Annotated in this window: 48 protein-coding genes, 2 tRNA genes and 2 pseudogenes; 33 read left to right on the top strand and 19 right to left on the bottom strand. The window is 46.9% G+C overall.

The window, feature by feature from the left end; genetic code table 11:
* Positions 1 to 63: 63 nt before the first annotated feature.
* Complete coding sequence (locus tag QUA13_RS06560) at positions 64 to 864, bottom strand: HEAT repeat domain-containing protein (RefSeq protein WP_333197532.1); 801 nt, start codon at positions 862 to 864, stop codon at positions 64 to 66.
* 192 nt (positions 865 to 1,056) lie between these two features.
* Positions 1,057 to 1,281, bottom strand: a complete 225-nt coding sequence (locus QUA13_RS06555; protein WP_333193299.1) for a polymorphic toxin type 34 domain-containing protein — start codon at positions 1,279 to 1,281, stop codon at positions 1,057 to 1,059.
* A 310-nt stretch (positions 1,282 to 1,591) separates the two neighbouring features.
* On the opposite strand from QUA13_RS06555, the gene QUA13_RS06550 reads away from it, so the two are divergent.
* From QUA13_RS06550 to QUA13_RS06530, 5 genes are all read left to right on the top strand, one after another.
* Complete coding sequence (locus QUA13_RS06550) at positions 1,592 to 2,692, top strand: saccharopine dehydrogenase NADP-binding domain-containing protein (protein ID WP_333197530.1); 1,101 nt, start codon at positions 1,592 to 1,594, stop codon at positions 2,690 to 2,692.
* A 402-nt stretch (positions 2,693 to 3,094) separates the two neighbouring features.
* Positions 3,095 to 3,448 (top strand): hypothetical protein, encoded by a 354-nt coding sequence (locus QUA13_RS06545; RefSeq protein WP_172184314.1) that lies wholly within the window; start codon positions 3,095 to 3,097, stop codon positions 3,446 to 3,448.
* A 283-nt stretch (positions 3,449 to 3,731) separates the two neighbouring features.
* Positions 3,732 to 4,253 carry a hypothetical protein gene (locus QUA13_RS06540; RefSeq protein ID WP_333193290.1) on the top strand — a complete coding sequence of 174 codons (522 nt, stop codon included), beginning with the start codon at positions 3,732 to 3,734 and terminating at the stop codon, positions 4,251 to 4,253.
* Between the two features lie 214 nt (positions 4,254 to 4,467).
* Positions 4,468 to 4,617 (top strand): hypothetical protein, encoded by a 150-nt coding sequence (locus QUA13_RS06535; protein ID WP_333197529.1) that lies wholly within the window; start codon positions 4,468 to 4,470, stop codon positions 4,615 to 4,617.
* Positions 4,618 to 4,808: 191 nt separating this feature from the next.
* Positions 4,809 to 6,134: a hypothetical protein gene (locus QUA13_RS06530; RefSeq protein WP_333197571.1), complete on the top strand. Its 1,326-nt coding sequence runs from the start codon at positions 4,809 to 4,811 to the stop codon at positions 6,132 to 6,134.
* Between the two features lie 359 nt (positions 6,135 to 6,493).
* Here QUA13_RS06530 and QUA13_RS06525 read toward each other — a convergent pair whose 3' ends face one another.
* Positions 6,494 to 6,814 (bottom strand): hypothetical protein, encoded by a 321-nt coding sequence (locus QUA13_RS06525; protein ID WP_333197527.1) that lies wholly within the window; start codon positions 6,812 to 6,814, stop codon positions 6,494 to 6,496.
* A gap of 112 nt (positions 6,815 to 6,926) precedes the next feature.
* Here QUA13_RS06525 and QUA13_RS06520 point away from each other — a divergent pair, with 112 nt between their 5' ends.
* The 7 genes and pseudogenes from QUA13_RS06520 to QUA13_RS06490 all read left to right on the top strand — a co-directional run bounded on the left by QUA13_RS06520 (position 6,927) and on the right by QUA13_RS06490 (position 16,834).
* Positions 6,927 to 7,817 (top strand): ion channel, encoded by an 891-nt coding sequence (locus tag QUA13_RS06520; RefSeq protein ID WP_172184328.1) that lies wholly within the window; start codon positions 6,927 to 6,929, stop codon positions 7,815 to 7,817.
* Positions 7,818 to 7,879: 62 nt separating this feature from the next.
* Positions 7,880 to 8,227 carry a DUF433 domain-containing protein gene (locus QUA13_RS06515; protein ID WP_333197522.1) on the top strand — a complete coding sequence of 116 codons (348 nt, stop codon included), beginning with the start codon at positions 7,880 to 7,882 and terminating at the stop codon, positions 8,225 to 8,227.
* Between the two features lie 193 nt (positions 8,228 to 8,420).
* On the top strand, positions 8,421 to 9,596 hold the full coding sequence (locus QUA13_RS06510) for an exonuclease SbcCD subunit D (protein ID WP_333197520.1): 1,176 nt from the start codon (positions 8,421 to 8,423) through the stop codon (positions 9,594 to 9,596).
* 184 nt (positions 9,597 to 9,780) lie between these two features.
* Entirely contained in the window at positions 9,781 to 12,822 is a 3,042-nt protein-coding gene (locus tag QUA13_RS06505; RefSeq protein WP_333197518.1) for an SMC family ATPase, read from the top strand.
* A gap of 85 nt (positions 12,823 to 12,907) precedes the next feature.
* Positions 12,908 to 14,080, top strand: coding sequence for a pyridoxal phosphate-dependent aminotransferase (locus tag QUA13_RS06500; protein WP_333197516.1), 1,173 nt, complete (start codon positions 12,908 to 12,910; stop codon positions 14,078 to 14,080).
* A gap of 16 nt (positions 14,081 to 14,096) precedes the next feature.
* Positions 14,097 to 15,998, top strand: a complete 1,902-nt coding sequence (locus tag QUA13_RS06495) for an aminopeptidase P family protein (protein WP_333197513.1) — start codon at positions 14,097 to 14,099, stop codon at positions 15,996 to 15,998.
* Positions 15,999 to 16,072: 74 nt separating this feature from the next.
* A pseudogene (locus QUA13_RS06490) lies at positions 16,073 to 16,834 on the top strand (IS5 family transposase).
* Between the two features lie 238 nt (positions 16,835 to 17,072).
* Here QUA13_RS06490 and QUA13_RS06485 read toward each other — a convergent pair.
* The 3 genes from QUA13_RS06485 to QUA13_RS06475 all read right to left on the bottom strand — a co-directional run bounded on the left by QUA13_RS06485 (position 17,073) and on the right by QUA13_RS06475 (position 19,783).
* Positions 17,073 to 17,145, bottom strand: a tRNA-Thr gene (locus tag QUA13_RS06485).
* Positions 17,146 to 17,309: 164 nt separating this feature from the next.
* A complete protein-coding gene (locus QUA13_RS06480) occupies positions 17,310 to 19,466 on the bottom strand; it encodes a WD40 domain-containing protein (RefSeq protein WP_333192651.1) in 2,157 nt (718 codons plus the stop codon).
* A 131-nt stretch (positions 19,467 to 19,597) separates the two neighbouring features.
* Positions 19,598 to 19,783, bottom strand: a complete 186-nt coding sequence (locus tag QUA13_RS06475) for a hypothetical protein (protein ID WP_333192649.1) — start codon at positions 19,781 to 19,783, stop codon at positions 19,598 to 19,600.
* Positions 19,784 to 19,873: 90 nt separating this feature from the next.
* Here QUA13_RS06475 and QUA13_RS06470 point away from each other — a divergent pair, with 90 nt between their 5' ends.
* The 5 genes from QUA13_RS06470 to QUA13_RS06450 all read left to right on the top strand — a co-directional run bounded on the left by QUA13_RS06470 (position 19,874) and on the right by QUA13_RS06450 (position 29,308).
* On the top strand, positions 19,874 to 21,019 hold the full coding sequence (locus QUA13_RS06470; RefSeq protein ID WP_333197510.1) for a sulfate ABC transporter substrate-binding protein: 1,146 nt from the start codon (positions 19,874 to 19,876) through the stop codon (positions 21,017 to 21,019).
* Between the two features lie 89 nt (positions 21,020 to 21,108).
* Positions 21,109 to 21,969: a sulfate ABC transporter permease subunit CysT gene (gene cysT / locus QUA13_RS06465; RefSeq protein WP_333197509.1), complete on the top strand. Its 861-nt coding sequence runs from the start codon at positions 21,109 to 21,111 to the stop codon at positions 21,967 to 21,969.
* Positions 21,959 to 22,837: a sulfate ABC transporter permease subunit CysW gene (gene cysW / locus QUA13_RS06460; RefSeq protein ID WP_333197506.1), complete on the top strand. Its 879-nt coding sequence runs from the start codon at positions 21,959 to 21,961 to the stop codon at positions 22,835 to 22,837. Before cysT ends, cysW begins: the two co-directional genes overlap by 11 nt.
* Before the next feature lie 97 nt (positions 22,838 to 22,934).
* A complete protein-coding gene (locus QUA13_RS06455) occupies positions 22,935 to 23,294 on the top strand; it encodes an NIL domain-containing protein (RefSeq protein WP_333197504.1) in 360 nt (119 codons plus the stop codon).
* Positions 23,295 to 23,980: 686 nt separating this feature from the next.
* Positions 23,981 to 29,308 (top strand): DUF4347 domain-containing protein, encoded by a 5,328-nt coding sequence (locus QUA13_RS06450; protein ID WP_333197502.1) that lies wholly within the window; start codon positions 23,981 to 23,983, stop codon positions 29,306 to 29,308.
* A gap of 93 nt (positions 29,309 to 29,401) precedes the next feature.
* Here QUA13_RS06450 and QUA13_RS06445 read toward each other — a convergent pair whose 3' ends face one another.
* On the bottom strand, positions 29,402 to 29,782 hold the full coding sequence (locus QUA13_RS06445; protein ID WP_172184354.1) for a c-type cytochrome: 381 nt from the start codon (positions 29,780 to 29,782) through the stop codon (positions 29,402 to 29,404).
* Positions 29,783 to 29,962: 180 nt separating this feature from the next.
* Between QUA13_RS06445 and petG the strand changes: the two genes are divergently transcribed.
* Entirely contained in the window at positions 29,963 to 30,082 is a 120-nt protein-coding gene (gene petG / locus QUA13_RS06440) for a cytochrome b6-f complex subunit V (protein ID WP_006632329.1), read from the top strand.
* A gap of 244 nt (positions 30,083 to 30,326) precedes the next feature.
* On the opposite strand, the gene QUA13_RS06435 is transcribed toward petG, so the two are convergent.
* Entirely contained in the window at positions 30,327 to 31,409 is a 1,083-nt protein-coding gene (locus QUA13_RS06435; RefSeq protein WP_333197570.1) for a glycosyltransferase family 1 protein, read from the bottom strand.
* A 95-nt stretch (positions 31,410 to 31,504) separates the two neighbouring features.
* Between QUA13_RS06435 and QUA13_RS06430 the strand changes: the two genes are divergently transcribed.
* Entirely contained in the window at positions 31,505 to 31,645 is a 141-nt protein-coding gene (locus tag QUA13_RS06430; RefSeq protein ID WP_333197501.1) for a hypothetical protein, read from the top strand.
* On the opposite strand, the gene QUA13_RS06425 is transcribed toward QUA13_RS06430, so the two are convergent.
* From QUA13_RS06425 to QUA13_RS06395, 7 genes are all read right to left on the bottom strand, one after another.
* Positions 31,628 to 32,698, bottom strand: a complete 1,071-nt coding sequence (locus QUA13_RS06425; protein ID WP_333197499.1) for a glycosyltransferase family 1 protein — start codon at positions 32,696 to 32,698, stop codon at positions 31,628 to 31,630. The two genes, QUA13_RS06430 and QUA13_RS06425, sit on opposite strands and share 18 nt — an antisense overlap.
* Before the next feature lie 164 nt (positions 32,699 to 32,862).
* Positions 32,863 to 34,992, bottom strand: coding sequence for a glycosyltransferase (locus tag QUA13_RS06420; RefSeq protein WP_333197497.1), 2,130 nt, complete (start codon positions 34,990 to 34,992; stop codon positions 32,863 to 32,865).
* 258 nt (positions 34,993 to 35,250) lie between these two features.
* Positions 35,251 to 35,784: a hypothetical protein gene (locus QUA13_RS06415; RefSeq protein ID WP_333197496.1), complete on the bottom strand. Its 534-nt coding sequence runs from the start codon at positions 35,782 to 35,784 to the stop codon at positions 35,251 to 35,253.
* Positions 35,785 to 36,080: 296 nt separating this feature from the next.
* Positions 36,081 to 37,151, bottom strand: a complete 1,071-nt coding sequence (locus QUA13_RS06410; RefSeq protein ID WP_333192626.1) for a glucose-1-phosphate thymidylyltransferase — start codon at positions 37,149 to 37,151, stop codon at positions 36,081 to 36,083.
* 285 nt (positions 37,152 to 37,436) lie between these two features.
* A complete protein-coding gene (locus tag QUA13_RS06405) occupies positions 37,437 to 38,147 on the bottom strand; it encodes a M15 family metallopeptidase (protein WP_333197494.1) in 711 nt (236 codons plus the stop codon).
* Between the two features lie 45 nt (positions 38,148 to 38,192).
* Positions 38,193 to 38,300 carry a hypothetical protein gene (locus QUA13_RS06400; RefSeq protein ID WP_246276564.1) on the bottom strand — a complete coding sequence of 36 codons (108 nt, stop codon included), beginning with the start codon at positions 38,298 to 38,300 and terminating at the stop codon, positions 38,193 to 38,195.
* A 240-nt stretch (positions 38,301 to 38,540) separates the two neighbouring features.
* Complete coding sequence (locus QUA13_RS06395; RefSeq protein WP_333197493.1) at positions 38,541 to 39,203, bottom strand: class I SAM-dependent methyltransferase; 663 nt, start codon at positions 39,201 to 39,203, stop codon at positions 38,541 to 38,543.
* A 450-nt stretch (positions 39,204 to 39,653) separates the two neighbouring features.
* Between QUA13_RS06395 and QUA13_RS06390 the strand changes: the two genes are divergently transcribed.
* The 12 genes from QUA13_RS06390 to QUA13_RS06335 all read left to right on the top strand — a co-directional run bounded on the left by QUA13_RS06390 (position 39,654) and on the right by QUA13_RS06335 (position 50,563).
* Complete coding sequence (locus QUA13_RS06390; RefSeq protein ID WP_333197491.1) at positions 39,654 to 40,124, top strand: MarR family transcriptional regulator; 471 nt, start codon at positions 39,654 to 39,656, stop codon at positions 40,122 to 40,124.
* Positions 40,125 to 40,287: 163 nt separating this feature from the next.
* Positions 40,288 to 41,964, top strand: coding sequence for an HlyD family secretion protein (locus QUA13_RS06385; protein ID WP_333197489.1), 1,677 nt, complete (start codon positions 40,288 to 40,290; stop codon positions 41,962 to 41,964).
* 340 nt (positions 41,965 to 42,304) lie between these two features.
* Positions 42,305 to 42,442 (top strand): 50S ribosomal protein L34, encoded by a 138-nt coding sequence (gene rpmH / locus QUA13_RS06380; RefSeq protein WP_006632320.1) that lies wholly within the window; start codon positions 42,305 to 42,307, stop codon positions 42,440 to 42,442.
* Between the two features lie 42 nt (positions 42,443 to 42,484).
* The gene (gene rnpA / locus QUA13_RS06375) at positions 42,485 to 42,889 is read left to right on the top strand and encodes a ribonuclease P protein component (RefSeq protein WP_172184371.1); all 405 of its coding nucleotides are present in this window, start codon (positions 42,485 to 42,487) and stop codon (positions 42,887 to 42,889) included.
* Positions 42,861 to 43,253 carry a PH domain-containing protein gene (locus QUA13_RS06370; RefSeq protein WP_172184373.1) on the top strand — a complete coding sequence of 131 codons (393 nt, stop codon included), beginning with the start codon at positions 42,861 to 42,863 and terminating at the stop codon, positions 43,251 to 43,253. Before rnpA ends, QUA13_RS06370 begins: the two co-directional genes overlap by 29 nt.
* A 201-nt stretch (positions 43,254 to 43,454) precedes the next feature.
* On the top strand, positions 43,455 to 44,603 hold the full coding sequence (yidC, locus tag QUA13_RS06365; protein WP_172184375.1) for a membrane protein insertase YidC: 1,149 nt from the start codon (positions 43,455 to 43,457) through the stop codon (positions 44,601 to 44,603).
* A gap of 11 nt (positions 44,604 to 44,614) precedes the next feature.
* The gene (locus tag QUA13_RS06360) at positions 44,615 to 45,088 is read left to right on the top strand and encodes a R3H domain-containing nucleic acid-binding protein (protein ID WP_333197487.1); all 474 of its coding nucleotides are present in this window, start codon (positions 44,615 to 44,617) and stop codon (positions 45,086 to 45,088) included.
* Positions 45,089 to 45,185: 97 nt separating this feature from the next.
* The gene (locus tag QUA13_RS06355; protein ID WP_172184379.1) at positions 45,186 to 45,707 is read left to right on the top strand and encodes a YceD family protein; all 522 of its coding nucleotides are present in this window, start codon (positions 45,186 to 45,188) and stop codon (positions 45,705 to 45,707) included.
* Positions 45,708 to 45,713: 6 nt separating this feature from the next.
* Entirely contained in the window at positions 45,714 to 47,222 is a 1,509-nt protein-coding gene (locus QUA13_RS06350) for an AAA family ATPase (RefSeq protein WP_333197485.1), read from the top strand.
* A 154-nt stretch (positions 47,223 to 47,376) separates the two neighbouring features.
* Entirely contained in the window at positions 47,377 to 47,838 is a 462-nt protein-coding gene (locus QUA13_RS06345) for an SH3 domain-containing protein (RefSeq protein ID WP_172184383.1), read from the top strand.
* Between the two features lie 448 nt (positions 47,839 to 48,286).
* Positions 48,287 to 48,463 carry a hypothetical protein gene (locus tag QUA13_RS06340; protein ID WP_172184385.1) on the top strand — a complete coding sequence of 59 codons (177 nt, stop codon included), beginning with the start codon at positions 48,287 to 48,289 and terminating at the stop codon, positions 48,461 to 48,463.
* Positions 48,464 to 48,985: 522 nt separating this feature from the next.
* Positions 48,986 to 50,563, top strand: coding sequence for a peptidoglycan-binding protein (locus QUA13_RS06335; protein WP_333197483.1), 1,578 nt, complete (start codon positions 48,986 to 48,988; stop codon positions 50,561 to 50,563).
* A gap of 178 nt (positions 50,564 to 50,741) precedes the next feature.
* On the opposite strand, the gene QUA13_RS06330 is transcribed toward QUA13_RS06335, so the two are convergent.
* The 3 genes and pseudogenes from QUA13_RS06330 to lipA all read right to left on the bottom strand — a co-directional run.
* Positions 50,742 to 51,269, bottom strand: coding sequence for a transcriptional repressor (locus tag QUA13_RS06330; RefSeq protein WP_333197482.1), 528 nt, complete (start codon positions 51,267 to 51,269; stop codon positions 50,742 to 50,744).
* A 267-nt stretch (positions 51,270 to 51,536) separates the two neighbouring features.
* Positions 51,537 to 52,802 (bottom strand): RNA polymerase sigma factor SigC, encoded by a 1,266-nt coding sequence (sigC, locus tag QUA13_RS06325; RefSeq protein WP_333186295.1) that lies wholly within the window; start codon positions 52,800 to 52,802, stop codon positions 51,537 to 51,539.
* 948 nt (positions 52,803 to 53,750) lie between these two features.
* Positions 53,751 to 54,626, bottom strand: a pseudogene (gene lipA / locus QUA13_RS06320) (lipoyl synthase); the annotation flags it as partial.
* Between the two features lie 91 nt (positions 54,627 to 54,717).
* Here lipA and QUA13_RS06315 point away from each other — a divergent pair.
* Both QUA13_RS06315 and QUA13_RS06310 read left to right on the top strand, forming a co-directional pair.
* Positions 54,718 to 54,791 (top strand) — tRNA-Pro (locus tag QUA13_RS06315).
* A gap of 478 nt (positions 54,792 to 55,269) precedes the next feature.
* Entirely contained in the window at positions 55,270 to 56,391 is a 1,122-nt protein-coding gene (locus QUA13_RS06310; RefSeq protein WP_333197480.1) for an EAL domain-containing protein, read from the top strand.
* Between the two features lie 155 nt (positions 56,392 to 56,546).
* Here the strand turns inward: QUA13_RS06310 and QUA13_RS06305 are convergent, their stop codons facing one another.
* A complete protein-coding gene (locus tag QUA13_RS06305) occupies positions 56,547 to 57,422 on the bottom strand; it encodes an SDR family oxidoreductase (RefSeq protein WP_333197479.1) in 876 nt (291 codons plus the stop codon).
* Positions 57,423 to 57,671: the final 249 nt, after the last annotated feature.

The raw sequence follows: 57,671 nt of genomic DNA, 5'->3' as shown, positions 1-57,671 counted from the left end.
CAAGCGCAGATGAACGCAGATAAACGCAGATGAATCACATCTGCGTTTGTTTGTATTCATTTATCAGTCTGTGAGTGCGAGAATTTTTTCTGGTTGATTCCCTGTGAATGGAAAACGATTTGCGATCGCCCTCAATACCCTTTCTAAATTGGGAGCATCTTTCGCCAATGTTGGCTGCTCCTCCCGTTCGGTCAAATCTGTTAAAATATTTAGGATGATCATTGCTAAATGTTCATCAGCATTATCCAACAAACTCAATAGCTTCTCGATATCTTCTTTCGCGCCCAACCAGTACCTCGCTCCCAGCAATTCAGCTTTTATTGATAAAGGAAGCTCTAATTTTAGATACTCTTCAAGTTTTGGCAATAGCTGCGGCGTACCTAAAAGCCCGATCGAATTAGCAGCATACCCTCTAACTGCTTTATCTTCATCAACATCAAGCAGTGAAAGCTCCAGAGTTTCTATAGCTGATGGTTCTTCTAAATATCCAAGAGTTTCTGCTGCTGATGCGCGAACCAGTGCTGAAGGGTCATGTCTGAGAATATATTCTATCGGTACAACGGCAGGACTATAACCAAGTTCTCCCAGTGCCTCCACTGTTTCAGACCTAACCAGTTCTTCTGGATCGTTTAGCAAAGGCATTAATGCAAGGCCAACTGTCTCTACTTCCTCTGAACCGAGATAACCTAATGCCTCGGCTGCCTCAGCTCTAATTGATTCATCGGCGGATTTTAGCAATCTTAATATCTTCGGTACAGCTTCATAAACTTCTGCATCTACAAGCTGTATCAATGCTTCTGTTTGCAGGGTATAATCATCTGAATCGCAATAATCTAGCAGTGTTTCAGTTGTCAGCTTATCCATAATTTTTGCACCTCCCTAAATTTTAGTGCTTCCAGCCTAGGTTATTTTCACACTTAGTCAGTTAGATTGAATGGCATTACGCAAGTATCAAAATGACTAAGTGTGAGTAATTCGACATCCCCCAAAACTCTCTGAATTTCGTGGTACTACACTAATTGCAGACTAATTTTGGGAGATCTTTCTTTGAGCAGCTTACCTTTTGGTCTTCTTCTTTTTGCCGCTGGATCGGCTATGTCTCTCACCAAAGGCTTTCTGGGTTCTTTTAATTTTTTCCATTTTTTCTTTATCTTTATCGCGTTTAGCTTGCTGTTTCAATATTTCGAGTGCTTCAGGCATATTTGAGGCTTTTTTTTCTGCGATGAGTTGCTTAGCTTCTTCTACAATACCCGTATCAGCTACATTACCTTCTGCTGTCATAGTGTTTAATTTTTGGTTTATTATAAGGGAGTTAATTTTTGGTTTATTATAAGGGAGTATTAAAAATATTAGGGACTGTTCATATTCTTATAGTCTAACTCAGACATCCAAACCTTGTCAATGGATTTTAAACTTGGGTGGGGCTTTATTGAACTTGTCTGCAATTAGTTTGATTTATTGGTTTTCCCCGCCCCTGTGGGGTTATGGACATGGGTGCAAGATATGAGTTATCACAAATTCATCCTTTGTGCAGATGCAAGTTCTACGCGAAAATATAGAAACTCAGATTAGCGTTACCCTTTTTTGAGCGATGGCAAACCGAGTTTTGATTGTCGGGGGCCGAGGACGAATTGGCAGCAGCGTTGCCCAAGACCTTGTTACCCATACCGACGCAGAAATTACCGTTACCGGACGCAACTCTGAAGCCTCTATTGGGCCGGGATTGCCGCCGGATCGGGTGCAGTACCAAACTTTTGATTTAGCGGACAGTGCAGCCCTGCAAAAAGCAGTTTCAGAGTCTAATCTTGTCGTTCACTGTGCGGGGCCTTTTCACTACCGAGACGCCGGCGTGCTGAAAACTTGCATCGAAGCAGGTGTTAATTATACTGATGTCAGTGACAGCCGCAGTTTTACTCGCAAGGCTTTAGAATTGCGCGAAACCGCTAAAAATGCTGGGATTACTGCTATTATTAACACTGGAATTTTTCCAGGTGTTTCTAACAGCATGGTGCGCCGAGATGTGGAACAATTAGATGAAGCAGAACACATCCATTTGACTTATGTAGTCGGAGGTTCTGGCGGTGCTGGCGTTACCGTCATGAGAACTACTTTTTTAGGCTTGCAAACTCCTTTTGAGGTGTGGGCCGATCGCAAGTGGCAGCAAGTAAAACCCTACAGCGATCGCGAAACAATTGAATTTCCCACACCCTACGGCAAAACAGGGGTTTACTGGTTCGATATGCCGGAAGCAATCACTTTGCCCGAAACTTTCCCCGTTAAATCCGTTGTGACTAAATTTGGTACGTCTCCCGACCTTTACAATCACCTTACCTGGTTTGTTGCCAAGTATTGGCCGGCTAGCTGGCTCAAAAATAACGGAGTTATTGAATTTCTCTCCTACGTCAGTTACGGGATGACCAGTGTTACTAATAGTTTTAGTGGGGTTGGTGTCGCAGTGCGATCGCAAGTGAGCGGTCTCAAAAACGGTCAACCCGCTAAAGTTTGCTCGACAGCGGTACACCCAAATGCTGCCGCCGCTACGGGCATCGGTACTGGTAGCATAGCTCAATTAATGTTAGAAGGAAAACTGGAAAAACCGGGCGTTTGGTCGGTAGAGCAAGCTCTTTCTACCGAATTATTTGAACAAGCAATGCAGAGCCGCAACCTGAAGATCAATCAAGAATCTTTGTAACTTTTGGCTTGAAATGCGTTGGGATGTTTGTCGAGTTGCGAATAACTGAAATGGCGTAGCAACCTCAATCAGGCTTTCATAATTACAGGCTTTTGGATCTGCGATCCCAGAAAGGTTATTTGTTGTGGAACGGGCAATCCTAGCCTGTGACTGAGCATGGTAGCTGATGTAAGGAATCTTCTATTTAGGAGCGGAGCGAACTAATCTATCTTTTGGTAGAAGTAAACTTAACGAGCAGGAGTTTAATATATTTCACAACACGGTAAATATCCCTTTTCGCTGTCTCAGGGCGCAGCACTTGCAACAAAAGTTGCCCCGATCGCTAAATTATGAAATGTGCGATCGCAGTGAAGGGGTGACAAACACCATAATTTTTGCGGAAAAATACCAGGAGAAGTTGATATGAAGCGGGTTTTAAAAGCTCTCGGACAAACATTGAGCCAAAGCATTTTGCTGGTCTGTACGCTGGCTTTCATTGGTCTGCTAGGTCTAGCGGTAGTACCCAGTCAGGCTGCTTACGCAGGTCAAGACAAGAGTCACGCGCCGCAAGAAGCTAAAATTACTGACCCCGCAGAAAGTTTCGAGGATCTCAATCCCCAAGCAGCTTACGATGAAATAGTCAAAACCTCTCAAAACCCTGCAAAGGCCGAGAAAGCTTACGACGAAAGCTTACAGGAGTACAAGGGAGAACACCCGCAAGAAAACATAGTTCAAAAAGCTGAAGGTTTGATCGAAAAAGTCACGGGCAAGGACTAAATCTACAGTTTTCTATCTCACCCAAGTGCCTGGTAAATACTGACCTTCGGTGAGTATACAATTGAGCCGAGCTCAGGACTCACTTGAAACTAATTATGTAAGGTGCGCAATGCGCACCTTACCGCGTTAGAGGAGCGTGTCAAACCACTTTTTGCGTTCAAAAGGGTTTTGTGGTTCCCCTGTTTATTTGAGCTAGCAGGTTCATCCTTAAGGCAGATGAATAGATATTAATTTAAAAGGTAAATTTAATAATAACTACAGTTACATAAAGGAAATAAATATCATGAGCGATGACAAAAAAACGGTACATGAACCTGATGCTAACCTCGACCCGCTTTCCGGGGAAAAAGGGGCTCATCCAGTAGGAACGGGTATTGGTGCAGCGAGTGCGGGTGCTGCGGGTGCTGCGATCGGCGGTGCGATCGGCGGGCCTGTAGGAGCAGTTGTCGGCGCTGTTGTGGGTGCGTTTGGCGGCGGTTTGGCCGGCAAAGGTGTGGCAGAGGCGATCGACCCCACGGTAGAAGAGGCTTACTGGCAAACTAACTACAGTTCCCGTCCTTACGTGGACACGGGCGCGACTTACGACGACTATCAGCCTGCATACCGCACCGGTTATGAGGGATACAGCCGCTATGCCGGTACTGGTAAGAGCTTCAACGAGAGCGAAAACGATTTGCAGCGCGACTACGAAACAAATCGCGGTAAGTCTAATGTGGCTTGGGAAAAAGCGAAGCACGCCACGCGCGACGCTTGGGATCGCGTGGAACGCGCTGTTCCTGGCGACATTGACAAAGACGGCCGCTAAGGGCTGACGCCAAGTATTTCTCAGTCTGGGACGCACACAAACTCCAGCGTTTCGGGTTTTTTACCCCTGGTGGGGAATGCAGCGAAGTGTTTTGATAAAAAAACCCGGTTGCTGCGTCTTGGACTGTTGTTGATACCTGGGACTATTTTTAACGCGAGTTTAGCTAAGTTTTTGGGGATTTTCAGCCCCTCTCTACATCGGGGAGGGTATTTTTATGCTCCGTGGAAATCGCATTTTTAAGCACGATTTTTATTTCACAGGAGTACGAGCCGCAGAGTACGGAGCGAGATATAGAGGCTTTGCTGTGGGAAACGATCGCACTCCTAAAAAACGCTGTGTACAAAATCGGGATGCTTCTGTTTGAGATGGGCATTTTTTTTTGACTGTTAGCCTTAAAATTAAACTAATTCAGGACTGAGGCATCGATCGCATATTTCTGTCATTGTTCGCGATGCACATTAGCCGCAGCCGGAGCGTGAAAGCGTTCGTGGCCTCAAATCCGATAATTGTTAATCTAAATCCTCTGATTCAAAATCGGTATAAATTGTGGATGAAATGCTGGAAAGAGCTTGGACACTCAAGCAAAATTTAATTGACTTTGTGCTGGATGCTGAGGGAGAGTTAGCGGTAGCTTTGGAAGCTTTTGCGGCTGCTCGATCGACCGGCGAGCGCTACGACATTGCTCAGCAAAATCAAGTGATTGACAGTTTTACAGTTGAAGGTAAAGTCGGGGAGAAAACGCCGATCGACCTATTTGTCGAAAGTCAGCCGGATTTAACCCAGAGCGATCGCAGCTTGCTAGAAAGTTGGCGCCACAGAAGCTTCACCGGCTTATTTGAAATCACTCAGCTTTCCCCTGACAGCTTTGAACTGACGAACTGGCTGACGGCAAAGCACTACGCTGTTAAGCCCAACAGCACTAATTTCCTGCAAGAAATGTCTCGCTTTAAGTTAGGAGAAATCTTGCGGGCTCGGATCGCTCCTCTTACCGATGACTGGTGGATACTCTCAGGCCCTCCGATACCGATGGGGAAATTGGGCAAGCCGAAGTTGGCGGTGGCGATCGGCAATTTCAAGCAAAATCACAAAAAGAATTTGTACAGCGATGCGCCGGAATTGTTAGAGCAAGCTTGGCAGTCTGTAGAACAGTACCACGAAGATTTTACCGAATTTTTTGGCACCGATGAAGTGACGCAATCGGGATATCACCTGAATAAACAGTTGGCTGAATTTCAGGAATTAATGACTAAAAAACGCCTAGCTGATATCGGGATCGATCAAAGTAAATCTCTGGCGGATATCGTTGAAGATGCCGGAGTCGATGCAGAAGAAATTAAAGCAGCAGCTATAGCAGCAGCCGGTGCAGATCCTTCTTCAGTTGAGGTCGCGATCGATGGCGATCCTCACTCAAAAATGGTAATCCCGAAAGTCGAATTGCCCGATCGCTTCAAGAAAGCCGAACAGGTGACAGCACTTTCTCATCCTCGCTGGGGACAAACCTTTTTGTCTACTTACGCTCAATTTACTGCAATGCTATCAGCCGAAGACTTTTCAACCGTTCCCGGTTACGAAAAGCTGGTTCGCAACTATCTAGAAGATCCTGCAATTAATGTCTGGATTTTCCAGCGGTTAGCGAAAGTTAATCCAGCGAAATTAGAACAAATTTTGCAAACTGTATTGCAACGCCCAGATTTTCAGCTAGATCGCGATTTAGATGCCCTGCTGCAAGAGTTTAAAAAACCCTTAGAACCCGAACTCCCGGAAATTGCCAGCGTTCCCTTGCACCTGCACAACTTATTTCAGGAAGCTTTAGGCGAAGTTAATAAGTCAAAGTCCAAACCGCAGGAGAAAAAGAAAAGCTCTAAAGGCTTTAAATCCTGAGCAATGAAGTTCGTGACATACCCCTACAGGCTTTGCTATCGCCTACAGTGTAGGTGGCTCACCAATTCTACCTAATGCTATGCGCTAACGCGCCCGCTTCGCCAACTGATACTCATTGAGATTTCCGCAACCAAAGGAAGGCAGGAACAGAATGACAATTTCAAGTACGAGTGCGATCGACCCTAGCCATTTTGGGCGCGTTAGTCTGCATCTCTAACATCATAAAAAATTAAACAAGCTCACAGCTAACTGTGAGCTGATTGCCCGGTAATATAACTCAATTAGCTTTGCAGTCAGGACTTTAGTTTTTCTTCACCGCGATCGACAGAACTGAAGTCCTCACTACAAACGCCTTTTTTTTAATCTTCAACTTGTCGGACAGCCATGCGTTGCAGCGGCAGGCTGAGTATGCTAGAAGCGGTCAACAAGTAAGAAAGAACCGTAGTCAGCTTCAAACTGACCAATAACCAGCTATCTTCTGGTAGGTGAAGTTTCAGCCCGAAAAAAGAGATGCAGTACACTATCCAGTAAGTAAAGCTCATCTTGATTAGGATTTCCTCGCTCAAAGTGCGATCGTCCGTTGGCCGCGAGTTGCGATTATCACCCAGCAGGACTAGACCCGCAATAGAAGCCACAAAAGAAACCATAACGACATAGTCATGCCAGTTAAGCTCAACCATTTCTAAACTCCGCTTTTATCCGCATTTTTGGAATCAGACATCAGTCTAAAGGATAAGTTTTCCCGCTCAAAGCAATAGTTACAAATTGAAACAGCCGCAGTTACAAATCGCAATGAAAATTTACCGCAACCGCCAGCCACAAGCTCGTTTAGTCAGCCGCAAAGGACAATTCTCCTTAAATATTGTCAAGTTGGGAGTACCTCGCCTGCATTTTGCCGACCTCTACCACAGGCTGCTAATTCTTTCTTGGCCGCGATTTTTCATACTCATTTGTCTGTCGTATACAGTCACGAATTCTTTATTTGCCTTAGCTTACTTGGCGGGAGGAGATTGCATTGCTAACGCGCGACCGGGTTCTTTCAAAGATGCCTTTTATTTCAGCGTGCAAACAATGGCGACGATCGGCTACGGCGCCATGTATCCGCGCAATGATTACGCTAATACTATAGTTGCGATCCAAGCGCTTTTTGCTTTGTGGGGAGTGGCAATGGTGACGGGACTGGCTTTTGCTAGATTTTCTCGACCAACAGCTAGAGTTATCTTCAGCCGTGTAGCTGTAATCGCTCCTTTCAACGGCGTTCCGACTCTGATGTACCGCACGGCAAATCAGCGTTTCAACCAGATTTTAGAAGCGCAGCAGCGAGCTACTTTGATCCGCGACGAGGTAACATCGGAAGGAGAATTTATGCGGCGTTTTTACGATTTGCAATTGATGCGGAGTCACTCTCCGATTTTTGCATTAACTTGGACGGTTATGCACCCAATTGACGAGAGCAGTCCTTTGTACCAACTTACTGCCAAAGACTTGATGGAACAGCAAGCGGAAATTGTAATTACGTTAACAGGAATTGACGAAACTGTTTCGCAAACTATTCACGCGCGACATTCTTTTGTGGCGTCGGAAATTCTGTGGAATATGCGGTTTGTAGATATTATTTTGAAATCGGCGACGGGAGGCCGGGTGGTTGATTATACTCGGTTTCACGATGTGAAGCCTGTTTAATGAAAGTTTTGATTTAGCCACCAGTGCTAGAATACCTGTATGGCAAAAAAAAGTTAATATTTATGAACTCAATAACTGCAAATACGACACTGAAAGAATTGCAACCGCAACTCTTAGCTTTAACTCCCGAAGAGAAGGCTCAAGCTATAGAATTACTAGCCCAAAGTTTAAGAAAATTTTGGTCGGGAATTCAAAAGACTCCCGGCGTGTGCGGTGGCGATGCTTGCATCAGACAAACGCGAATTCCTGTTTGGGTGCTGGTGAATGCTCGCCGTTTAGGTATTTCTGAAGCTGAACTCCTAGAAGACTATCCGACTCTGCGTGCCGCTGATTTGGCGAATGCTTGGGCTTATGCTGAGGCATATTCTGATGAGATTGAAATAGCAATTAGAGAACAGGAAGAGGCATAAACAGTGGCAGATATTTATACCGCGATCGCACAAAGCATTAAAACTGAGATGTTTTACCATTTTAAATCAGGCTTTTATGAACGGGCAAGATGCCCGTTTTACAAAGAATAAACTTGTTGTGGAACGGGCATCTTGCCCGTTCTTGAAAATGATACAACATCTCAGTTAACATAAACAAAATACTCCTCGTACTATGCGAATAATTCATACTGCTGACTGGCATTTAGGGCGACGTTTTCGAGGGATCGATCGCACTTCCGAAATTGCGATCGCCCTCGAACAGATTTTGAAGCAAGCAAAAGCCTTGGATGTCGATGCTGTGCTCGTTGCGGGCGACATTTTCGACGTGCCCAACCCTCCCGCTTACGCCGAACGCATTGCTTATAACTTTTTCTGCGAACTCCAAGCAGCAGGAATTCCCGCAATTGCGATCGCCGGTAATCACGATTCGGCATCCCGCATCGACAGCATCGCGCAATTGCTTTCCCTAGCCGGTGTTCGCGCTTTAGGCAAACCCAGACGATCGGCAGACGGCGGCACGATTACTCTCAATACAAAAAGCGGTAAACTTTGTGTGGGAGCAATGCCTTTTGCTTCCGAACAAAGACTGTTAGATGCTAATTCTCTCTGGCAGTCTGGCGATGCCGATCGCCGCAAAGATTACCGCGAAATAGTAGCATATTTACTAGAAGATTTAACCAGGGATTTTAGAGACAATACTGTCAATATTCTGATGGGACACATGAGCATTGACGGCGCTCGATTGGCCAAATCCGAAGTCGCTTATTACACGCGAGAAAAATACCTGCTGTCATCGCAAACTCTGCCCCCAGAAGCTCAGTATGTTGCCCTCGGACACATCCACATTCACCAGCGGATTTCTGAAACTTCTCCAGCTTATTATTCGGGTTCTTTGATTCAGTTAGATTTTGGAGAAGCGGAACAGGAAAAAGGATTTTGCTTGATAGAAGTTGAACCTGGAAGTCAGGCCAAGGTGGAATTTAAGCCTGTGACTTGCCACAAGCCGTTAAAAGTGCTTAAATGTCATAACGACAATCTCGATGAAACTTTACAAGCTCATCAGTACCATCCGGGTTTCTTGAAAGTAATTGTCGAACTGGACAGTCCGCAAATCGGCCTTGCCGATCGAGTGCGCCAAATCTGTTCTCAAGCGCTGTTAATTGAACCGCGCTATCCAGATGCAGCGCTAGAAGCAACAGAAATAACTAATATCGATCCCAATAATTTCGATCCGGCAGCAGAGTTTTGCAACTATTATCAAAACCGATTGGGAACGACACCGAAACCGGAAGTATTGGAGGAATTTAAAAATTTGTACAAGAAATTTAAGGAAACAGTTAACAATTAAATACTCTTGTCTCCGCCTTATTTTAACAGGTTCCCAGGCTCGGTCTGGGAACCGATATCCAGAGGCTATGCCTCGCGCTTAAATAGGAAAATTGGAGGCAGAGCCTCCGAATCTGTGTTACCAGGCTCTGCCTGGTAACAAGTAATAGAAAGCCCAAATCCAAAATCTAAAATATAAAATTAATATGCGTCCACTCGAACTTATTCTCGAAGGATTTACCAGCTTCCGCCAGGAACAGCGTTTAGATTTTTCTCAACTCGATTTGTTTGCAATTACTGGTGCTACAGGTGCGGGCAAATCTTCACTGCTAGATGCCATGACTTACGCTCTTTTTGGCACCACAACTCGCAGCGGCAAACAAGTCAGTGATTTGGCGAGTCAAGGCAGCGAAAATTTAAAAGTGCAGTTGCGTTTTTCTGTGGGTTCGGCACAGTATCGGGTGACCAGAAGGTGGCGTTTCCGTCCGAAATCTCCCGAAAATAAGGTGATTTTGGACAACTGGCAAAATGGTCAATGGGAAACTTTGGGGACGAGTATCGTTGCCGTTCAAAATACGATAGAACAGATTTTAGGAATGGATTTTGATACTTTTACGCGAGCAATTGTTCTGCCTCAAGGCAAGTTTGATGAGTTTATTAAAGGGGATACTTCAAAACGCCGGGAAATTTTGCGGCAGCTAGCTGGATTTGAGATTTTTGAGCAGATGCGGAAGGAAACAAATGAACTCGCAAAGTTGCTGAAACAGGAACGGGAAATGGTGGAAAGGCAGTTAGCTGAGTTGAGTGCGCCGACGGCGGATGAGGTGGCTCAAAGACGATCGCAACTTTTGATTTTAGAGCAGCAGTTGCCTGAGTTCGATCGCGCCGTTATGAAAGCTCAGAAGGATCTAGATGAAGAGGAACAGCTATTTTCGCAAATTGCTCGCTGGCAAGAGCTGCAACAAGAACTGGCTAAATTAAATGCTAATTCTGCTGAAATGAAAATTTTAGCACAGCGTTTAGAAAGAGCGCAAGCTGCCAATCATTTACAAGGAGATTGGGCTTTAGTGCGATCGGCTCGCAGTCAGTATGAAACTGCCGAAAGTGCCTCGGTGGCAGCGCGAAAGCTGTTAATTAAAGCTCGTTCAGAGCTAGCAGCAGAGCAGCAGAAATTTGACGAGGCAAAAGCCAAAGAAAAGGCATTAGCGCCACAAATTAAGGCTCGCGAAGATGCTCTAGCTGCTGCGAAAGTATATGAAGAACAGCGCACTCAATTAGAAAAAGAAGTTGCGCTAGCCCAAAAAAATCAACAAGAAAAACTTCGCTTTTTTCAAGCAGCAGATAAAGAACTGCAAGCTGCTAACAATAAAATTCAAGGTGCGGGTTTTCGAGTGACTCAAACAGCCGCACAGCTCGAACAGTATTCGCTGGGAGGAAAGCGTTTAGAGCAATTGCAGCAAATTGCACCCTTATTAATGGAATTTCAGCTAGTTGCCAAGCAGGGAAAAGCTCAGGAGCAACAGTTGGATAAATCTATCGCAGAGAAGGAAAGGGCTCAACAAAATTATGTGGAGGTTGCCACTAATTTAGAAGCAGCCGAAATCAGGCTAAAAAAGTGCAGCCGCGAGTTAGAAGCGGCGGAGACCGCTAATGCGGAAGCGGCACGTTTAGAGAGTGTTGCTGCTGTCAGAATGTCGCTGAATTCTGGCGATACTTGCCCGGTGTGCGGGGGGGTGCATCCTGAGAGCGATCGCCTGCCTCCTTTGCCTAATTCTAATATTGTCGATCTCACTGGTTTGCGGCAGAAATTTGCGGCGGCAAATCAGGCTTTTCAAGCTGCTCAAAGGTTGGAGGCGGAGGGAAAAAGCGCAGTTTCAGCCTGCCGGCAAAAAGAGTCGGAAATTGCTCAAATGTTGGAATTAACCGCGAATAGAGTTGCCGAATTGCAGCAGCAAATCGCTGAAATTCTGGAAACTCCTCAGTGGGAAAGCTTGGGTTTGCAGCAGGAGTTGGCAATCCTTAAAGAGAGCGATCGCAAATACCGCGAAACCGAGCAGCAGTTCCAAATGGCATCATTGGAATATGATAATTGTCAGCAAAGATTTAATTTTGCTGTGGCGACTCAAGCAGCTAAACAACAAGAATATCAAGATGCGATCGCCGAATCAGACCGCAGACAGCAGCAGTTGCAAATATGTGTAAATGCGCTTTATCAAATTACCGAATATCAACCTTATCCTAATTTAGCAAAAGCCTTAGAAGAAGACAAGCAAGACTTGGCAAATCTGCTGAAAGTTGCCGAAAAATCCTATCAAACTGCTCAAAATACGGTTATTCAAGCAGCAGAGAGAGAGCAACAAGCTGGAGAGGTTTTTGGACAAGCCCAGGCCCATAAACAGCAACTAAACCTGGATTGGTCAGAAAAATTAACAGCGGCTGAGTTCACAGAAGAGACATTTTTAGCAGCGGTTGCGACTGTTCAGGAACAATCGCAATGGGAAAATGCTATTCGTTCTCACCGCGAATCAAAAATTCAGTTAGAGACGCGGGCGAAAGATTTGAGCGAGGCGATCGCAGGCCGAACTACCGATGAGAATAATTTAGCACAAGTGCGATCGGCAAAACATACCGCCCAAGAAAACCTCAAACAAGCCAACAACAACCGCGCCGAACTATTAGCTTGGATTCAGGTAGCAGCCCAAAATCTCGAACAAGCCGAAAGACTGTCACAGCAAATCACAAATTTCACAGAACAAGAGCAAACTTATCACACCTTAGCGCAGAATCTCAAATCCAATGAATTTCAATCCTACATTTTAGAACATTTAGAAGCAGAATTAGTCGGCAGCGCCACATTAATTTTGCAAGAATTAACCGAAAATCGCTATAAACTAAGAAACCAAGATGGCGAATACTGGGTAGCAGATAATTGGAACGGCGGCGAAGCTAGACGAGTACGCACTCTTTCCGGCGGTGAAACCTTTGCCACTTCCTTATCAATGGCTTTAGCTTTGTCAGAAAAACTGTCTCAAGGATCTCACTTGGGTAGCTTGTTTCTTGATGAAGGATTTGGCACTTTAGATACTGAAACTCTCGAAAGCGTTACTCAAATTTTAGAATCTTTGCGGCAGCGAGAAAGGCTCATTGGAGTGATTACCCACGTTCGAGAATTGGGGGAAAGATTGCCCGCACAAGTTAAAGTGTTTAAGTCACCACAAGGTTCTAAAATAGAATTACATAGATCCTGAAGAGGAGATGCGCGTGCGTGAAATAGTAAACTTGCTTAAGGACGTACATTATCACTAAACCAGCCCCTACAATTATTTATAATATATGATAAAAAATCACGCGACTCGAATGCAATCGGTACAGTCGCCCATAATTCCAGTAGTTGGCGAACTGATTCGCCAAAATCCGGGAACTATATCTTTAGGACAAGGCGTAGTTTACTACAATCCGCCACAAGAATCATTTGATAAAATTCCCGAATTTTTCGCCAATCCCGACAATCACAAATACAAAGCTGTCGAAGGACTTCCACAATTACAGGATGCTATCGCAGCCAAACTCAAAACAGATAACGACATAGAAATTAATAGCAAAAACTGCATTGTCGTTACCGCCGGCAGCAACATGGGATTTACCAACGCCCTTCTCGCTATTACCTCGGCTGGGGACGAAGTTATTATCCAATCACCTTATTACTTCAACCACGAAATGGCGGCAATTATGGCAAATTGCCGACCAGTGATAGTAGAAACCGACGCCAACTATCAACTTAATATCGATGGTATAAAAAAAGCAATTACCGACAAAACGCGAGCCATAGTTATCATTTCACCAAATAATCCCACTGGTGTTGTTTATTCAGCCGAAGCACTGCGAGAAATTAACGAAATTTGTCGCCAGCACAACATCTATCACATCAGCGATGAAGCCTACGAATATTTTACTTATAACGGCGTAAAACACTGTTCGCCCGCCGCTTTTCCCCACAGCAGCGAACATACAATTTCTCTATTTAGCCTATCCAAAGCCTACGGTTTTGCGAGTTGGCGGATCGGGTATATGGTAATACCAGAACACTTGCTGGTTTCAGTGAGAAAGATTCAAGATACAATCTTAATTTGTCCGCCGGTAATTTCTCAGTATGCAGCCCTGGGAGCCTTGCAAATTGGTAGAGGTTACTGCGATAATTATGTAAGGGCGATCGCCTCCGTGCGACAACTCGTATTAGACGAACTCAATACCATCCAAAACTTGTGTACAATTTCCCCAGCCTGCGGAGCATTCTACTTTTTCTTGAAAGTTGATACTGAACTCGATACAATGGAATTAGTGCAACAATTAATTCGCGAATATCACGTAGCAGTGCTTCCCGGTACAACCTTCGGCATGGATAGCGGCTGCTATTTGCGGGTTGCTTACGGTGCTTTGGAAAAAGCAACCGCCACCGCAGGTATTAGGAGATTAGTGAAAGGTTTGAAGACAATTTTAAATAAGTAAAATAGGAAAAATAAAAATGGTTGTTACTAACTTGAAAACAAATACAAATATTCAAGATGCCTCCGCTGCAAAACTGGCAGACTTGCGCGATTTGATGGCAGATTACGGCTTAGATTGCTATTTCATCCCAGCGGTGGACGAACATTTAAATTTATCAGTTCCAGCAGCCAAGCAGCGGCGAGCTTGGATTTGCGGTTTTACGGGTTCCGCCGGGGATTTGTTGGTTGGCAAAGATTCCGCTTGGTTGTTTGTGGATTCCCGCTATTACGAACAAGCCGAATTGCAAGTAGATCCGGGAATTATTCAAATATCGAAACTCGGGTTAGAAGGAAATTTAACCTTAATTGAAACTTTAGAAAAACTGGCTGTAGAGTCGGCACAAAAATTAACGAAGATTCGCCTGGGTTTTGACCCATTTACCGTAGCGACAGAGCAATATCAAAATTGGGTGAAAAAATTTGCAACTGCGGAGATTGAACTCATACCAATCCCGGAGAATTTGACAGACAAAGTGCGATCGCAAAATCCTTGGAAAACAGCAGAGACTTTACCCGCGATTGATGCAGAGCCCATATTTAGCTTACCTGTATCCCTGACAGGAGAAACCGCCGCCGAAAAATTAGCCAGAGTCAGGGAAGCGATGCAAAAAGCCAACATCGATGTGCTGCCGATTACCAACCTGAATCAAATAGCGTGGCTGTTCAATCTCCGAGGCTCGGATATTCCCCACATTCCCATTTTCATATCCTATGCCATTGTCACCACAGATTCAGCGTTTTTGTTTACAAATCCCGAACGAATTTCACCAGAAATCAAGCAAGAATTGCGGGCGGATGTAACTTTGCTTCCCTACGCAGACTATCCGCATACCTTAGAAAGTTGCGTAAATTTGCCAAATAAAATTCGGGTACTTTTAGATCCGAAACACAGCACAGCAGGCACTTATCAGTTAATCTTAAACCAGCAAGAAGCGCAGTTCTACAACATCGAAATAGTTTTTGAGAGTCATCCGGTGGAAGGGATGAAAGCTCGCAAAAATCCCGTAGAAATTGAGCAGATGAAATCAGCAAATTTCAAAGCAAGTCGAGCGAAAACTTTGACTTTAAAGTGGTTGACAGAACAGCTAGAAAATGGTAAGGTATTGACCGAGTTTGATGTCAAAGAAACCATCGAAAATTTTTACCAGCAAGAAACTGATTTTCAGACTTTAACTTTTAGAACGATCGCCGGTGCGGGAGCCAATAGCTCGATCGTACATTACGGAACCCCCAGCCCTGAAATAACCTTAAAACCGGGGGAACTGCTGTTATTGGACTCAGGCGCGCAATATTTAGCAGGCACAACCGACGATACGAGAACAGTAAGTATCGGAGAACCGACGGCGCTACAAATAGAACACTACACCACAGTCTTAATCGCGCACATCAACTGTGCAATACAGCAATTCCCCAAAGGAACAACGGGAGCGCAATTAGATGCGATCGCCCGTGCGGTATTGTGGCAAGAACAGCTAGACTACGGACATGGCACCGGGCACGGAGTCGGCGCGTTTTTAGCAGGTCACGAAGGGCCAAACGGCATCAGCAAATCTGTGCAGTATCCCCTGGAAGCCGGAATGGTAACGAGCATCGAACCGGGATATTACGAACCGGGATGGGGCGGAATTCGCATCGAAAATCTCTATGTTGTCAGGGAAATGCCATCCAAAAACGGTACGGTTTGGTACGGATTTGAATCGCTGACGTATATTCCGTTTGAGCGCAAATTAATAAATGTCGATCGGCTGTCAAAGACTCAACTAGCATGGTTGAATAATTATCACGCTTCGGTAGTTGAGAAACTGGAACCCGTACTTGATGCAGCAACAATTGAATGGTTGAAAAAAGCCTGCGCTGCGTTAGGGCGTGTCATCAAATAGAGTGGTTGACTTTTTGAGCATTGTGTGAAGATAGTACGGAACTACAATCATTTACTTTCATAAGGAGCTTTTTGATGAGCCGACGCTATGCTTTGCGCGACGACCAATGGGAACGGATTAAAGAGTTATTACCAGGACGAGAAGGTATGGTCGGAGTAATCGCCAAAGATAACCGTTTGTTTGTCGAAGCGGTTCTCTACCGCTACCGCACAGGCATTCCTTGGCGAGATTTACCAGAGCGCTTTGGCGACTTTCGAGTGGTTCATACTCGCTTGAGCCGTTGGTCTCAAACAGGCGTGTGGCAACAAGTGTTTGAGGCACTGGCAGCGGATGCCGATAACGAATATGCCCTGATTGATGCCACGATTGTTCGGGCTCACCAGCATAGTGCTGGAGCCGAGCACAGTACACCCGAACAAGAAGCGATTGGTCGCTCTAAAGGGGGTTTGAGCACTAAAATTCACGCCGTCACCGATGCCTTGGGCAATCCCACTCATTTTTTTTAACTCTCTTGTCAAGCCTCCGACCTGGAAGGAGCCGATCAGCTATTGCCTCAAGTTCAAGCAGAGGCGGTTCTTGCCGACAAAGCGTATGATGCTGATGAACGGGTAGTAATTCCTTTGCAACAACGAGGAATCGAGGTAGTCATTCCACCGAAGAAAAACCGCAAAGACCCCCGTGATTATGATGCTGTGTTGTACCAAGCGCGTCATCTGATAGAGAATTTCTTTGCCAAACTAAAGCAATTTCGAGCCATTGCTACTCGCTACGACAAGCGTGGGCTGAACTTTTTGGGAGGGATTTATCTAGCTGCCTCAAGTATCTTGTTGGCTTAGGCTGTTAGCCGAATCTTGCTCCACACCTTGTTCATTTTGTCAACCTTGCTAATTGATGACACGCCCTAGGTTAAGCCTTGTAATTTGTCGCACATTTAACTTGTGCACCTATTTTTATGGAAACTCTTGTGGGGTGGGCACGCGAACCCGCTCCAAAGTTACAAAATAGCATATATCAGATAGGGACACGGCAGTGCCGTGTCCCTACTGTATTTAATCCGAGTGAAAACTGCTATAAAGCTGGTGACAAGACTCGAACTTGCGACAGGCTGATTACAAATCAGCTACTCTACCAACTGAGTTACACCAGCAGTGAAACTTAGTATAGCAAACTTATAGTCATCTGCGCAACCCCCCCAGCCAATTTTTTTTCAAATTCGCTCAAAACCCCTACCCGCAAAGTCTGACACGGCAATGCCGTTTCCCTACCCCAAAATAATATTGTAGGGAAACGGCACTGCCGTGTCCTGATTTCTTAATCGCACCGCCAAATCTTAATCGTCTGATCCGCACTGCCGCTGGCGAGCAAATTGCCCGAAGGTGCGATCGCCACCGAGTACACCGTACCCGAATGTCCCTTAAGAGCGCTCAACAGCTCCCCGGTCTGCAAATTCCAAATATTAATCGTATTATCATCGCACCCGCTAGCTAAAGTCAAACCGTCCCGACTGATAGCAACCGAATCGCCCCGACTCACATAATTCTGCAAAATATGCAGCGCCTCATTCATTCCTAAATTCGTTACACCCTTCCCCCTCCCTGAATTAGTATTTAGAATCCGCAACAAACTGCCCGTCTGCAAATTCCGCAGCTTAATCGTATAATCATTGCTGACGCTAGCAAGAATCTGACCGTCCGGGGCGATCGCCACAGAATTCACCCCCACATTCAACCCCGAAAGAGTCCGCAGCAACTTACCGCTTTCCACATCCCAAACTTTGCTTGTCGCATCCGAACTGCCACTGGCCAATATTTTACCGTCCGGGCTAAAAACCACCGCATTCACATTGTCAGAATGACCCCTCAAAGTCCGCAGCAACTCACCAGTCCGCAAATTCCACAGCTTAATTGTATTATCAGCCCCGCCGCAGCTAGCAATTACCTGGCGCTTCGGGTTGATCGCCACCGAATTCACCTCCATAGAATGTCCTGGAAAAGTACACAGCAAATCACCGCTATGCAAATTCCAAAACTTAATGGTTTCGTCCGAACTGCCGCTGACCAACATTTTTCCGTCATAGCTAATAGCAACCGAATTTACGCGATCGGAATGTCCCGTCAGAGTGCCAATTAATTCCGCTGTTTCTAAACTCCAAATCTTAATAGTTTTATCCCAACTGCCGCTAGCCAGAATTTTGCCGTCAGGACTAATCGCCAGAGAATTCACAAACGATGAATGTCCAGGCAGCGTGTATACGCACCGCCATTTCAGATTTGTTAATTTGTGAGCTAATTCCTTCGCCCGCTTAGATGCCTCCTCAACTGCCTGTCTGCGTTTGAGTTCAGCCTCCTCCAAACGCTGGCGTTCCGCCCTAGCTTTCGCCTCTCTAAGCGTCAGCCGCCGCATCTCTCCCTTATAAACTATTCGCTGCTGCTCCTGAATTTCTTTAAGAGTTTCTATATACGGTAGGGCCCAATCTTTAGAAAACCATTCGTGAGCAAATTCCGCCTCTAATTTAAATAGCTGAGGCTCGTGAGTAAAATCGATATTTAAATAATACAAATCAGCTAAAAAACCCGCCAATAACTTGTGGATTGTCACAATTATTTGCCGAATAATCCGCAGGCTCACCTTTCTATCTTTGCCCTCGGCCTCCAACTGGTGATAAACCTCTTCCCAATTCCAAGGCTGCATCGCCACTAGCGAAACGCTCTGATTTATGATTCCCCAAAAACCGACATGAAAATTAACTTCATAATCGCTGATATCGCTGTACAGTATAGCTGTCGGTACGGGAGACAAAACACTCTGCAACCGCTCCACATCAATATCAGAGATCGGCTTTTTGAAATAGTCTCCGTAAAACTGAACCGGAGACAAATCTCCGTGCTGGGGGTAGTGCTGGTTTAAAAAAGCTCTCAACTTAGCCGGCAGCTCGATATTCAGATTGTGGCGAAACGAATCCGGGCAATCTTGGCTAATTTTTGCCGGAGCAACTAACAGCAGCAATCGGTGCTGCTGCTGCTGCAAAATCTGTTCGGTTTCCTGCCTGCTCAAATTAGAAAACCAGTTGTCTCTGTCCCAAATAGTTTGAATTTCGCTCAGCTTAACTCGAATTGCTTCTGATTGAAACTCCCGCATTAAGTCACGGCAAAGCCGACTAATTGCCCGCTTATCTCTCAATTCTTGTGCCTTAATCCGATTAGCGCGTTCTTCCTTTACCCATTCTTCTGCGTTGGCGAGCGCGATTAATTCTTGTTCTCTGGCCTGCTGCCGCTGCAAATATCTGACTTGTGCTTTAATCCAGCGGGGGTCTTTTTTGATTTGCTGGTTCAAAGCTGAAGAACCAGACGGCTCAATTTCTGCATAGCGTTCGTTGACAGCGCTTGCTCCCAATCTTTCTCCCAATTCAGATGCTACAGGCTTCAACAGTTCAATTAGGGTGTCTGAGACGGGGCGGGGTAAGGACATACCAGTTAAAACTTTTTTTTATTAAGGGCGATCGCGCGAGTCAGGCATCTCCCCCTGAGGCGGGGACTCTTGGCAGGGCTATTACATTTGGGCGATCGGCCGATGGTATCCGTAAGGCGTATCGTGCAGGCTTATCCAGCAGGCGTATCGTGCAGGCTTATCTTGCAGCCGCACAATTTTAGCACTTTAACTAAATAATAGTATCTATCTATATAGTGTACATTTTCCCCCGAATCTGAATTGAAAGCACCGACGGAAAAGACTTCAGGATATTCGATCGACCCTGAGTTCACCCAATTTGTTTTTTTTGTTGCCATTTGACTCGCTCTTGTCTATAATCATACTTCACAACCATAATTACGGTATTCCTACCTAATAACCGTACTTTCACTAGAGGAATAAATATAATGAGTCCGTGGCAACACCTAACTCAACACCTTCACTGGCCGCAACAGCCATCAGTCAGCACAAATCAATCATTAACTGGACTGAAAAGATTTGTGTCGCTATTTTTAGTGGGAATAACCTTAAGTCTGGCCGTTGCATCCTGCGGCCAGGGAGCCACCAACAACCCCGCAGCCACTCCAGGCGGTGCTAGCCCAGCAGCCAACAAAGGCAACGTAGAATTAACCCTAGTATCATTCGCCGTCACTAAAGCCGCCCACGAAGCGATAATTCCCAAATTTGTGGAACAGTGGCAAAAAGAAAAAGGCCAAACGGTCACCTTCAACCAAAGCTACGGCGGTTCCGGTTCCCAAACTCGGGCAGTAATTGACGGTTTAGAAGCAGACATCGTACACTTAGCCCTCGCCCTCGACACCGCAAAAATCGAAAAAGCCGGACTCATTGAGCCCGGGTGGGAAAAAGAAGCCCCCAACGATGGCATAGTCAGCAAATCCGTAGCAGCAATAGTCACCCGCGAAGGCAATCCCAAAGGCATCAAAAACTGGGAAGATTTAAGCAAAGACGGAGTAAAAGTGATTACTGCCGATCCCAAAACATCAGGCGTTGCACGCTGGAATTTCCTCGCACTTTGGGGATCGGTTGTGAAAACCGGAGGAGACGAAGCCAAAGCATTAGACTTTACTAGCAAAGTCTACAAAAACGTCCCTATCCTGACTAAAGACGCCCGCGAAGCTACTGACGTATTTTTCAAACAAGGCCAAGGCGACGCCTTAATTAACTACGAAAACGAGATTCTTCTGGCTGGTCAGCAAGGTGAAAAACCGACTTATAGTATTCCCGAAGTCAATGTTTCGATCGACAATCCCATTGCCATTGTAGATAAAAACGTTGATAAACACGGTACTCGCGAAGTCGCCGAAGCATTTGTCAAGTTTCTGTATACCCCAGAAGCTCAGCGAGAATTTGCCAAAGCAGGCTTCCGCCCAGTAGATGCAACAGTAGTGGCGGAACCAGAATTTGTCAAAAAATATGCCCCCATCACAACCCTATTTACAGCTCAAGACTTAGGAGGTTGGGGAGATATTCAGAAGAAATTCTTCGATGACGGAGCTGTTTTTGACAAAATCCAAGGTTCAATTAAACAGTAAAAAAACAGAATACCCAGAGCCCCGACTTCCCCAAAGTTGTCGGGGCTCTAAAAGATTCACTATTCTTGACAACTCAAAACAATTCACTTATGGCTGTATCATCTCCAACCAGCAACCCTGAGTCTCCGATCGAAAATATCAAAAGGGCGATCGGCAAAGTCACATTACCTTGGGGAATCACCCTAGGCTACCTCAGCTTAATGCTATTGCTCCCAGTTGCAGCAATGCTGCTGAAAGCCAGCACAGCAAACCCCGCCGAATTTTGGGCAATTGCCACCAGTCCGATCGCCCTTTCCGCCTACGATGTCACCTTCTTTACCGCATTAATGGCGGCATTAATTAACGGAGTATTCGGCACATTAATTGCCTGGGTATTAGTCCGCTACGACTTTCCCTTAAAACGGGTTGTCGATGCAGCAGTCGATTTACCTTTTGCACTGCCCACCTCCGTCGCCGGTTTAACTCTCGCCACAGTTTACAGCGATAACGGCTGGATCGGCGGGCTGTTTGCACCCTTGGGAATCAAGATCTCATTTACTCGCTTGGGCGTAGGCATAGCGATGATCTTTATTTCCTTACCCTTTATCGTGCGGACTGTACAGCCAGTTTTAAACGAAATGGAAAAAGACATTGAAGAAGCAGCTTGGTGCTTGGGTGCTTCTCAATTTCAAACCTTCTGGCGAGTAGTTTTACCGCCGCTGTTCCCGTCTATTTTAACCGGCGTTGCCCTCGGATTTTCGCGAGCGGTTGGCGAGTATGGCTCTACTGTAATTGTGGCTTCTAACATACCCTTCAAAGATTTAATTGCGCCCGTATTAATTTTTCAAAGATTGGAACAGTACGACTATGCAGGAGCAACAGTTATCGGCACTATCCTGTTAGGTATATCGCTGACAATGCTGTTCGCAATTAATCTCTTACAAGCATGGAGAAGACGCTATGACGGCTAATAATATCAATTCACCCGCTGATTACAAATTTCCGCCCGCGGGTTCTAGTCCGAGTCAGGAGAAAGCTTGGGTAAAACCAACTTTAATTGGAATTGCGAGCGGCTATCTTGCTCTCGTCTTATTTATCCCCATGCTCAACGTTTTTTACCAAGCTTTCAGAAAGGGAGTAGAGCCATTTCTTTCTAACTTAACATCGCCCGAGTTTCTGCACGCGGCGCAACTTACCTTGGTGATTTCTCTGATAGTTGTGCCTGTAAATACAGTATTCGGTTTGTGCGCAGCCTGGGTAATTGGTCGCAATAAATTTCGGGGGCGCACGCTATTAATCAGCATTTTAGACGTGCCGTTTGCCATATCTCCCGTAGTTGCAGGTTTAATGATTGTACTGCTTTACGGTCGGGTGGGATGGTTCGGACCCTGGCTGGAGGCGGCCAATATCAAGGTTATTTTTGCTTTCCCGGGAATGGTGCTGGCTACTGCTTTTGTTACCTTGCCTTTTGTGGCCCGCGAAGTGATTCCTGTTTTGGAGGAAGTGGGAACAGATCAAGAAGAAGCGGCGAAAACTTTGGGAGCAAATGACTGGCAAATTTTCTGGAATGTCACGCTTCCCAGTATTCGCTGGGGATTGCTTTACGGGGTAATTTTGACCAATGCTAGAGCAATGGGAGAATTTGGAGCAGTCTCTGTGGTATCGGGAAATATTGCTAAAAAAACGCAAACTTTGCCTTTATTTGTAGAGGATGCTTACAAGCAGTATGCCACGCAAGCCGCATTTTCAGCGGCGGTAATTCTAGGTTTTTTAGGAGTTATTACCCTTGTACTTAAGGAGATTTTAGAACGAAAAACTAGCATTAAAGAAGTTGAATAATAGTCATTAGTCCTTAGTCATTGGTTATTAGTCCTTAGGGCGGTAGGTTCGCACGGTGCACCTCATCCCTGAAAACAGTAAACATTAGGAGGCTGAAATGTTAGCTCACAACTCTAGCGAAGCTGAATTTGAGGCGAGCGACGATTTTCACAAAACCCAAGAATCAGATATTCCCAAATCTGACAGTGGCGACACCAGACCAACTCAAACCCGCATTCGCATTCGTGTACCTAAAGAGTACCATCAGGAACCAGTGATTTCTCACTTGATTTCTGAATACGGTTTGACGGTTAATTTTAATGCTGCTTTCTTGGGTGTCAAAACTTTAGAGGACGGTTGGTTTGACTTGGAACTTAACGGTACCAGTAAACAGATTGAAACTGCTCTGATTTATCTCAATGATTTAGATGTGGAAATCTGGAGCAATTCCAATAAACCCGATGAAGAAACTTGGTAATTAGTCAGTCTTGGACGCAGAAACCGGGAAGAGGAGTTAAGATTCTGGACTGACACGCAGAATTTTATTTCCTCTTCCCGGTTTATTGAGTCTAATAGTCTCCAGGAATTTTAGTGATGACTCAGCTTTTATCAGTCATATCTATTCTTGTAAAATAACCGCGATCGCCTTTCTAGTGAGGAATGCAAGTCCTCTGAGTTTTATGAGGATTTGCATTTCTCACTACAAACCTATTTGATTGCGATTTTTCGATCGCACATACATATCATTCAGCAGCCAACAACTACGCAATAATATCAGCTTATAGCTAATAACCCTGACTGATGACTCTTGACTAACAAATCTCGATCGCCATCAGTTAATTATTAGATTGACAATTTTTGTAAAACCTGGTATTTTATCCAGCTCTACCTGGTAGATCGGAAAACAGCGCGCAAGTTTTCTTCAACATTTTTGGTAACAGCCGGAACAATATCTCCCTTTAAAACTTCTCAACCATCAAACTAACTCAGTTAGGCTAGGGGTGCATAAAAAAAAGTTTTTGTCAATATTCAATTTAGGTGAAAGTTAAATTAGGTGAAAGTTAGGGGCGATCGACTCTCATCCGCACTGGAAAAAGATCGATCGCTGCTGCGGTTGGTTTGTGCTATGAATTTGATGTGTGTGTGTACCAGGAGAATTTAATCGTGGAACTCTATAAAGAACAGAAACACCAGATTGTTTTTGCAGATTCACAAGTTAAAGATTGCGAAAGTTTAACAGAAACCGCAAATCCCGATACAGAAATTGTTATTCTCAAAGCCGATCGCGACGGCATCGAGCAAATCGCCGAAACACTTAAACAGCGGAAAAATATTGCAGCCGTCCACATTTTGTCTCACGGCGCATCAGCCAGCTTGCAACTGGGGGGAACAGAACTAAATCTCAGCAACATTGAAAGCTATCGAAATTATTTAGAAACATGGTTTGCTTTGCCAGCAGCCGAGGCAAACTCTAACTCTCCAATTACTGCTAAACCCGAAATTCTACTTTACGGCTGCAACGTCGCCGCCACAGAAGCAGGTGTGGCTTTCGTCCAAAGGCTGAGTCAGCTCACGGGGGCAAATATTGCCGCTTCCGACAACTTGACTGGGAATGCTGCGTTGGGTGGAGACTGGGAACTCGAAGTAACTACGGGCAACATAGAAACACCTTTAGCATTTTCTGCAGAGGCGAGGGAAGCTTACAGCGCAGTTTTAGTCGCCACATTTGGCGAACTGCGAGATGCGATAACTCTGGCTAACGCTTTGCCCAATGCAGACACGATTCCCATCACCGGCAACATCAGCTTCGCTCCCGGACAGGTTCTGCCTAGGATTTCCACCCCCATCACCTTTACCGGCGGCGGTTTCACCCTAAATCTCGGCAATAACCGGGGCTTCTTCATCGACAGCGCCACTACCCCAGTCACATTTTCCAACCTGACAATTACCGGTGGCATATCTACAGGCGGTGCCGGTACGGGCGGCGGCGGCGGTGCAGCCGGCATGGGCGGCGCACTATTTATCAACAGCGGTACTGTCACAGTTGACAGCGTGACCTTTACTGGCAACAGCGCTACGGGGGGCGCCGGCAGCGCGGCCCCCGTAGCTCCTGCGGCAGCAGGCCCTGGCGGCAACACCGATTTTGCAGGCCTGTTTCCCTTCGTTTCCGCAGGCGGCCCCGGTCAAACCGGTCTTCCCGGGTTGACGAGCATCGGCGGTACGGGCGGCCCTGGTGGTACGGGCGGCAACGGCGGCGCGGGCAGCGGCGGATTACCAGGCACAGGTCTTAACGGCGGCGTCGGTGGCGCTGGCGGTACGGGTGGCGCTGGTACTGGTGGCACTAACGGCGGTACGGGCGGCGCTGGCGGCGCTGGCGGCGCTGGCGGCCTCGGAGGAGGGGGTGGCGGCGGTGGCAACGGCGGCGCTGGCGGCGTCGCCGGCACTGGCACAGCAGGTGCAGCCGGCATTGGCGGTATTGGTGGCGCTGGCGGCTTCGGAGGAGGAGGCGGCGGCGGTGGTGTGGGCGGCAACGGCGGCGCTGGGGGCTTCGGAGGAGGCGGCGGTCGCGGTACAGTAGGCGGACTCAGCACGACCGTCGGAGCTTTCACCCCGGGCGGCGCCGGCAGTCCAACCGGCGGCGGCGGCGGTGCTGGTTTGGGAGGCGCAATTTTTGTTAATACTGGCAGTTTGACCCTGAACAACAGCACTTTGTTCAGCAATACAGCAACGGGAGGCGCTCCTGGCGCTGCGGACGCTACACCTGGCCAGGGCGCGGGGGCCGCGATTTTTGTCAACACCGGCGCTACTGCAACTCTGACTAACAACACCATCACTGCTAATACTGCGGCTGCGACTGCTCCGGCTGTTGCTGTCGGCGGGGGTATTGCTACTAACGGCGGTACTGTGAATGTCAGAAATTCGATCGTCGCCGGGAATTTGGGCGGCGCGAATCCTGACGTGTTCGGGACCTCTTTCGCCGCCACCAGTATCAACAATTTGATCGGCAACGTTGCTGGTAGCAATTTACCTGCCGCCCAGCAACTGACAGTTCCTATAGGAAATGTGATCGCACCTGCTGCAGGATTGAACGAGGCTACAGGCGTTCCCGTGACTTATGCTTTGGCTGACAGCACCGCGACTCCTAATCCGGCGATCGATACTGGGGATGCCGCAGCCGCAGCCGCTGCGGGGGCAACTGACCAGCGTGGTGCTGGCTTTCCCCGGACGATCGGCGCTAATGTTGATATCGGTGCTTATGAATACGGCCCGATCGTCACAGGCCTTAAATTCAACGACCTTAACGGGGATAGCCTGCAAGGTGCCGCAGCGACTGAACCAGGTCTCCCGGGCTGGGTGATTTCTGTAGGCACGAAGAGCGCTACTACCGCAGCCGACGGCACTTACATCCTCCGCGACGTAAAAACAGCTACTCCGATTACAGAAGCACCGCCCGTTGGAACGCCTGCGACTGCTTGGGTGCAGACTGTCGGCCCGACTCCGGTCAATACGGGTATTGTTAATGTCACGGGTGCCAATTTCGGCAACTTCCAACTGACATCGATCGCGGGCAAAACCTACACCGATCTCGCAGGCAACGGCTTCACTCCCGATGACACCGTATTAAACGGCATCACCGTTAACTTATACAAAGACACCAACGCCAACAACACACTAGAAGTCGGCACAGATACTGTTGTCGGCACTGCGCAAACGACTGCGGGAGCCGGAGATTACACATTCTCCAATATCGGCCCCGGCAATTACCTGATACAAGCCACTGCCCCAGCTAACTCCAGCATTTCTTTCCCCGCTGCCGCAATTCTCGTTAGCGCCCAAAGCGGTACTGCCGTTACGGGTCAAAACTTCGGCGTTTTCCAAAACATCACTGTCAGCGGCACCAAATTCACCGACCTCACAGGCGACGGCTTCACTGCTGACGACACGCCCCTCAACGGTACTACCGTTCGCTTGTTCAAGGATACTAACAATAACAGCACTTTAGATACCGCCGACTCCGAAGTCGCCAGTCAAGTTACCGGAACAGCGCCTGCGGCGGCTGGCACTTATAGCTTTACCAGCGTCGGCAGCGGTCGTTACTTTGTGAGAGAAGACGTACCGACGGGTTTCTCACAAACCGCCGGCCCGGTTTTTTATACAATTAACCCGGTCAGCGGCACAAACATTACGGCTCAAGACTTTGGCAACTTCCAGTTGGGCAAAATCGGCGGGCTCAAATTTAATGACCTCAACAAAAATGGCATTCAAGATGCCCCAGCAGAACCACCGCTAGGAGGCTGGACAATTTACTTGGATGCCAACAACAACGGCGTGCAAGACGCAGTAACAGCCGAAACAGGCACCAACGCCACCGTCACCGATGTCGCCGGTAACTACCAGTTCACCAACTTGCCAGCCGGCACTTATACAGTGCGGGAAGTGCCACAAACAGGCTGGACGCAAACTGTGCCCCCCGTCAATGCAGCCACGCCTACTCTTTCCGGCGCGTTTACGATCGCCGTCACCAGCGGCACCGACTCCCAAAACAACAACTTCGGCAACTTCAGGCCCAACTCGATTAGTGGTCTGAAGTTCAATGACCTCAACACAAATGGCATCCAAGATGCGCCAGCAGAAACAGGACTACCCAACTGGCAATTCTTCCTCGATACCAACAACAACGGCACTCTCGACACCGGGGAACCGAACACCCTCACCGATGCCGCCGGCAGCTACAAATTCCTCGATTTGTCAGCAGGAACCTACAAAGTGCGGGAAGTCTTGCAGCCTACTTGGACGCAAACTACCCCCGATCCGGCGGACATCACTGTCACCAGCGGTCAAGACATCGCTAATATCAACTTCGGCAACTTCCAGTCGAGTACCATCAGCGGTCAAAAATTCAATGACCTCAACAACAACGGCGTTAAGGATGCCGGAGAATTGGGGCTAGGTAACTGGCAAATATTCCTCGACAGTATCACTCCGGATGGATTTTTTCAGCAGGGCGAACTCACTACCATCACCGATGCCACAGGCAACTACACTCTCAAGGACATACCCGCAGGTACTTTCCAGATAAGGGAAGTCCAGCAAAATGGCTGGACGCAGACGACCCCCAACCCCGCCCCCGTTACGGTAACAGGTGGAGCTAACATCACGGGCATTGACTTCGGCAACTTCCTGCCCCAACCGGGTACGATCCGAGGTCTGAAGTTCCGAGACACGAACAACAATGGCACTCAGGAGGCTGGAGAACCGGGTTTACCGAATTTCCAAATTCAGTTAACCAATGTCGTAGCTGGAACTGCTCCTGCTCCTGCTCCTGTTACTACTACCACAGACAACAGCGGCAACTACCTGTTCGCGAACCTAACGCCGGGAACCTACCGCGTCCGGGAAGTCAACCAAACTGGGTTTACCCAAAGCACCCCCGACCCCGCCGACATCGACCTAACTTCAGGCGCTATTGTCAGCGGCATCAACTTCGGGAACTTCCCGACGCCGACGCCGACGCCGGCGCCTCCACCTGAACCGCCGACGCCGCCACAGCCACCTGAACCGACGCCGACGCCTGCACCTGTACCGACGCCGACGCCGACACCTGCACCGACGCCGACGCCTGCACCTGTACCGACGCCGACGCCGACACCTGCACCGACGCCGACACCTGCACCTGTACCGACGCCGACACCTGCACCTGTACCCACAGATTTGGTTTGCCCTGAGAATTTCCCGAGGATCGCTACTCCCAATGATGCCGGTATTCCTTCAGCGGCGGGTAATGTGATCAACGGCCCTAACGGCGACGATACGATCGTGGGTAGTGCCGACAGTGACTCTATCTTCGGGTTGAGCGGCAACGATTTGATCTTTGGTCGAGGGGGCGGTGACTATATCAATGGCAATACAGCCAACGATACTCTCTTCGGAGGCATCGATAGCGATACTCTCTTCGGCGGCAAAGGCTTTGACCTGATTTTTGGCGATCGCGCTAACGATACGATTTATGGCAATCGCGGCAACGACTCGATCTCTGGCGACGAAGGCAATGACGTATTGTACGGCGGCAAAGCCGAGGACGTAATTTTGGGAGGAGGCGGCGACGACGTGCTAATTGGCGATCAAGGCAATGACACTCTATGCGGCCGCGACGGTAACAATACCTTAATTGGCGGCAGCGGGGATGATTTGCTCTTTGGTGATATCGGCGATAACTTGCTCTTTGGCGGCTTTGGTAGCGATACTCTAGTCGGCGGTGGCAGGAATGGCTTTGCCTTGGCAGCGGGCGGGGGAATTGACACCATTATCAACTTCACGCAAGGAGTTGATTCGCTCGTGTTGGTGGGAGGCTTGGACTTCAATCAACTGTCATTGAGCGAAACTAATGGCTCAACTGCGATCGGAATCGCCGGCAGCAACGAGATTTTGGCTGTAGTGGCGGGCGTGCAGCCGAGCCAGTTATCGGCTCAGAGTTTTACCTTGCTGGTTTAGTCTGCATTCCACAGTAGGGTGCGCACGGCGCGCACCTTACTCTTGCCTGGACAATGGGGAGCAGGGGAACCATATTTCCTCCCCTCCTTTGGTTCAAAGTTGTTCGAGATACTTCAGCAAGTCTGCCATTTCTTGCGGACTCGGCTGAAACTGGGGCATTGGTGGGGTTTGCCCGCTCGTGACTTGCCGGATCAGAGCGAATTCGGATTTTCGCTCGGACACTCCGTGCAAGTTGGGCCCGACTTGACTGTCTGAAACGGATATGTGACACCCCGCACAGTTCATTTGAAAGATGGCGGAACCCTGAAACGGATTGCCAGTGAGGGATAGTACGCTTTTGACATAAGGATCTGCGACTTGAAAGTGACGAATTGCGATCGTCGCCAAGAAGATGGCAAGCAACACCGCTAGCGCAAATATGGCCAGTCGCTCGATCGGGTTTTTAATTTCATTCCTGGCAAGTTGGTTATTCAAAGGAGTTCAATTAAAAATAGTATCTACAAGAAAATTTATTTCTCATAACATAGCTTAATCGTTCGCAGCAGGGAGAGCAAGATCTAATACTCCCGGAAGGGCGTTTTTCGGAAAATTCATCTGTGTAAGTGCTGGTAATATTAAAAATAGGTTGTTAAATCTTAACGTTAAGGAGATCTCATGGTAGAACCGCTGCTTTCAGGTATTGTTCTGGGTCTAATCTTTGTTACTCTGGCGGGGCTGTTTTTTGCTGCTTATCAGCAGTACAAGCGCGGCGATCAGTTGGGTATCAACAAGTAAAAGGGCGAATTTTGCCGAAATGGGCGGGAAGGGCGGGTTGACAAATACCCTGGATCTGAATCGTAGATATTGGCGAACCCGCCTCTACAAAACCCGTCCCCGAGCTTAATTGCTGTTAATTTGCCAGACATGAGATCGGGCTTGTAGCTTCTATTTCCCTGATGTCTGCTGACACCGGTGGCGATCGCACCCTAAATGCGATCGCACCCTCAATACGATTCTCTGTGCTGTCAGAATAGAAAAATTAGATATATCGATCGAGAATAGCAGCAGTTTCCAGGCCTGTTTTTTCCCAGCTAAATTGTTTTGCTCTGGCTAAACCGAGCTCCCGCAATTGCGATCGAACTTTGGCATCCACTGCAAGCTGGTGCATAGCAGAGGCAATTTCCTCGACGCTGTAGGGGTTGACTAATAAGGATGCACCCCCCGCCACTTCTGGCATTGAAGACAGGTTAGAGGTGATTACAGGAGTGCCGCAGGCCATTGCTTCGAGCACGGGGAGGCCGAATCCTTCCCAAAGGCTGGGGAAAACCAGGGCGATCGCTTGGTTGATGACTTTGGGCAAGTCGGCCGCGGGAATGTAGTCTAAGAATTTTACTCGATCGAACAATCCGAATTCTTGAACCTGCGCTTTCAGCAGCGGCGTATAGCGTTTGTCTTCCGAACCTGCTATCCACAATTCGTACTCGGAATTATCTGGCAAAGCAGCAAACGCTGCTACAACTCGCTGCACGTTTTTATAGGGATTGTGGCGGCCGATATAAAGAAAATAATTGCTGGTTGGTATGCCTAAAAAACGGAAAAAACTGGTATCGTATCCGGGGAAAATTGGCGTAATTAAATTAGTAGGAATATTGCAAAAATTAGCGATATCGTTGGCAGTTGATTCAGAGTCGCAAATGACGTGTTGAGCCTGCCGCAGCACCTGGGGAATGTAGTAGCGGTGGTAAGGTGTCAGAGGATCGAAGCGGCGGGGAAATCGCAGCGCTATCAAGTCATGTACTGTAATTATATAGCGGCAACCTGTAAATAGAGGAGCTTCGGGAATTGGAGAAAATAACAGGTTAGATTTTAGCTGTTTGTAAATTTTGGGGAGTTCGGTTTGTGTCCACAGCAATCGGTTGATGTGTCCTTTGGTTCCTTCTTCTGGTGTTAAGTTAGCGGGGATTTGGTAGCAGTTGTTATTGGGAAATTTTTCTGCTGTTAGTAATGTTGGATTGAGGGATTTTAGGTGGGGAAATAGGTTTTTAGCGTAGATGGCTAACCCGGTTGGTTTGGAAATTAGGAAGGAGAGGTTAATGAGCAGGTTGGATTGGGGATTGGGCATGAGATAATATGTAGATTGCGGTTTTTGGGTGGGATTTTTTTTATTTAACCTGAGATATTGCACCATTCTTAATTAGCCTTTTATGAACAGGCAAGATGCCTGTTCCACAAAAGATAAATTTTCTTGTGGAACAGGCATCTTGCCTGTTGCTGACAATGGTGCAAGATGTGAGTTTAACCGCAGAGGGTGCAGAGAAGAGAAAGGAAGAGAGGGAAGATTTAAAGATATTGCTGTAAGATGTTGGCGGTTGCTGTTCCGGTTTTGTTCCAGCTAAATTGAGCCGATCTGGCTAAACTCGCAGTTTTTAAGTTCGATCGCACTTTTGAATCTGTGGCTACTGTTTGCATGGCTTCGGCTATTTCTCCGACGCTGTAAGGATTGACTAATAATGCGGCATCTCCGGCTACTTCTGGCATCGATGACAGGTTGGATGCGATGACGGGTGTGCCGCAAGCCATTGCTTCTAAAATTGGTAAGCCGAATCCTTCCCAAAGTGTAGGGAAAACTAGGGCGATCGCCTGATTCATCAGTACGGGCAATTGAGAATAGGGAACGTAACCGAGAAACTTTACCAAAGATTGTAAACCTAATTGTTCAACTTGTGCTGTCAACTGCGGCGTGTAGGCATTGGGAGGCCCTGCTAGCCACAATTCGCAGTTGGCGCGATCGGGCAAACTCGCAAATGCAGCAATTAATCTTTCTAAGTTTTTATAAGGATCGTGTCTGCCGGTATAAAGAAAATAATTTTTGGTTGGCAAGTCGAGATATCTAAAATTAATATTATCGCAAGCTAGGGGAATTGCGGTCATCTTTTTAGGCGGAATTTGGAAAAAGTTAGCAACATCTGCCGCCGTTGCTTGAGAATCGCAAATAATGTGTTCTGCTTGCCTCAAAACCTGCGGTATGTAGTAGCGAAAATAAGCTGTTAAGCGAGAAAACCGTTGGGGAAATCGCAAAGGGATTAAATCGTGAACAGTGACAATGTAGCGGCAGCCGGAATACAAAGGTGCTTCGGGAATAGGGGAAAATATCAGGATTGACTGCAATTTTTGGTAGATTTTAGGTAACTCAAACTGAGTCCACCGCAGCCTGTCAACTTGTCCTTTCGGGCCGCGATTCGGTGTCAGAGTTTCGGGAATTTGATAGCAAGTATAATTGTCAATTTGCTGGGAAACAAGTAATGTTGGTTTTAGCTGTTGCAGTTCTGGGAAAATATTAGTGGCATAAGTCCCGATTCCAGTTGGTTCGGGAGTTAAAAATGATAAATTGATTAACAGTGAATTAGACATGATTTTAGATATCCGGCGACTGGAAGTCGCGACTACACATACAAAGTCCGCCTACGCGGACTCAAGAAAACGCTAAAAAAATCGACTTTGATATTAGTCCTATGCAAAAAGACTTTAGCTTTGGGCTAAGGATTTTAACCCCTGGTGGACTATTTAATTAGCCTTTAAGCTCGATCGAGCATTTGAGCTATATCGGCAGGATTTGGCAGCCGAATTGTAGCATATTCTTGGTGAATAATCTCAAAAAAACTCTTGACTTTTTTATCGAAACGTGCAAGTCTAAAGTTCTGACTGCGCTGCTGTGCACCTGCTTGAAGTTCTGCTAGCAAATCGGGATTAACAATTAGTTGATGTGAATGCTGGCACAGTTCCTCAACGGTATTGAACAAAAAGCCCGATCGCCCATGTTCGACAATTTCCGGTTGGCCACCACCGTTGAAAACAATGGGAGCACAACTATTTTGCATTGCTTCTACAGTCGCCATCCCGAAATGCTCAAATCTTTGAGGATTGACTTCACCCAAACCGCAGGCGTGCCAGAATATGCTCGCTCTAGCATAAAGTGATTTTACCTCATCGAAATCAGCATTGACTATGAGTTCGATCGCCCTTGAATCTTGCTTCAATAAATTCTGAACAGTCTTTAAATAAGGATTGCGGGGAATGCTGCTACCGGCTAAAATTAGCCGCCATCCTTGAAATTCTTCGGGATAATCCGCTAGCAAACTGCGGAAAGCTTTAATTAGTTCAATTTGCTTTTTTGTTCCCCCAGCTTCAAACTGTCCCACCGCCAAAATTATGTTTTCTTTCGGCACTTTAACTGTTGCCATTTCCACCGGGGGATAAAGCAGAAAAGTGGGCTTTAAGTTCCAGCGTTTCTCCAACCACTTGACAGTAAATTGACTGTTGGCAATAATGAAAGTGTAATCATCGACTGCAAAGTGACGGTTGCGGAAAGTATTGGGAAAGTGGCAGAAAAATATGGAGATTGGCGACAGTGGTTTAACTTTTTCCAGTTGGTTCGCGTTGATAAAAATATCGTAGTTTTTGCTTTCTCTGGCAATTTCATCAAAGGGATTTTCCATATCCTCCACAATGATGCTGGAATCGATGCACTGCATTCCGCGTTTCTCGTAAAACGCCAAGGGCATAATTTTAATTTTGCATCCTGAAAGGTTGAGTCCGTACCACGATTCTAAGTCGGAAACAGCAACTGGTTTGTGGGCGATAAAAGTAATGTCAAATTCATTTTGTAGCAGCGAGGCGATGGTAGCGACGTATTTTTGACCGCCACCAATAAAATGCAGTCCGTGATCGTAAATGGCGATCGACATTTTGCGATCGCCCCGAACCACCTGTAACCGAGATAAAATGCGATCGACCTTCAGGCGACTGTAAATCACCGCCAACTTTTCCGACAACTGCGGGATTACAGTTTCGATGATTTCCGGTTTTTGATAATCTAGAATTTTTTTAATCGCTACAAATAAACTCTCGAACAGCAAATCGTACTGCTTGTTAGTAAAAAAATCCGAAGTATGAATTCCTTTGACTAATTGCAAAGGTTCGTGTTTTGCCAAATACAGAAACCGATTGCGGTTGCAGAAATACTCGGTAAGTTTGCTGCCTTTACTCGAACCCCGATACTCGTGATGGGCTATAGCGGCGGGAATATAAAGCATTTTCCAACCGCGTTTGTGGCAGCGTTTGGCAAACTCTACATCCTCAAAATACATCACAAAATCTTCATCTATCGGCCCCACATCTTCCAGACATTCCCTGCGGAAAAGCACCGCCGCCCAACAAAGCCCTTCGACTTCCCGTTCTGTATCGTACTGTCCCGAATCTTTTTCGCCAAAGCCGACATCTTGCCAATAAAAATTAGGTAATTGCTGAATACCTGCGCTGTTAATTCGCCCGTCTTTAAACAGCAATTTGCCGCTAGTCGCACCTACTTCTTTATTAGTTTCTAGCCGTTTGACAAGTATCTCTAACCAGCGACTGTCAAGGGTGGCATCGTTATTTAGAAAGCCGATATATTGCCCTTTCGCTTCGCTGATGCCGAGGTTGAGGGCTTTCGCAAAGTTGTTGGCGGAGTTGACAAAAATGCGAACTTTTGGAAATAGTTCGCGCAGGGAATTAACGGAATCGTCTTGAGAACAATTATCAATTACAATTAAATCTAGCTGCGATTCGGGATACGCAAGTTTTTGTAGAGATTTTAAGCAATCTTTCGTGTGGCGCAGACCGTTATAGTTGACTATAATTAACGAGCATATTGGCAGTGCAGTCATTCGATTTTAGATTTTAGATTTTAGATTTTAGATTTTAGATTGAGTAATTGAAGGATTGAAGAAGTTTCGATTTTCGATTTGGGATTGAAAAATTTTCGATTTAAAAATTGAATAATTGAGGAATTTTCGATTTGGAATTGGGGATTTTAGATTGAGGAATTGAATAATTTTAGATTTTAGATTGAAGCATTGAACCATTGCTCTCGCGAATAAATCTGGGGCCTTGTGACCAAATTATTTTGGGTCATCTTTGATGCTTTATTGTTGTCGATCGAGCAATTGAGCGGTAATCTTCTCTAAAATAGCAGTATGTTGCTGCTGCACTGCTTTAATTTGCTCTATTTCAGACTGAAAAGTTGCGATCGCATTTTGTTGAGTCTCAAGCTGTGCTGTAACTTCGGGATATCCGCTGCTGAATTCGGATTGAAATTTTTTCTCTAGGCTTTGTTGATTTTCTTGCAATTTTTGCAATTGAATGCTCAATGTTTGAACGACGCGGGTATTAGCGAAATTGTAAATTACTTGTCGTTCAAGTACGGGTCTAAGTAATTTTCGGACTATTTTTCTAACTGCAATTACTGCGGAACCCAGCCGTCTTTGGTAAGAGGTAATTGGTATGTTATAAATGTCGAAACCCGCCTTTAAAAGGGCGATGTCTTCGTCATCTTCATTTTGGGCGATCGCACTATTTTCTGTTCCCAACAGCGACGGCTCAGCAATACCAATTCGCGGCTCCAAAGTTTGCCGCAATCTATCTATGATTTGTTGAGTTGGTATTTCTTCGTACTGCAAACTTTCCTCTCCTTTAGATAACTTAGTATGACTTATTATGGAACAGGCATCTTGGCTGCTTGAATAATAATTGTAACTAATTGTGGAACAGGCATCTTGGCTGTTCAAGGCCGGGCAGGATGCCCGCCCCACAAGAAAATTCATCTCTTGTTAAATCAGGATTATTGCTTCCGATATTGGCAATATCTCAATTTAAGCTATAGCAATCCTAAATCATTTGTGAATTTCTTACTCCCTCCCCTTACCAAGGGGAGGGTTGGGGTGGGGTAAAAAGTTTACGACTCCTGCAAGGATTGCTATAACTCAATCTGACTGTCATCACCAATCATAAACCGCAGAGCTTTTGGACGAGCCGGTGCATTGGTTAGTTGAGCTCGCTGCCCGATCACGCTGTCAACAATTCGCTGGTGAATGCCAACTATTTTCGCCCCTTGCAATATTACGCTGTGTTCGATATCAGCATCAATCATCGTCACGCGATCGGCAATACTGCTGTAAGGCCCAATAAAGCAATTTTCAATGCGGCAATTTTCCCCAATTACCACTGGGCCGCGAACTGTAGAATTAATGATTTCCGTTCCTTCGCCTATTTGGACTCGTCCGATAATTTGACTTTTTGCGTCTACTTTTAATTCAGTTGAAGCTACGATACGGCTATCTAAAATGATTTGGTTTGCACTCAGCAAATCGTCTTTTTTCCCCGTATCCAGCCACCAACCCTCTAAATTGCAGGCTTCTACCTGTTTTTCCTGATTCATGAGCTGTTGAATAGCGTCTGTAATTTCCAGTTCGCCGCGGGCAGAGGGTTGAATTTGATCGATCGCCTCGTGAATAGTAGGAGCAAAAAAGTAAATCCCCACCAGTGCTAAATTCGATGGCGGAACTTGTGGTTTTTCTACTAACTCCAAAACTCTTCCTTTTTCATCAACTTTCGCAACACCGAAAGCAGAGGGATTGGGAACTGGACGCAGCAAAATCAGAGCGTCTAGTTTTTGCTTGTTAAAAATTTCTAAAAACGGATCTAGCTGATTCTCAATTAAGTTATCTCCCAAATACATAATAAAGGGAGAATCGCCCAAAAACGGTCTAGCAACTTTCACCGCGTGAGCGAGACCCGCCGGCTCTGCTTGCAAAATATAAGTAATTTTTGCACCGAAGCGAGATCCATCTCCTGTTTTCGTCTTCACCTCTTCCCCGGTTTCGGGACTAATAATAATCCCAATATCCGTAATCCCAGCCGCCACAATTCCTTCAATTCCGTACCACAGTATCGGCTTATTTGCTACAGGAACCAATTGCTTAGCACCCGTATAGGTGAGGGGACGCAAGCGTGTTCCTTTGCCGCCAGAGAGGATGAGTGCTTTCATTGGGTGAACTTTGAGTTATCCTTTAGGGTTTGCGGTGCTGACTCGATTTGCCGGCACTTGTTCGCTCTTGTTGATTTTAAAGCACTGCTACCCCGCTGGCAATAGTTGTCGTGTCTGATGATACAAATTATTTATGCCGATCGAGCTTTTATAGTCTTGGACGCATAGAGTGTCAGGAACCAGGTTTCTTCCCGAAGAAAGCACCTAAAAGCTGAGGTTTTTTGTCCATAAACCCGATTTCTCAAGGTTGCGAGTCCACCAGTCCAGATTTAATTGCGTACCGTTTTAATAGCGGCCGTATCGGGCAATCAATTGATTACCACTATTGTTTTGATTTGTCAACCAAGCCCACATCTGATCGCCCAGACAAAAATGCCACCATTCGTTAGGATGCTGCTGAAAACCCGCATTTATCATCGCATTTTTTAAGATTTGCCTGTGACGGTGATATTGCTGTTCTTGTGGGTGATTGCTGTTAGCAAAATAATCTGGATAAGAACGTTCTGATATTTCATCAATCGGAGAACCCATATCAATTGGCCGATTATTTTTATCGGCTAAAGTTACATCTAAAGCAGCACCTGTACTGTGAGGGGGAGGTGTCGCGCGATCGAGGCTGGGTACTGCCCAAAATTGATATACGTGTTCTATAATTACTTGGCGTTTGTCTTCTGAAACTGGAAATTCGCAGCCTTGAGCTAGGGCAATTTGATTAAAAGTATAATCTACCATAAATTGCTGGACTTCCACCGGCCGATAAGCGTCAAATATCATAATTTTCCAATTTTGATAATTTTGCTGTAGCTCAGTTTTAGCTGCGATTAAACTATCTACAACTCCTTGCCGCAAATAGTAAGGCGAATCTGCTTTGCTGTTGTGATAGGGAGCACCCAAGTTTTGATAAGGGTGCGGGATTTCAAAGGCAAAATGTTCTGGTGGAATGGGGACTAATGGTTCGCCGCATTCGTCGATCGCTATTTGCTGGTATGGTTTCATATCAAGGTGTTACCCTACTTTATGATTACTGATGAGCTACCCTACTCAGTATATGCTTTTCTCTTGAGTCAGCCGCGCTGCACATAGCAAAGCAGCTAGAATATCCTCATGTTGTAAATCTTCATAGTCATCTATAATTTCTTTAGCATTCATACCATAACTGAATAATTCAAGAATAAACTCTACTGGATATCGTAGACCGCGAATTTAAGGTTTCCGTGACAGATATTTGGAGCGAGTGTGACGCACTACAAAAGTTAGTTTTCCATATTTTAGGAGCAAATATTCAATATATCCTAAACTAAAAAACATAGCTTTCCATCGCTTTTTAGTAAGGACTTTAGTCCTTTCAATGTTCACCTAAAGTCATAAAGTCCTTACTGCAAAAAAAAATTAACTTTGGCGGTATGCAACTACCGCATAAAAAGGATCGCCGCTTCCTATTCGCAGCATTTGCATAAAACTCGGCAAGTTAGGCTTGCGAACTATTACTTCCGGCTTGCTAAATCCGGGTATATTCGCTCCTTTTACAGAATCAAAGTAACTCTTGACTAATTCTACCCGATCGCCCTCCGAACCTTCCCGCCAAGCCGCGATCGCCTTTTGATAAAACATCCGGTTGGAAAAGCTCACAATTGCTACGCCACCTGGCTTCAATATCCGGTGAATCTCGGCAAAAATCGCATCCGGGTGTTGCAAATACTGTACCGAAACGCAGTTGACAACAGCGTCAAACTCTGCATCCGGCAGCGGCAATTTGGGATTTGCGTTCAAATTCTGCACAAAATAATGATTTAGTCTGGGATTTTTTGCCAACTCCTCTTCATTCATGCCGTGCCCTTCAACATGGGCAAATTGCATCTCGTCGGGGAAGTGAGAAACCCAACTGCTCATCATATCAAAAATCCGAGTATTCGGTTTCAGCCGTTCCCGATATAAATCCGTTAGTTGCTGAATAAATCCATCGTCTACATGAGTCACAAACCGGGGATAGGAATAGAACAAATTGTCGTCGGTGTCGTCTAACTTGGTGCGTTTGTCGGCTGGAAGCAACATAAATTCTGATCGCAAACTAGATTTACCCTTTCTAGTTTAAGAAAAATTAAGAAATGTAAACACACCTCGCAGGGCGGACATCCGGCACTCGGGTGATGGTCAGAGTGGGATCGATAATCCTATGGAAAGCTACACATCCTCCGCAGCGCCACAGTCTGCGAGTGTAACCACGAGTCCGCCAGGGACTTAAGTTCCTGGCTTACAGCTAAAGTCCACTTTAAGTGGACTAAACAGCAGTGGCAGTCTCGATCGAACGATCGAGCATCCCATCAGTTAAGCTTGAATTTTTTAGTCGGTTTCAACCGATTTCAGCTTTTAGCCTGGGACTTAAGTCCCAGGGGGATTCCCGGTTTTAGCATAGCTGTCGGCCTCAAAAAATCTGCTTGCGCCCCCTTGACAACACCCAAAAAATATCCTACTCTAATAATACGAACGCTAACTAATAAACCTATGGTTATTACACCCACTGTCGATCGCATAAATCTAGCTCAGTGGCACGACGTTCTCGCCCCGCACAGCCTGGGCTACCGGCTCAAACTTCTGGCACAGCTAAGCAGTCGCAGGCTGCAAGAGGTACTTGAACCCTTTGGATTGACACCTTTTCACTGGCTGGTACTGTGCTGCTTGTGGCAAGAAGACGGTTTGCCGACTTCCAGCATTGGCGACAAACTGCAACAGGTAGGCGGGACGCTGACAGGCGTGCTAGATCGCATGGAAGAAAGAGGCCTAGTCCGCCGGGAGAGAGACACCCGCGATCGCCGTATATGGCGCATTTGGCTGACAGACTCCGGCACGCAACTGCAAGAGGTATTGCCCCCGCTGGTAGCTAAAATCAGAGATCGAGCTGTCGAGGGCTTTTCACAGGCCGATCGAGAACTCTTTTCCCAACTGATCGATATCGCGATCCTGAATCTTTCCTAAACCAACAAATCAATCTTTTGAGTGAAGTGCAGCAGCATCTACCTCCAGTACATTACAAATAACCGCAAAATACTACGCACTCTTAAAAAAAGCCGTCTTACTAAATTAAAACTACGCACCCTAAACAAACGACATCTTACTAAAGTATCAGGAATCAAATACCATGAAAGGCACAAACGAAACCAACCCAGCAGAATTCAACGGTAACGGCAAAGCAGTCGCCGTATTAGAAAAGCCGATCGACGACACCATAGCTAAAAGCCTACCCGTAACGCCCGCCCCAGAAACAGAAATCAGCGCCCCCGCCGATGTCAAAACCGACGCAGAAACAGAACTGCAAGCACCCCTACCGGCGGCTGCAACACCCAAGAAAAAGTCCAAGAAACCGCTGATTTTCGCAGCGCTGGGCATAGGGGCGATCGCCGCAGGCAGCTTCGGCTACCACTACTGGCAATACGCCTCCATCCACCAAGAAACCGACAATGCTACAGTTGCCGGACACATCCACCAAGTCAGCAGCCGCATCAACGGTACAGTCGGCGAAGTCTTAGTACAAGACAACCAACAAGTAAAACCCGGACAACTGCTGATCAAACTCGACCCCCGCGACTACCAAGTTAAAGTCCAACAAGCCCAAGCAGCCTTAGAAAATGCCCGCCGCCAAGCCGAAGCAGCCGAAGCCAATATTTCCCTAGCCGCCCAAACCAGCCAAGGCAAAACTGCCCAAGCTCAAGGAGATATTGGCAGCGCCAACGCTGCCATTTCCACCGCCCAAGCAGCAATTAGAGAAGCGCAACAAGGCGTACCTGCGGCAGAAGCTGCGGTAGCCGAAGCCGAAGCCGGCGTGCCCGCAGCGCAAGCCAAAGTTGCCCAAGCTCAAGCCGGAATTCCGCAAGCTCAAGCCAAGGTGACGGAAGCCGAAGCCGGCATTGCTGCTGCGCAAGCTCAGCTAGCACAAGCGCAAGCCAACCTCGTCAAGACGCAAGCTGATTACAGACGGTACGAAAGCTTGCAGCAAGAAGGTGCGATCGCCCGCCAGCAGCTAGACGCAGCCAGAGCCGCCTACGAAGTAGCCCAAGGCCAAACTACCGCAGCCCAACAAGGAATTGCCCAAGCCAGAGCGCGCTTAGCCCAAGCCAAAGAAGGCGTAACCGAAGCCCAAGCAGCAGTAGCCCAAGCTCAAGAAGGAGTAAAACAAGCCCAAGCCCAAGTAGCCCAGGCCCAAGTTGGCGTCGCCAGCGCCCAAGCCAAAGTCGCCCTAGCCGAAGAAGGCATCAGCACCGCCCAAGCTAAACTTGCTGCGTCAAAGGGCGGATTGCAACAAGCTGAAGCTACGGGCGAACAAACTAAAGTCAGCCGATCGCAGTATGATGCTGCTAAAGCTGCGATCGGGCAATCGGAAGCCGCGGTTAAAGACGCTCAACTGCAACTTTCCTACACGAATATTACTGCTCCCGCCGCCGGACAAATCGGCCGCAAATCCGTTGAAGTCGGGCAGCGGGTGCAGTCGGGAACTCCGTTAATGGCGATCGTCAGTAACGATTTGTGGGTAGTTGCCAACTTCAAAGAAACGCAACTGGCAAATATGAAACCAGGCCAAAAAGTAGAAATCAAATTAGATGCTTTTGGTGGTCGCAAGTTTGAAGGTCATCTCGATAGTTTCTCCCCTGCTTCTGGCGCTCAATTCTCCTTATTACCTCCCGATAATGCTACGGGCAATTTCACCAAAGTTGTGCAGCGGATTCCGGTAAAAGTTGTCTTTGATGCTGAAAGCGTTAAAGGCTATGAATCGCGAATTGCACCGGGGATGTCTGCTACGGTAAATGTGGAACTGAAATAAGGGAAGAACACGGATGAATTTAGAAGTCGGGGATTTGATTTTTTGTGAAGAGAAGAGGAAATCTCCGACTTCTGGGAGTTTGAGAAGTTTTAAAAGTCTGGGGTTTGATTTTTTCGGTTAAGGGCGATCGCCCTTGCAATATCATCTTGGAAAGTTAGGGATATAGTAGTAAAAACGAAACCGAAACTTCGTTCGCCAGATCGATCGCGGGTTATTGCTTAGTGATTTTGGCGATCGATTCAAATCGGAAAAAAATTATTGCCAACAAAACAACTGTATGGTAAACTAGAAGATTGTGAATATTAATCTAAAGTAAAGTAACAAGCCGAGAGAAATCAAAATGACACAGCAAACCCTGCACGGAACCAGCCGCAAAAGAAAAAGAACATCCGGTTTTCGCGCCAGAATGCGCACCGCAACCGGTCGATTGGTAATCAAAGCCCGCCGCAGCAAAGGTCGCCACCGCCTCGCAGTCTAGCACTGCATCAAGGTTGAGAGGCCTTAACGATCGCCCTACGCCATGTTGCCCGAGACAAACCGACTCAAGCACCGAAAAGACTTCAGCGCCGTCTACCGCAAGGGAATGCGCCGTAACTCCGCTCATTTCAGCTTAAGAGCTCTGCGCAAACCAAAAAGCGCCGAACTCGCCAAACCGACAGCCGAAAAATCCTTGCAGCCCACTCGTACAGGCATTTCTATCAGCCTGAAAGTCAGCAAACGCGCTGTAGTCCGCAACCGGATTAAACGCCAGATTCGGGCAGCTTTGCGACAACTATTGCCCCGATTAAAATTCGGGTGGGATTTAGTAATTGTCGTGCGCCCGATCGCACAAGAGTGCAATTATGCAGAAATTCTGCAAGAATTAGAGCAGTTGTTGGTAGAAGCCGAGGTACTAGATGGGAATTCGAGAGGAAGTATATTATGAAGGCGGCCCCGCGCCGGGAGACTTGATCATCAACTTACTCCTTGGGCTGACAGTCGTCGGCATCCCCCTCGCAGTAGGAGCAATTGTCCGGGCTCTGTGGCTGCGGTATCGGATCACCAGCCGCCGAGTGTCCGTAACTAGCGGTTGGATGGGGGGCGATCAGACAGACGTTATCTACTCAGATATAGTCAAAATCGTCACAGTGCCTCGCGGTTTCGGGACTTACGGAGACATGGTGCTGACCATGAAAAATGGCAGCCGCTTGGAACTCAGGGCTATTCCGAAATTTCGAGCAATGTATGACTACATTAACGAAAAACTGCCCGCAGCAGCTCAAAAAGCAAACGCGGCCCAAGCTAAATAACCGAACCGCTTTGCCCTCAAATCAAGGTAAAGTCAGTGCGAGTATTGGCAAACTCATTACAACAAACCGCTAGCGGGCGGTCGATCGACGGGCCATGTCCTAAGATAGAGACAAAACCCTGAAAATTGAGGCGGCTCGCGTTAAGCGGGTAAAAATAGTTCTCAACAGCAAACATAGAGCAACTAAATTAACTCAAAGCGAATGGATTTTGGTATCTCGTTTCTCTCCAACAACCTAATGCTGCCGATCCTAGATTTTTTCTACGGGATCGTGCCAAGCTACGGTTTAGCGATCGTAGCACTGACGCTGGTGATTCGCTTTGCTCTTTATCCTCTCAACGCAGGCTCTCTTCGCAATATGCGGCGCATGAAAGTAGCGCAGCCGTTGATGAAAGAGCGAGTAGATCAAATTCAAAAACTCTATAAAGACAATCCTGCCAAACAGCAGGAGGAAATGAGCAAAGTATACAAAGAATTCGGCAATCCTCTAGCAGGATGCTTCCCGTTGGTGCTGCAAATGCCAGTGCTGTTTGCACTGTTTGCAACTCTCCGGGGCTCGCCGTTTTCTGACATAAATTACAGCGTCAACGTTCAAGTTTTGCCGAAAGAACAAATCGAAACTGTTCAACCGCAAGCTTTTGCTACACCGCCCCAAAATATTTACGTCACAGGTACTTTTCATGCTCCTGTTGTGGGGGTAATTCCAGGCGGCGACAAACTCGCAGTCGGCGACACAACCAAGATTAATTTTCAAACCCCAGAGGGCAAACCTCTCAAAGTTTTAGCGACAGAAAATAAGAGCGAAATCGACTTTGAACCCGGCTGGAAAGTCATCAAAGGCGAAGAAGTAGTCAAGGTAGATGAACAGGGCAACATCACGGCCTTAGCGCCCGGTGAAGCCACAGTTCAAGGCACAATCCCCGGATTGGCTAGTAACAAAGGATTCCTGTTTATTGAAGCTCTAGGCCGCGTTGGCGCGATCGACTCAGACGGTACAATCCACTGGGATATTTTGGTGATGATCCTGGGCTTCGGCATCAGTTTGTATATCAACCAAACTCTTTCGGGACAAGCACAAGGACCAAACGACAACCCCCAACAGGCTACAGTCAACAAACTGACGCCAGTCATATTTTCGGGGATGTTTTTGTTCTTCCCGCTGCCTGCTGGCGTGTTGATGTATATGCTGATTGCTAACATCTTCCAGACTGTTCAGGCGTTTATTTTGTCGCGAGAACCGCTGCCTGAAAACCTGCAAAAAATAGTGGACGAAGCAGAGGCAAAAACCCAAAAAGAACAGGGATTAGATGCACTTCCCTTTGAGCCCAAGCGTTCTAAGAAAAAGGCTTGATTTTAACAACAATGAAAGACTCTCAAATGCAGCGCGGACAGCAATGGTTAGAAGAATTGTTACAACTGTCCGCCATTCCGTCAAAAGTTGTAGGCGAACAACAAAAAGATTGCTATTGGATGACAATCGATGACAGCAATCTGACTGCAGAACAAGTTGCAATTTTAGTCGGCCCTGACGGTAATGTAATAGATGCCATTCAGTACCTCTGCAACACGGTTCAGAATATAGGTCAGGAAGTAGAGGAGTCAATTCCTTATACAGTTGAACTAAATGGCTATCGCATCCGCCGCCAAGAGGAATTGCGATCGATGGCAGAGTACGCAGCAGATCAAGCGCGTTCGACGGGAGTTGAATTTGAACTCAAATCGCTGTCTTCGGCAGAACGCCGTCAAGTCCACAGCTTTTTGAGCGAATGTGAGGACATAGAAACTTACAGTCAAGGACAAGAACCCGATCGGCGTTTGGTAGTGCGACTGCGCTGACGCTAAAGAAGGAAGAAGGAAGAAGGAAGAAGGAAGAAGTTAAAAATTAACTATTCCTTTTGACCTTTGAATTCAAGAAGTAGGAAGGCAAAAGATTATGGAGACAATTTATATCCCTCATCTCCTCACAAAAACTGAGCGGAAAGAGGTCATTGATTTTGAAGAATTTATCCCCGATTTAGAAACTCTTACTCCGGTGCGGGGACGACTGCAAGTGACTCACCAAGGGAATTATCTTGAGGTGAAGGCGAAAGCAGAAACAATTGTTACTCTCACCTGCCACAGATGCTTGAAACAATACAATCACCGCTTGGCACTCAACTCATCTGAATTAATCTGGCTAGAAGAAACAGCAAATCAGACAGATTCAAGTTCAGCAGAAATAGAAGTTGCTTTAGAAGATTTGGTGGAAAATTTGTCGCCAGGTGGCTATTTCTCTCCGGGCGATTGGGTGTACGAGCAAATGTGTTTGGAACTGCCACACAAACAGCTATGCGATGCTCAATGTCCGGGAATAAGTTTAAACGATCCAGAGACAGAAAGCTCAGAAGCTGCATCAGACAGTCGCTGGGCGTCTCTGGCAGCACTTAAACGGCAATTGCCTTCGTCGGTTGACTAATAACTAATGACTATTTTTAGCGACGAGTTTGAACTGCTGCTGCGATCGCGCTACCCCCTAATTTACATTCCCACACGGGAAGAAGAGCGCGTAGAAGTGGCGATCGCCCAAAGTGCCAAAAAACAAGGTTCTCGCGCTGTCTACATCTGGGATTTTGTGGACGGCTACCAAGGCAATCCCAACGATGCTGGTTTTGGCAAGCGCAACCCGCTGCAAGCTTTGGAATTTCTCGAAAAATTGCCCGCATCCGCCCCTGCAATCTTTATTCTGCGGGACTTTCAGCGATTTTTAGAAGATGTATCAATTTCCCGCAAGCTGCGCAATTTGGCGAGACTCCTCAAATCAGTACCCAAAAATATTGTCATCGTATCTCCTCTAATTTCGATCCCGGAAGACCTCAGCGAAGTGATGACAGTTTTGGAATTTCCCCTGCCTGCGGCGGCGGAAATCAAAATTGAGCTAGAAAGGCTGTTAGGGGCTACCGGACAAGCGATTGAAGGGCGTTTGCTGGACGAAACAGTGCGCTCCTGTCAAGGGCTGTCGATCGAACGAATCCGCAGAGTTTTGGCAAAGGCGATCGCCACCAGAGGCGAACTCCATCCCGACGACGCGGAACTAATTCTAGAAGAAAAGCGCCAAACAATTCGCCAAACTCAAATTCTGGATTTTTACCCAGCCCGCGAGAATATCTCCGATATCGGCGGTTTGGACAATCTCAAAGAATGGCTGCTGCGGCGCGGCGGTGCTTTTACCGAACGAGCCCGCCAATACGGTTTGCCGCATCCGAGAGGTTTGTTGTTAGTCGGAATTCAAGGAACCGGAAAATCCTTAACAGCAAAGGCGATCGCCCACCACTGGCATTTGCCTTTGCTGCGGTTGGATGTCGGGCGCTTGTTTGCCGGCTTAGTCGGAGAATCGGAATCGCGCACCAGGCAAATGATTCAGCTAGCGGAAGCTTTGGCCCCCTGCGTGCTGTGGATTGACGAGATTGACAAAGCTTTTGGGGGATTGGACGGTAAAGGGGATTCCGGGACAACCAGCCGGGTGTTCGGGACTTTTATTACTTGGTTGGCCGAAAAAACTTCACCGGTGTTTGTGGTAGCAACAGCCAACAACATCCAGTCTTTGCCGCCAGAAATGCTGAGAAAAGGCAGGTTTGACGAAATATTTTTTGTGGGTTTGCCCAGCCAGGAGGAACGGCGGGCGATTTTTGAGGTACATTTGTTGCGGTTGCGATCGCACAGCATCAAAAATTACGATGTAGAGCGCTTGGCTTACGAAACTCCCGATTTTTCAGGGGCAGAAATCGAGCAAACTTTGATTGAAGCAATGCACATTGGATTTAGCCAAAATCGAGACTTTACGACAGATGATATTTTAGAATCAGCTAGTCAGATGGTGCCTTTAGCCAGAACGGCTCAAGAACAAATTCAGTTTCTCCAAGATTGGGCCGCTGCAGGGAAAGCTCGCCTTGCTTCTAGATACGGCAGTTTGAGTCGCCGGATTCAAGGGTAAGCTTTTGAAGTCAGTAGTCAGTAGTTAGTAGCCAGTTGTCAGTTGGCAGTTACCAGATTTTACTCAACATTCAGCAGTCAACACTCAACCTTCTTCCTTCTTCCCTCTTCCTTCTTCCCTCTTCCTTCTTCCCTCTTCCTTCATTTGCGGTTTTATGAACAGTATATATAGCGTTTTCAAATTTTTAGTGGGTTTTCTGCTAGCGATCGTCCTGATGGCAGGTGCTAGCGTGGCGGCTGCACTTTACTTTGCCGCTAAGCTAACTACTGTGCCCGAAAAACCTGTTTTTCCCAACGACAAAACAGCAGTTCAGGTTGCGGGCGCTGCGCCGCAGTCAACAGCCCAGGCTAGCCCTGTTTCTACATCTAGCGATGCCCCGTCTCCGAAACCGCTGGAACCGGGAGCTTACCGAGCGATGGTGACTCAGCCGATCGGCTTAATTCTTCGGGATACTGGTAGCCGAGACTCGAACCGCATTGGCGGTGTTGGTTACAAGGAAAAAGTCGTGGTTTTGGAAGAGTCGCCGGATAAAGAGTGGCAGCGAATTCGGGTTGAGGATGGCAATCGCGAAGGTTGGGTCAAGGGCGGCAATACTGAAAAAGTTGAGGGCGAATAGGACTTAGAAAAAAAATATACTCCTGTCATTCTGAGGGCAGCGAAGCAATTTCAGTGTGAACATTGTTCACTAACGCCGGGGTTTTTCCTGTCTCTAGTTGCCAATAGCTCGTTACACATTTATCCCAACAAGTCAAGTTAAATTTATTTACGATATTGAGGATTGCAGTTTGAGGCACACAGACTGTGGGTGCGATCGCCTCTGCAAAATCCTGAATTTTCCATAAAAGCCCAGCGGACAAAAGGTTTTAAGAGCTAAAAATCAACAGAAAAACTCTAAAATACATAATATTAACTTATGTTATTAATGAGAGTATGTTAAGAAAATTAGCAAAATTTTAAGGTTAGTTGCAAAACGCAGGCTGTTGTCACCCCAGCAGAGGCAAGAATGGTAGCTTTGATCGCATAGATGTAAGTTTTCAGCTTAACAGCTACCAACAATAAAAAATATGTACGACAAACGTCCGGATCGAGATTTGGCGAGTGCTGCTGTAACTGCGGCTCTGGGAGCTGGGGTCGTTACCTCTTTTGCGGTTAGCAGAGGGCAAAACCCGCTGGTAGCCATCGGAATTACTGTTTTTGCAGCGGGAGTAGCTGTACTTTGCGATCGGTTCGGATTAATTTAAGTTAATGTCCCATTTTTACGAACAGTTAACCAATAAAATCCCCGCCCTATTTGCAACTAGCAAGGGTGGGGATTTTTATTGGCTCCTTTTTCGGTCAATCAGCGGTACTTTCCTAAACGCACTCGCCACATCAAAAAACGGGTTTCTTAACAAAAAACCTGCGCTTTCAGCCTTTTTCCCAGACAAGAAATTAAGGTGATGACAGCCTGCGCGCAAGTCTTGTGGTAATTTCAGCGGCAGCCAGATAAAATATTAGCCAGCACTACCCCAGAACTTATTGTCTTTTGGCATTAAAGGCTAAGACTATGCCTGCCAACTTTTTTTGTGACACTCGCGTCTCTATAAACAGCGATGCTATCTTAGTTGTTACCTGTAATTATTTTTGAAGGTAAAATTTTTTCAAATACGGGTGCTTCGTGCAAACAGGTAAAACTTAGCCTTGATAGATCCACAGCAGCCCAAAGCTCAGCTTGAGTTTGCTCGTAAACCCCACCCACAATTTCACATTCACAGTAAAAAGTTATGGAATCCCTCGCCTACCTCGAACTTGCTCTTGTTTGCGAAGCACCCGCAGAGCCGAAAATTTTTGATGGGCCCAAGTGGCAAAACCTATCGAGTCAGACTTATGTCCGTTTGCTGTCTTTGGCTTTGATGCTGTCGGTTTTGAGTGCAGCCGGTTCGGCTTTTGCTCAAATAGATCCGGGATATCCAAATTTGCGATCGGTTCAAGACAGGTTGCGGGAACTCGGCTATTTTCCCAGATCTTCGACAGGTCAACTCGGCCCGGTTACTAAACAAGCTCTGACTAATTTTCAGCGAGACTATCAACTGTCGCTGACTGGCAGGCCCGATCGAGCTACGGTGATAGCACTCAACAGTTTTGCCGGGGATGACGATCGACCTTTTAAAACTATTTATACAAATTATCGGGAGCTGCGTTTTGGAGACACGGGTGCAGATGTTTCGGCTCTCCAGCGCAGGCTGAAGCAGCTAGGCTACTTCAGCACGCATCCCACAGGGAGCTTTCGCGAAGTTACTCTAAATGCCGTTAGATACTTCCAGCGAATTAATCGACTGCGGGTGAATGGAGTTGCCGACAGGCAAACTTTAGCTTTGCTGTTTGGTTCCACCCGGCCGGTTCCCCCCGTTACGCTGCCGGAGGATATTTCGGGAAATGGCGGTTGCAAGGGGCTGCGGTTCGGGGACAGAGGGGCGACGGTAGACTTGATCCAGCGACAGCTAAAAGCTTTGGGCTATTTTGAAGGTGGCGTTGACGGCAAGTTTCGCGAACGCACTCTCTACGCTGTGACTCGTTTTCAGCAAGATTACAATCTGGTTTCTGACGGCTGCGCTGACACGGCTACTTTGACTGCTATCGATTTCCAGATGAGGCAAGCTGAAATTACCTCATGGACTGAGGAAGATGACCCACAGAGTAATGCCGAAGATTTTCTGGAGTTGGGCGACAGAGGCCGACAAGTAGAATTTGTGCAGCGGCGGCTGCAAGAATTGGGTTATTACAGGAGCCAGATTCACGGTTGGTTCGATCGACCAACTCAGGCAGCTTTGATCCGCTTTCAGAGGGATAGCGGGCTGTTCGGTACTGGAAGCGTCGATCGCAGCACTCGATCGGCTTTGCGGCAAGGCAACAGGCAGGCCGCAGCGCCTGTGCCACAAATCACTGCTGGTCTGCGACGGGGTGATACTGGGCCTGCTGTCCGACAACTTCAGTCTTCGCTCAGAAGTCGGGGCAAAAACCCCGGCCCGGTGAACGGAGTATTTGGAGCCGAGACCGAGTTTGCGGTGCTGTCGTTTCAGCAGGAACGCAATTTGTCACCGGCGACGGGTATTGCCACTCCGGCGACTTTGGCTGCGCTCCAAAATGGATTACCTGGGCGGGTGGCTGTTCGTGCTGTTGCAATTAGCAGCAGTTTTAACTCTCGATCGAGCATTCAGCAATTACAAAGGCGGCTGCAAGACCTCGGCTTTTACACAGGCTCGATCAGCGGAGTTTTCGATGCTTCGACGAGAGACGCCCTCGATCGAGCTCAGCGCAGTTACGGGGTCAGCAGCGACGATTTGTTGAGCCAAACTTTTTAGCCCCAGGCTTGCGGACGCTACATCAAATAAATCGGGTTTCTGGTTTCCGACTCATTCCTGAAATGATGTATTTTTTCTTAAGAAACCCGGTTTCTGCGTAACTGCGATCGCACTTGCGCCGAAGAGTTTTGTTAAAAAAGGTAGCAAGCCGTACTTGAAATGCGAAAATAGTGCATTGTCACTCGATTAAATCCGCAGCGCTGCTGCCGTGCTGGGCGATCGACCTCGGACAAGACCAATTGCTGGAAACCAAAGACGGCCATCCCATCCGCAAAGCTTCGTGGCACACCGTATGAATGGTTAGCTGGCAGTCTAGCAGGTGCAACCCAGACTTTTCAGCTTGCTTCAGGCCAATTTTTAAAATCGAATCGTTGTTAAATTCGATCGTTCTGTTGCACTGAACGCAGACTAGGTGGTGGTGGTGATGCGGGTAAGGCTGGTTTATTTCATAGTGTTTGTGACCTTCTGCTAGTTCGAGTTCGCGCAGCAGGCTCATCCTTGCCATTAACTTTAAAGTTCGGTAAATGGTGGATAAGCTAATGTTTTCTCCGCGATTTTTTAACAAAGTGTACAAATCCTCGGCACTCAGGTGATTGCCTTTGGGGAGGTTCTGAAACACGTGCAAGATGGTTTCCCGTTGGGGAGTCATCCGCCAGCCTTTGTCATTGAGTTCGGATTTGAATGAGGACGCGGTATAAAGTGCCATAGTGACCCTCTCAAGAAAGTCTGCCTATTGACAATAATACACAACGATCGAGATATTTTGCAAATATCGCAGCTTATTGAAAAAAGATTCAGGAAAAAAATTGGTTTTTGATATTTTTTGACTTTTAACAAGCTTTATGACTTGCTGCAGAGGACAGAGAAGTTGTTTAGAAGTAAATATTGTTACTTCTGCCTCATGCCTCATGCCTTCTGCACAAGTGCCAAATGCTTCGCTCCCTGATTAATCGCGCTGACTGGCCAGCCAAATTTAAGTCAGAGACTCCAGATAGTCGCGCACGCGGTTGCGGCGCTTGGGTTGGCGGAGTTTTTGCAAAGCTTTAGCTTCAATTTGGCGGACTCGCTCGCGGGACAAGTCGAGAGCACGACCAATTTCTGCCAGCGAATAGGGGTGTCCGTCACCCAAACCAAAGCGCATCAGAATTACATCTCGCTCGCGGCTGGTCAAATCTGCCAGCAGTTGCTGCAAGTCGCGGTGCAGAGCTTCTCGCATCAGCATTTCTTCTGGCGATACGCAGTCGGTTTCGAGCAAGTCGCCCAACTCTGTATCTTTTTCGTTGCCCACTTTAGTTTCCAGAGAAACAGACCGGGGGACTCGCAGTAAAACTTCTCGGACTTGGGGCGCGGTCATGTCCAACTCGACAGCGATGTCTTCGATCGTAGCTGTCCGACCTTTTTCTTGAGAAATTTTGCGCTGGGCTTTTTTGATTTTGTTAAGTTTTTCGGTGATGTGGACGGGGAGGCGAATGGTGCGGCTTTGAGTGGCGATAGCCCGCGTAATTCCCTGCCGAATCCACCAGTAGGCATAGGTGCTAAACCGATAGCCCCGCGTCGGGTCAAACTTTTCTACAGCTCGCTCCAGTCCTAGAGTACCTTCTTGTATTAAATCGAGCAATTCTAAACCGCGATTTTGATATTTTTTCGCCACCGAAACCACTAGGCGCAGGTTCGCCTTAATCATGTGGTCTTTAGCTTCGACGCCTTCAGCTTGAATTCTTTCGATCGCCTCGACCGTCATCTCGGCTAACTCTGCCCAGTGGCGCTTGCCTTCGGACATAATTCGCTTGAGTTCTGGCACGTCACTGACGCCGGCGGTTAAGGCCCAGCGTTCCAGGGAAGGTTTATGTCCTAGCTGTGCGGCCAAGCGATCGCGCACCTCAATTAAATGCACGAAGCGCCCAATTAGCCCTTCTTCCTGAGAGGCGACCGTGTTGCGTAATTCCAGCAATTTGATATAGCGCTGAACTTTTTGAGCTTCCGAGACTTCTTCGTCTCTACCCAAGAGACGAACCCGACCTATTTCTTGGAGGTACAGGCGTACTAAATCTGTAGTGCGACGGCTGGCATTTTTTTGCAATTTGGCTGCTGGGTCTGCATCTTCTGTCTCTGCTGGGTATTGGTCGAGCAGTTCGTCTCCAGCTTCTTCAGCATCTTCATCCAACACATCACCTTGCAAGGGATTGACTCGCAGTTGTTCGTCGAATTCAGCTTCAGCGTAAAAAGAGGTGGCTGGCATAGTGATTTTCTCAGTTGCTCCGGGTGAAAAGATGCTACGCTTAGCGGCTATTTATAATTATGATGCCCACTTTGTTAAGACGAAGCATCACCGCTTTGTGTTTCTTTACTAACTTTCCTGACTTTTCTGCTGTTGTTCGATCGAACTTTTGCTGCCCCACTTGTTTTACCAAGATTCTGGAAAACGCTAAGAACTTTCTGATGTAACAGGTTGAAGGCCCGAAAAGTATGTTGTACTTCTTTGTTTATGTAGCTAGTATAGATAGTGACTGGCTAGAAACAAGTGACGTTAGTCAGAAGTTAAGTTAATCTTCATCACCGATAACCTGGTTCCCGATCACTTCGGAAAATTATCCATTTTTTTAATAAAACTTTATATAACTCGGCGCTTTTGATTAAATACCCAGCAGTGAGCGCAGAAGTTTAATCCACTACAGTATATGAGCTTCTGAGTTGGTACAGTCCGCATTACCGAGTTATTGGCTGACTCAAAAACCGGGTTTCTTCCTCAAACTTCTAGGTTTTAATCTAGAAGTTTGAGGGAGAAACCCGGTTTCTCAATGTCTTTGGCGTAAGTCGCGACTTTGAGGGGGCGATCGGCTGATAATTTTTTTGCTGTTTGCTGCTGCTTCCGGGTTAACATCACCCAAGAACGCCAGCATCAAAAACCTGTTTTTTTGCACGCGGCCTGCAACAGCGCTCAACTTAAAATTGCTAAGTAGGCCAGCGGAAAAAAAACCACAGTATCTTGTAGGGGTCGGTTTAACTAAGAGCGCAAATACCAGGTAGTAGATGGCTGCAAAACCCTCCAATTAAAATTGCTAAGTACGTCAGCGGAAAAAAACCATAGTATCTTGTAGAGGCGGGTTTAGTTAAGATCCCAAATACCAGGGAGTAGACGGCTGCAAAACCCTCTCTCCCTATGTAATGTTAATTTGTAGCCACCTACTTAGCGCGGGTAAAGTTTCATCAGTTCCCTCACCTGTTCGGCGTGATACGAACTGCGAGTTAAGGGAGAAGCGACAACTTGCAAGAATCCCAAAGATTCGCCAAACTTTCTCCAAGCATCAAACTGTTCTGGAGGCACAAAGTTTTCTACGTTCAAGTGCTTTTGAGTCGGTTGCAGGTACTGCCCAACTGTTAGAATATCGCAGCCGACAGCCCGCAAGTCTTCCATCGCCTCCCGAATTTCGGCGTCTGTTTCTCCGAGCCCCACCATGATGCCGGATTTGGTGTAAACCTCAGGTGCGAGTTCGCGGCTTCGCTGCAATAGTTCCAAGGTGCGATCGTACTTTCCTTGCGGCCGCACCTTGCGGTAAAGTCGCTTTACGGTTTCAGTATTGTGGTTGAGTACCTCTGGACGGGCTGCGAGAATGATTTCTAAAGCTTGCCAGTTGCCGCACAAGTCGGGAATTAAAACTTCTATAGTTGTATCGGGCATCGCACAGCGCACCGCTTGAATGCACTCGACAAACTGAGACGCGCCCCCATCCGGCAAATCGTCCCGGTTGACAGAGGTAATCACGACGTGGTTGAGTTTGAGCCGCTGCACCGCTTGCGCCAATCTTTGGGGTTCTGTGGGATCTAAAGGTTGGGGCTTTTTCTCAAAATCGATGTCGCAGTAAGGACAGGCGCGGGTACAAGCCGGGCCCATAATCAAAAATGTGGCCGTACCTGCGTTGAAGCATTCGCCGATGTTCGGACACGAAGCCTCTTCGCAAACCGTATTCAGGCCTAAATCGCGCAAAATTTCTTTGACGTTGCCGACGCGCTCCCACTGGGGGGCTTTAACTCGCAACCACTGGGGCTTAACTGTCACGTCTGTCTCCGCCTGAGTAGTGTTTTACAAATCATTATATACGAGCTTGGTAAATTTTAACTTGAATGTGATAAGCTTAAAATCTAGTGACTAATTTCGGGATGTAGCGCAGCTTGGTAGCGCACCTCGTTCGGGACGAGGGGGTCGCAGGTTCAAATCCTGTCATCCCGATTATAAAATTAAATTGGATATGCCCCAGCAAGTGAGCGTGTTTTGGGCGATCGTCCGGGTGTGTAGATTTGTGGTACGCATAAATTAGTCGATCGGGCGATTCCCTACGTGATAGCTGCGCTTCACGGGCGTGTTAATTCCCCTTTGCTAAAAAATTAACTGTAGCGACTGTTATGGCCGAGGGAATTATAGAATAAAACGTAAAAAATCTGATCGGCAGTAGAGAGTAGAGAACAAGTCTTCGCCTTTTCGGTCTGTGATGATGGGGGACTGTGTTTAATCACACGTACTTGCTCAATGCTGAGAACTTTGACCAAGGTTTGATACCGGAGGCAAGTATAAATACTGCAATAATTCTTAAATACAAGTTAATTAAGATTTACATCTTGAGATAGATGAATTAATAGCTGAATGAGCTTATAATAAAACAGAATTCTTATAGTGTCTAAAATTAACCCAGAAACCGGAGGATATTCCAATGCAAATAAGTGGCAAAGCCTTCGGCTCCTGCTCTCGCTGCGAAACAGTACCCGCAAAAATAGAGGGGAGCGGAGGTCTATACCTGTGGTTTCCCGTATCGCACACCCTCAAAAAGGTTATTTCTGCACTAACCAAGGCTGAACTTGAATTCCGGCTGTTAGAAGAAAGCAAGTGTTTGTACGTTATGCTTGAGGGAATAGCCAAAGAAAAGTTTAACGCCCTAGCATCATCGGTGCTGACAACTCAAGAGTTGAAAGAGACAAAAGTTTTGTGGATGCGCGAAGTTCAACAGCCGCAACTTAGCGATTTTTATCGCAGCACTGACCTATGCTCTTTTATTAACTTCAGCAAGTCGGACTGGCTGTTAGATTTATTATGGGAAGAACGCATTACTACACATTTTCAGCCCATTGTTTATACCTCAGATACTTCTAAAATTTTTGCCTATGAAGCCCTGCTCCGAGGAATTGACGAACAAGGAAACTTAATTTATCCGGGTAGAATTTTTTCCCAAGCAGAATCAGCAGGTCTGATTTTTCAACTAGATGTTTTAGCCCGGACTCGCGCTATCCGCGAAGCCCATGTTTACGATATCAAAGAACTACTTTTTATTAATTTTTCTCCGACTTCAGTTTACGATCCCGCTACGTGCCTGCGAAGAACAGTACAGGCTATTGATGAAGCGGGAATTCCTCACAGCAATATTGTTTTTGAAGTAGCGGAATCTCAGCACCCTCCTGATATCAATCACTTGATTAATATTCTGAGGTTTTACCGAGATGCGGGATTTTTAATTGCCCTGGACGATTTTGGCAGCGGTTCTTCTAATTTAAATTTGATGCACCAACTGCGTCCAGATTTTATTAAGTTGGATATGCAATTGATTCGCAATGTCCATCAAGATTATTATAAGGCACTCATTACGGAAAAGATGTTAGAAATTGCCGCTCAATTAGAAATTAAAACTGTTGCTGAAGGTGTGGAAACTTTGGAGGAGTTTGAGTGGGTGCGGGAACGGGGAGCAACTTTTGTTCAAGGTTATTTGATTGCTAAGCCCACTTCTCCACCGATCGCAGCTACGAGCTATATTGGTACTGAACCACTACCTATTTCTGCTTAAATGGTTTTCAGTTGCGATTTGGCGCTACATTTGCTCGTTCCCAGGCTTTGGCTGGGGACCCATATCCGGAGGATCTGCCTTCATTAAAATGAGACAACTATTTGGAGGCAGATCCTCCGGATATTCATTACCAGGCAGAGCCTGGTAACGATAATTTAAACGCTCAAATTGCGTCGCAGAAAGCTTTCTAAGGATTCCATTCTCATGCCGTAGATTGATTCCAAGTTTTGCACTTGTTCGGGAGTGCAGAAATACTCGTTCCCCAGCAATACCCGCAAAGTTCCTAAGTCTTTTTGAGCTTGAGGATTCAATAAACCCAAGGCATTTCTCAAACCGTCAAACACAACCAGCGGCGGGTTGATTACCATCGGTTCCCGATTGAATAAGCGTCCAAAAATGCGGGGAATGTCGTCTCTTGTCAGCACATCCGGGCCACCGACTCGCAGAATTTGGTTGCGGGCGCCTTCGACTGTTGGCGAGTCTGCGGCAATCTTTGCTAAGTCGTCGGTACTGACAACAGAGGTGCGGTTTTTGCCGTCGCCAATCAGCAGGTAAAGTCCGGTTTCTCGAAATCTTGCTGCTAGCGGTAACAAGCTGGAAGCAAAACCGGCAGGCCGCAAGATTGTATAATTCAAGCCGCTGTTTTGCAGGTATTTTTCTACTTCTCTCTTGGCTTTAAATACTGCGGAATCTTCGTATCCTCGATCGACTCCCAGTACCGAAAGAAAGACAAAGTGCTGCACTCCGGCTTCTTTGGCGCAGTCGATCAATTCTATGTTAGCGCGGTAGTGTACTGCTTGAACGTCGCCGCCGGTGCCGTGGCTGCTGATGATGTACTGCACTCCTTGGCAGGCTTTTTTAATATCTTTGTCTTGTTTTAAGTCGCCGATAAAAATCTCGGCCCCTCGGTTTTCTAGTTCTGAGTAGCGAGAGGCGAGGCGAACGAATGCGCGGACAGGCTTCTCTTGCTGTGTGATTTCTCGTACAATTCGGCGGCCTAGTGCGCCTGTTGCTCCGGTTACTAAGAACATGATTTTTAGTTGTTGGTTGTTACTTACATATTGCACGTTTCTCAATAACAGACAAGATGCCTGTTCCACACAAACTGAATTTTATTGTGGGGTGGGCATCCTGCCCGCCCATAAAATCCTTATTGAGAATAGTGCAAGATCTCAGTTGCTATTAACCTTATAACTTATAAATCAACAGTCCGGACAGTTTTTTGGGGTGAGTGGCGAGGAAAGCTATCCAAGGCTTAAAGTACAGTCATACATAAAAAA

The sequence above is a fragment of the Microcoleus sp. S28C3 genome (assembly GCF_036700785.1).
GTDB lineage: Bacteria > Cyanobacteriota > Cyanobacteriia > Cyanobacteriales > Microcoleaceae > Microcoleus > Microcoleus asticus.
This window is presented reverse-complemented; position numbering and strand designations above follow the sequence as displayed.

Bases quoted from the DNA above. Each gene is read 5' to 3' on its own strand.
- QUA13_RS06560 (WP_333197532.1), bottom strand. From the start codon at position 864: ATGGATAAGCTGACAACTGAAACACTGCTAGATTATTGCGATTCAGAT.
- QUA13_RS06555 (WP_333193299.1), bottom strand. From the start codon at position 1,281: ATGACAGCAGAAGGTAATGTAGCTGATACGGGTATTGTAGAAGAAGCT.
- QUA13_RS06550 (WP_333197530.1), top strand. From the start codon at position 1,592: ATGGCAAACCGAGTTTTGATTGTCGGGGGCCGAGGACGAATTGGCAGC.
- QUA13_RS06545 (WP_172184314.1), top strand. From the start codon at position 3,095: ATGAAGCGGGTTTTAAAAGCTCTCGGACAAACATTGAGCCAAAGCATT.
- QUA13_RS06540 (WP_333193290.1), top strand. From the start codon at position 3,732: ATGAGCGATGACAAAAAAACGGTACATGAACCTGATGCTAACCTCGAC.
- QUA13_RS06535 (WP_333197529.1), top strand. From the start codon at position 4,468: ATGCTCCGTGGAAATCGCATTTTTAAGCACGATTTTTATTTCACAGGA.
- QUA13_RS06530 (WP_333197571.1), top strand. From the start codon at position 4,809: ATGCTGGAAAGAGCTTGGACACTCAAGCAAAATTTAATTGACTTTGTG.
- QUA13_RS06525 (WP_333197527.1), bottom strand. From the start codon at position 6,814: ATGGTTGAGCTTAACTGGCATGACTATGTCGTTATGGTTTCTTTTGTG.
- QUA13_RS06520 (WP_172184328.1), top strand. From the start codon at position 6,927: ATGAAAATTTACCGCAACCGCCAGCCACAAGCTCGTTTAGTCAGCCGC.
- QUA13_RS06515 (WP_333197522.1), top strand. From the start codon at position 7,880: ATGAACTCAATAACTGCAAATACGACACTGAAAGAATTGCAACCGCAA.
- QUA13_RS06510 (WP_333197520.1), top strand. From the start codon at position 8,421: ATGCGAATAATTCATACTGCTGACTGGCATTTAGGGCGACGTTTTCGA.
- QUA13_RS06505 (WP_333197518.1), top strand. From the start codon at position 9,781: ATGCGTCCACTCGAACTTATTCTCGAAGGATTTACCAGCTTCCGCCAG.
- QUA13_RS06500 (WP_333197516.1), top strand. From the start codon at position 12,908: ATGATAAAAAATCACGCGACTCGAATGCAATCGGTACAGTCGCCCATA.
- QUA13_RS06495 (WP_333197513.1), top strand. From the start codon at position 14,097: ATGGTTGTTACTAACTTGAAAACAAATACAAATATTCAAGATGCCTCC.
- QUA13_RS06480 (WP_333192651.1), bottom strand. From the start codon at position 19,466: ATGTCCTTACCCCGCCCCGTCTCAGACACCCTAATTGAACTGTTGAAG.
- QUA13_RS06475 (WP_333192649.1), bottom strand. From the start codon at position 19,783: ATGGCAACAAAAAAAACAAATTGGGTGAACTCAGGGTCGATCGAATAT.
- QUA13_RS06470 (WP_333197510.1), top strand. From the start codon at position 19,874: ATGAGTCCGTGGCAACACCTAACTCAACACCTTCACTGGCCGCAACAG.
- cysT (WP_333197509.1), top strand. From the start codon at position 21,109: ATGGCTGTATCATCTCCAACCAGCAACCCTGAGTCTCCGATCGAAAAT.
- cysW (WP_333197506.1), top strand. From the start codon at position 21,959: ATGACGGCTAATAATATCAATTCACCCGCTGATTACAAATTTCCGCCC.
- QUA13_RS06455 (WP_333197504.1), top strand. From the start codon at position 22,935: ATGTTAGCTCACAACTCTAGCGAAGCTGAATTTGAGGCGAGCGACGAT.
- petG (WP_006632329.1), top strand. From the start codon at position 29,963: ATGGTAGAACCGCTGCTTTCAGGTATTGTTCTGGGTCTAATCTTTGTT.
- QUA13_RS06435 (WP_333197570.1), bottom strand. From the start codon at position 31,409: ATGCCCAATCCCCAATCCAACCTGCTCATTAACCTCTCCTTCCTAATT.
- QUA13_RS06430 (WP_333197501.1), top strand. From the start codon at position 31,505: ATGCCTGTTCCACAAAAGATAAATTTTCTTGTGGAACAGGCATCTTGC.
- QUA13_RS06425 (WP_333197499.1), bottom strand. From the start codon at position 32,698: ATGTCTAATTCACTGTTAATCAATTTATCATTTTTAACTCCCGAACCA.
- QUA13_RS06420 (WP_333197497.1), bottom strand. From the start codon at position 34,992: ATGACTGCACTGCCAATATGCTCGTTAATTATAGTCAACTATAACGGT.
- QUA13_RS06410 (WP_333192626.1), bottom strand. From the start codon at position 37,151: ATGAAAGCACTCATCCTCTCTGGCGGCAAAGGAACACGCTTGCGTCCC.
- QUA13_RS06405 (WP_333197494.1), bottom strand. From the start codon at position 38,147: ATGAAACCATACCAGCAAATAGCGATCGACGAATGCGGCGAACCATTA.
- QUA13_RS06400 (WP_246276564.1), bottom strand. From the start codon at position 38,300: ATGAATGCTAAAGAAATTATAGATGACTATGAAGATTTACAACATGAG.
- QUA13_RS06395 (WP_333197493.1), bottom strand. From the start codon at position 39,203: ATGTTGCTTCCAGCCGACAAACGCACCAAGTTAGACGACACCGACGAC.
- QUA13_RS06390 (WP_333197491.1), top strand. From the start codon at position 39,654: ATGGTTATTACACCCACTGTCGATCGCATAAATCTAGCTCAGTGGCAC.
- QUA13_RS06385 (WP_333197489.1), top strand. From the start codon at position 40,288: ATGAAAGGCACAAACGAAACCAACCCAGCAGAATTCAACGGTAACGGC.
- rpmH (WP_006632320.1), top strand. From the start codon at position 42,305: ATGACACAGCAAACCCTGCACGGAACCAGCCGCAAAAGAAAAAGAACA.
- rnpA (WP_172184371.1), top strand. From the start codon at position 42,485: ATGTTGCCCGAGACAAACCGACTCAAGCACCGAAAAGACTTCAGCGCC.
- QUA13_RS06370 (WP_172184373.1), top strand. From the start codon at position 42,861: ATGGGAATTCGAGAGGAAGTATATTATGAAGGCGGCCCCGCGCCGGGA.
- yidC (WP_172184375.1), top strand. From the start codon at position 43,455: ATGGATTTTGGTATCTCGTTTCTCTCCAACAACCTAATGCTGCCGATC.
- QUA13_RS06360 (WP_333197487.1), top strand. From the start codon at position 44,615: ATGAAAGACTCTCAAATGCAGCGCGGACAGCAATGGTTAGAAGAATTG.
- QUA13_RS06355 (WP_172184379.1), top strand. From the start codon at position 45,186: ATGGAGACAATTTATATCCCTCATCTCCTCACAAAAACTGAGCGGAAA.
- QUA13_RS06350 (WP_333197485.1), top strand. From the start codon at position 45,714: ATGACTATTTTTAGCGACGAGTTTGAACTGCTGCTGCGATCGCGCTAC.
- QUA13_RS06345 (WP_172184383.1), top strand. From the start codon at position 47,377: ATGAACAGTATATATAGCGTTTTCAAATTTTTAGTGGGTTTTCTGCTA.
- QUA13_RS06340 (WP_172184385.1), top strand. From the start codon at position 48,287: ATGTACGACAAACGTCCGGATCGAGATTTGGCGAGTGCTGCTGTAACT.
- QUA13_RS06335 (WP_333197483.1), top strand. From the start codon at position 48,986: ATGGAATCCCTCGCCTACCTCGAACTTGCTCTTGTTTGCGAAGCACCC.
- QUA13_RS06330 (WP_333197482.1), bottom strand. From the start codon at position 51,269: ATGGCACTTTATACCGCGTCCTCATTCAAATCCGAACTCAATGACAAA.
- sigC (WP_333186295.1), bottom strand. From the start codon at position 52,802: ATGCCAGCCACCTCTTTTTACGCTGAAGCTGAATTCGACGAACAACTG.
- QUA13_RS06310 (WP_333197480.1), top strand. From the start codon at position 55,270: ATGCAAATAAGTGGCAAAGCCTTCGGCTCCTGCTCTCGCTGCGAAACA.
- QUA13_RS06305 (WP_333197479.1), bottom strand. From the start codon at position 57,422: ATGTTCTTAGTAACCGGAGCAACAGGCGCACTAGGCCGCCGAATTGTA.